Below are 57671 nucleotides of genomic sequence, written 5' to 3'. Positions count from 1 at the left end.
GCGACTGACTCGTTTGAGCTGGTTGCCATCAGTTCAAGTCAGGCCGCGAGTGTTCGTGATACATTCCCCAATGTGCAGCTATTTTCTTCAGCTGATGAGCTGATTCAATCGGCTGATGTTGAATTAGTGGTTATCACTGCACCCAATGATGTTCATTTTTCATTAGCTAAGTTATGTCTGGAGCAGGGTAAGCACGTGGTTTTGGAAAAACCCATGGCAACCACAGGTAGGGAAGCGGATAAATTAGTACGTCTGGCTAAAGATAAAAAACGGATTTTATCGGTATTTCATAACCGACGCTGGGATGGTGATTTCTTAACGGTTAAGACGTTAATTGCAAATAATCAGCTTGGAGATATTCGGTTCTTTGAGTCGCACTTTGACCGTTTTCGTCCTGAAGTGCGGGAGCGCTGGAAAGAGCTACCGGTACCAGGTGGTGGTGTCTGGTTTGATTTAGGGGCTCACCTTATTGATCAAGCTCTGACACTGTTCGGATTGCCACAGTCATTGACTGCTCGCTGCCTGGCTTTAAGGGATAATTCAAAAGCGACGGATTATTTCCATGTCATGCTCCACTACCCGGACAAAGAAGTGGTTCTTCACTCCAGCCCATACGCTGCAGGGCCTAACAGCCGTTTTCATATTCAGGGAAATAAGGGCAGTTATGTTAAGCACGGACTGGATCCTCAGGAGTCCCAGTTAAAAGATGGGATCAGCCCTAAGGATCCCTGCTTCGGCCTCGAAGATGAGGATAGTTTCGGCACTCTCAATCATGGTAGTCACCGGGATAGCATAGAAACTGAGAAGGGTAGCTACCTCTCTTATTATGAAGGTATAGCCGGTGCGATAGAGAGAGGTGAGCCTGTTCCCGTGGATAGCGAAGAGGCTGTGCGTGTCATTAAAATTCTGGAGCTGGCTGAAAAAAGCAGCTACGCAGGTAAAACATTATCGCTAAGTGAAGTGCTCTAAATTATCGGCGCTACATTTTTTAATGTTGCATAAAGGGACTTCAAAGCCGGAATTATTCTGTAGTGGATGCTTGTTTACTCAGATAACGGAAATTTGGCTACAAAAAATACCCTCCCTGGTTTTAATAATTTATCTTTCAGTCACTCTGACGATTTTTGACCTGCACTGTAAAGATAAGCCAGCAGCGGAAAGAGGAAGCTGGCGCGCTAAGTAAAATACGCTGCACTATTGTTTTCGGCCCCCACTAAAGCTACAACTCGAAGCCCTTCGAACGACGCCTTCCACCGAAATCATAAAACCACCTGACCACAGACTCTCTGACTGCTATTCACTACTGATAACAACGCATTGTCAGAAACAGCTACTCCCTATTTCACCTTTCCTGACATTACAAAAATGCCAAACCAAGGGCTCTCCCTCCGTAAGCGGTCTTTCCGGACAACGTAAAAAGTAGCGGGCCATCAGCACATCCGTACAAACAACTATTGATCAATAATGTAAATACGAATAGTTTGCATTTAGAAAACATTCAGGAACTCGCTTCATGACGCACTTTCCAGGCAAACATTGCCTATTGGCTATGGCTGTCGCTGTTACCATGCCCGCACTGGCAGAGGCTGAAACTGACGATAAAAAACAACTCGGCAGCCCGTTGGTATTTGACCAGGTCGTCGTAACGGCGACCAAGACAGAAAACAGCCTGGCCACTGCACCTGCGTCCATGTCGGTGATCACCAGTGAAGACATCCAGTCACAGACGACGATGGCGCTTAACGACATCGTTAAACAGGCGGTGGGTGTAGAAAGCCGGAAAGAAGGTGGACGCGCGGGTCGTCAGTCGATCAGTATTCGTGGCATGGACAGTGACTACACACTGATCATGGTGAATGGCCGGAAGATGAGTTCCTCGAATGCCATTGTCCGTGGCAATGACTTCGACCTGTCCACCATCCCGCAGGACAACATTGAACGGATCGAGATCATCCGCGGCCCCATGTCTGCACTTTATGGGTCTGAAGCACTGGGTGGCGTCATTAACATCATCACCAAGCTGCCGGACAACGAATGGCGCAGCACATTCAGCAGCGATATCGCCCAACCCGAAGGCGGCAATGGTGGCACCGAAACCATTGTCGGCCTGAACACCGGCGGCGCACTGATTGATGACGCGCTGTACCTCAATCTCTCTGTCAACAAAAGTGACAGGGACAAATGGAAGCCCTACAACGGTTCACGCAGCGCTGTCACTGCCTTGGAAGAACGCGACACGCTGAGCCTTGCAGGTAGCCTGAACTGGCTGATCAACGATAATGAAACCCTGGATATTGATGTCACCCACAGCAACGACCAGCGTGATGGCATCATCGAATCCACAAAGGGACTGACGCCAACCAACCAGAAAGTGAAGCGCAACAGCATCGCGTTGACACACGGTGGTGACTGGAGCTGGGGTGAGTCTCAGGCCCGCTACTATCGGGAAGAAGTCGAGATCGGTGAGCAGGATTTCACGCTGAACCGCAGGGACTATGTGACGGAAACCAACAATGTCGTTGATGGTTCTGTGTCCACTGACTTTGGCAGTCACCGCCTCACCATGGGAGGCGAAGTTCGTAAGACAGAACTGGATAACAGCCGTGACCTCCAGACTACAGGTAAGGCCGATGTCACCCAGAAAGCCCTGTTCGCCCAGGATGAATGGCAGCTGGCCGATGACTGGACACTGACCTACGGTACGCGTATCGACCATCATGAAAACTTCGGTACAGAATACAGCCCCCGGGCTTACCTGGTGCACAGTGTCACTGACAATCTGACACTGAAAGGCGGCGTAGGCAAGGCATTCAAGGCCCCCTCCCTGCTGCAGCTGAACAAGGATTACCGCCTGAGCAGTTGCAAAGGTGGCTGCTGGATTATTGGTAACCCGGACCTGCAACCGGAAACCAGCACCAGTTATGAAATGGCCGCCAACTATCAACAGGACAACTGGGAAGTAGAGGCAGCCGTTTTCCAGAATGACGTGGAAAACCTGATTGCACGTGACTTTGACAATCATCTTGGCACCGAAGACGGACGCGACGTCTACACCTACAAGAATGTCGAAAAAGCCAAGATCAAGGGCATTGAACTGGGCGGACGACTGGCGCTGACCCAAACGCTCTCACTGAACGGCGATTACACCTATACCGATGCCCGTGATGAAACCACCGGCGACATCCTGACTGACCGTCCGAGACAGAATGCCTCGGCAAAATTGAACTGGCAGGCTTCTCCGAAGATGGGCACCTTTGTGCGCGCCAGTTACATTGGAGATCAGAAACTCAGCGATGAGGTCGACCTTAACGGCTACTCGCTGGTTGACCTGGGTGTGAACTACCAGATGACGGAATCGCTCCGCCTCCGCGCGGGCGTTACCAACGTCACGGATGAAAGCCTTCCTCATGAGGCTACCGTGATGGGTTACAGCGAAGACCCAAGAACCTGGTACGTCGGCTTTACCACGACCTTCTGATCATCGCGCCCGCCCTGCAATATCGCGGGGCGGGCGTGTCATCCATTTCACGTACATCACGCTACACACTCTTAGTAAGGAGCGTCATGCAACCCATCAAACGCCTTCTGACCGTCATCGGCCTGGGACTGACCCTGGCCGGCTGTTCTGATGATGTCCCCCAACAGGAACAGACTCAGACTGCGGATACCCATCGAACGGTTCAACACGCTATGGGTGAGACACGGGCACCGAAAACCCCGAAACGGATCGTCGTGCTGTCTACGGAAGCCACGGAAACCCTGCTGGCGCTGGGTATCGCTCCCGTTGGCGCCGTGCGTTCCAGCACCGCTGACCCAGCCGATACCTGGTTTGCCCATATCCGTGAGGCCATGGCGGACGTTGCAGTAGTGGGTGAAGAGAAGCAGGTCAACCTGGAAGTGGTCGCCAGCCTCAAGCCAGATCTGATTCTTGGCCTCAAGTCACGGCAGGAACAAATTTATCCGCAGCTCAGCGCCATTGCGCCCACCGTCTTTGCCGACCAATTCCATGGTGCCCTGCGTGAAAACCTGATGCTGATGAGCGACGCGGTCAATCGTAAGCCTGAGGGTGAACAACTGCTCGCAACACTTGACCAGCATATTGCTTCACTGTCCACCTGTCTGGATGAAGCTGGCTGGCTGGATCAGCAAGTCGCTGTGATCCGATTCCAGGTCACTGGCGCACGCTTCTATTACAACGACAGTTTTGCGGCGAGCCTGATCAAAGCGCTGGGATTTGACCGCCCCGCCCTGCACGATACCTCAGGGTTTGCCGAACCCCTGACCCGTGAACGCATTCCAGAAGCGGATGCCGATGTTCAGTTCTATTTCACCTTTGCCTCGGCAGACCCGGTCAAAGGTGAACAGAATGCCCGAAGCTGGCTTGACAACCCGTTGTGGCAATCCCTTCAGGCCAGCCAAAAGGGTCAGATTTTCCAGGTCAATAACGATATCTGGAACAAATCCTACGGCATTCTCTCCGCCCATAAGGTACTGGATGATATTGAGGGGCTGCTGCTGAAAGCAGATCCAAGCGGTGCTCAAGGCTAAACGATGACCACCATCACGATGGAAACTGCCCACGCACCGCTCCGACGCAACCTGTTCATTATGCCGGGGCTGCTGGTCACCGTATGTCTACTGGCCATCGCCAGCATGGTACTGGGCTATACCGATATCTCCGGACAGGCTGTCGTAGAAGCGTTGCTTTCTTACGACGGAAGTCGTGATCATATTGTTATTATCGACATGCGTCTTCCACGGGTCATCATTGCCTTGATGGTGGGCGGAAGCCTGGCCGTTTCCGGCTCCCTGATGCAGGGACTGACACGCAACCCGCTGGCATCGCCAGCGATATTCGGGATCAACAGCGGCGCCTCTCTGGCCATCGTGATCGCCACTGCCGTATTCGGCATCTCCAGCCTGGAAGGTTACACCCTGTTCGCCATGGTGGGCGCCGCCCTGGCTGCACTGGTCGTTTACTGGTTGGGGCTGTCCGGTGGCACCCTGTCGCCGCTGAATCTCACCCTGGCCGGTGTTGCCATCAGCGCCTTTTTATCCTCGTTAACCTCCGGCCTGCTGGTCTTCAACGAATCGGCACTGGAGGAAGTGCTGTTCTGGTTATCCGGTTCCGTGGAAGGCCGCCGGCTGGACCTGGTCATGCCGCTGGTTCCCCTGCAACTGGCCGGCTGGCTGGGTGCTCTGATGCTCTCTTCCGCGATGAATGCCCAGGCACTGGGAGATGACGTTGCCAGAGGCTTGGGGCAACGTACCCTGTGGGTCAAGCTGATGGCGTCCCTGGTGATCGTATTACTGGCCGGGACGTCGGTCGCCATGGCCGGGCCGATCGCCTTTGTCGGACTTGTGGCGCCACACCTGGCCCGTGGACTGGTGGGCACCAACTTCCGGTGGACAATACCCGCCTCTCTGTTACTCGGCGCCAGTCTGCTACTGGTGGCCGATATCCTGGCACGGTTTATTGTCTGGCCCCGTGAAGCCCCGGTTGGCGTCACCATGGCGCTGATCGGCGCGCCCTTTTTCATCCTTTATGCACGACGGAACCTGAATACATGACCGCCGGCTATCTTGTACTGCGCAATGCCTGGGTGTCACACCTGCTGCCACGACGAGCACTCATTCACCTGGGACTGTTACTGCTCGCTACCGCGACGCTGGCCATTCTGGCTATGGCGGCTGGCTCCATGACCATTCATCCGGTACGCGTGATCCAGACACTGCTGGGACAAGGCACCCAGACTGAACAACTGATCATCCAGCAGTTCAGGATGCCCCGTATGCTGATGGCGTTGCTCGTGGGCACAGGGCTCGGCATTGCAGGTGCCATCCTGCAAGGACTGATGCGAAATCCACTGGCATCGCCGGATGTGCTGGGCGTCACCGACGGCGCCAGCGTTGTCGCCGTCTTTGCCCTGACCGTCTTTGCCGGCCTGTTCAATATTATCTGGCTACCGGCCTTTGTCTTCGCCGGTGGCCTGGTAACGGTTCTGGCCATCTATGCCATGGCCTGGAAAGGCGGAGTGGCCCCACGGCGCATGATCTTGATCGGTATCGGCCTTGGCGCCCTGCTCTCTGCAGCCCGCACCGTTGTCATGATCCAGAGCCCCATCCAGAATACGGCTCAGGCTCAGGTCTGGTTGAATGGCAGCCTCAATGCCGCCAACTGGCAGCAGGTGCAGATTCTCTCATCCTGGTACCTGCTGCTACTGCCGCTCCTGGTGCTGGCTATGCGCAGTCTGTCCGCACAAACCCTGGGCGATGACCTGGCAAAAAGCCTTGGCAGCCGACTGAACCGAGAGCGGTTTGGCTTGATCATGCTGAGTACCGCACTGGCCACGGCCGGTGTCGCTTTCTGTGGCAGCATCGGCTTTGTCGGGCTCATGGCACCCCATATCGCCAGACGCCTGCTGGGCAACATGCCTGAACTCCATCTGCCCGGATCTGCACTGGTGGGCGCCTTGCTGGTGCTGGGCAGCGACCTGGCCGGACGTATCGTGCTGGCCCCCATGGAAGTGCCTGTCGGCATCTTCACCGCGCTGATTGGCGCCCCTTACTTCATTTATTTACTGGTCAATAAAAAATGACGTGTGCCATTCTGCAAAGCCAGCAACTGTCACTGGGATACGGCGGTGAGGTGGTTATTGATGATCTCACCCTGAATATTCCTGAAGGCAGGATCACCACATTGATTGGCGCCAATGGGTGTGGCAAATCCACCTTGCTGCGCGCCATGGCACGGCTGCTGAAACCGTTATCCGGAACCATCCTGCTGAATGGCAAGGATGTCATGCGCAGCGCTACGCGGGATATAGCCCGTAAAATGGCCATTTTGCCGCAGTCACCCGTTGCCCCCGAAGGTATGACGGTATTGCAGCTGGTTCGCCAGGGGCGTTATCCGCACCAGAACTGGCTGAAACAGTGGTCAGAAGACGATGAGCGTTGTGTACGGCAAGCGCTTGAAGCAACACAGATGGCAGACTTGAGTGAACGACAGGTGGACTCCCTGTCCGGTGGACAGCGACAACGGGCCTGGATTGCCATGACACTGGCCCAGAATACGGATGTTATTCTTCTGGATGAGCCAACCACTTACCTCGACCTGAGCCACCAGATCGAAATCCTGGATCTGCTGTTTGACCTGAACCGGTATTCCGGGCGCACTATCGTCATGGTCCTGCACGACCTGAACCTCGCCTGCCGGTATGCGGATAACATTGTTGCGGTTCGAAAAGGGAAAGTGTACGACCATGGTGCACCCGAGAAAGTGATTACCCGCGAACTGGTTCGCCATGTCTTCGGGCTGGAGTCACGCATTGTACCCTGCCCGCTGTTTGGCACCCCCACCTGTGTGCCCGAAGGAAAAGGCAGGTATTCGCTGAGCGTATAAGTTCTCGATACTTGCCCAACACATTACACCCATAACAAAGCCCGATTGATTTCCCAACCGGGCTTTTTTCATACCACACGACAGAATAAAATTCCGGCGTTAGCGCACCATATGCAGGAAGTACATATGCTTCTCATACTGGTCGATGATGTCACCAATTACCTGGTCGCGGGTCCAACCCATGATGTCATAATCCTGACCACCTTCACGCAGAAAGACTTCTGCCCGGAAGTATTTTCGCTCGTCGTCTTCTTCATCATCCATCATGAAGCTGGGCTGCATATAGGCTCTGGGATAAACCTGATAGAGAAAGTCATGCTCCTCACCATGAAATACCTTGAAACTTGGCATACCTTTCTTTTCATCAAACACGATGTTGCTTTCTACACCCTGTTTCTGCAGTTCAGCCGATACCGACTCCATCGCCGGCATCACCACTTCCTTCAAGAAACGGTTGACATCAAACCGGCGGGGAAAATGCACCATGTTGTTGAGGCGATGCTGCCACGGAATCGGATTGCGTCCTACTTTAGGGGTCAGGGTTGCCTGCGCCAGACTTTCTTTCTTGGTGGCGTCAATCGCCAACGCTTTGAGCAAACCATAACTCGCCATCAGAAGAATCAAGGCAAAGGGCAACGCACTCGCGATAGTGGCTGTCTGCAAGGCCCCCAGACCACCAACCATCAACAGGACAATGGCCACTATCCCCACCAGGCTGGCCCAGAATACCCGCTGCCAGACCGGTGTACGGCTTTCGCCGCCTGAGGCGAGCATATCAATGACCATGGCGCCGGAATCCGATGACGTGACAAAAAACACAACCACCATCAAAACCCCGACAAAGGAGAGAATATCAGCCATCGGGAAATAGCCCAGGAACTGGAACAGCGCCACAGAGACATCCTGCTGTACCACCTCACCCAGAGCTTCCTTGCCCTGATGCATGATCATATCAATGGCCGTATTACCAAACACGGTCATCCACAGAAGGGTAAAGCCGGTTGGCACAAAGAGCACACCCGTTACAAACTCACGGATAGTTCTTCCCCGTGAAATACGCGCGATGAACATGCCAACAAAGGGTGACCAGGATAACCACCAGGCCCAGTACAACAGCGTCCAGCCGCCCATCCAGTCCGAGGACTCATAGGCATACAGGTTAAAGGTCTTGCTGACAATCTCGGACAGATAACCACCGGTATTTTGCAGAAACATCTGCAGGAGCAGGACGGTCGGCCCCACAATAATCACCAGACCCAGCAACACCAACGCCAGTATCAGGTTAAATTCAGACAGTCGTCGTATGCCTTTTTCCAGCCCCGTGGCCACGGAAAGCGTCGCCAATGCGCTGATCACAACAATCAGGATCACCTGCACTTCACGGTTCACGGGAATATCAAACAGGTAATTCAACCCGGAGTTCACCTGGAGTACGCCGTAGCCCAGGGAGGTGGCGACACCGAAAACCGTTCCCAGGATGGCAAAGATATCAATGGCATGCCCGATGGGACCATATATTCGATCCCCGATCATGGGATACAGCGCAGAGCGCAGTGTCAGAGGCAAGTTATGACGGTAACCAAAAAATGCGAGGATCAATGCCACAATGGCGTAGATCGCCCAGGCATGCAGTCCCCAGTGAAAGAATGTCAGTTTCATGGCCTCACGGGCCGCTTCCACGGTACCCGGCTCACCCAGGGGAGGTGACAGGAAGTGCATGACCGGTTCCGCCACACCAAAGAACATCAGACCGATCCCCATGCCGGCAGAAAACAGCATGGCAAACCAGGAGCCGAAACTGAAATCCGGCTCGGCATGATCCGGTCCGAGCTTGATATCCCCATAACGGGACAACCCGAGAAACGCGACACAGATCAGGATCAGTGCGACAGCAGCAACGTAGAACCAGCTGGCATTGGTGACGATGCTGCCCTGAATATGATTGAACCATCGATCTGCGTGATCAGGAAACGCCGCGGTCATCCCGACCAGCAGGCAGATAAGGAATGCTGCTCCAAAAAAAACGGGGGGGTTGATAGTGTGTCTTGACGGCTGTTGATTCGCCGGATTGGACATAGGGCAGGAGGCTCCTAGCTTGTGTGAAGGTTGACTCAGCTGATTTGAAGCACAGTAAAGACAGTGGGCGACAGGAAGCAGCAAGCAAACGTGATACAGGAAAACCCTGTCTAGTCTAGACAGTCATTCCAGGCAGGGCTGGCACCCTGTCTCGTTAAACGAGGCAGACTGTAGCATTTTAGACGCCTGAGTTCACGGTAAGTTCCCCCAGTCACGGGGGAAGCACGTACGTAACCCCTTGGCTAACGGCCAGTACCCGGTGGAGTGAATGGGTTCAGCTGAAAAAATAAATGCAGTAAATCCACCAGCAAACCAGTATGAAAACATTAAAATGATTCATCAGGGGCTTTAGCATACGATTCCCTTCAGCTGGCATTTCATTTGAAATATCCATTTCTCAGCACAGCACTCAAAATCAAATCGGGCCGTTAATCGAATACCTTCAACCGTCGTTGCAAAATCTGCATTAATACGGCATTGATCCTGTGAAATCACCGCCGCGATGGCAGAGAAAACGGTCAATTGTTCATTGGCATGATCCTGACTCGTCGTATGAATATCAATGACGGCACTCGTCGATTCATTGCCTGCAAACGTCAGCATGTTATCCCCCAGGAACATTATTGGACTCAATCCTGTAATAATCCCTGGCTGGCAATAAGCCAGCCTGATTTTCACTATAGGTTTTGTCATGCCTGATTATATGGACATAAATCAACAAGCCGGAGATAAAGTAATGCCAACCTGGCAACAGACCTTAAAATGTTTGAATGGCCCGTAAATAAATCAATTGTCGTGTAGTTTTCTGCGCATGAATTTGATTGTGACAACCACACATCATCCCATCTGATCGCGCGCTCCGAATCGTAAAAACCCCTGAAATCTACGCACTTTTAATATGTCCTTATGTCATAAAAAGCACTCCCCGCTAGACAGACAGGTACTGTAACTGATACAAAAAGGACGACAGAAACAGTACAAACGTCTGTTTTAGACAATAAAAGAAAAGGTGTGCTGTATGGTAGTGAGTGAGTTGTTCCCCGCAGAAAACCTGAACACACGTGTTGAAGATATCCTTACCCTGTACAACGCCAGCCTCATGGCTCGTATGACCGACTATTTCACCTGCCCGACTGACTGGTCAGGGGCAGCAGAAACGGCCGCTTTCCAGCTGGGCAAAGACTTTGGCCTTAAAGCGCAGAATGCCCGTTTCGGGATTTCAGACCTGGACAAGGCCCTGGACCGTGGCATCAAACAACACATCCAGCATGCCGCCGCCATGCAATACGGCGCTAACGCCATGATGCGTGCCTGACACATTATCGGGCCACAATACACCTAATGATCCACTACACTTTACGCCTCAACAATCCGGATGATGTATTCATGCCAGTCATCCGGATTGGGCACCTCCTCTTCTGAGACGGCCATCCCACGAACAGAAAATCCTGCCTCATGGACACTTTCGGAATCATCGGTCACCAGCGGATGCCACTCTGGCAGATCATAGCCCTCTGCCAACAGCCGGTAGGCACAGCTATCCGGTAGCCAGTCATAATCAGCGATCGTCTCAGGCGTAAAACGAATACAATCAGGAACGTGTCGCTTTCTGCCTGCATAGTCTTTACAACGACAACTGTTGGCATCAAGCAGCTTGCAGGCGACGGCGGTTGTGTAGATGACATCCGTTTCCGGATCAATCAACTTGTTCAGGCAGCATCGACCACAACCGTCACAGAGCGACTCCCACTCGGACGGTGTCATTTCATTCAGGGTCTTGGTCTGCCAGAAAGGCAATGGCGATTGAGCGATCATGGGCAAGTGACAAAACAAAAGAGCGGCATCATACCCCCCGTCGCGGCCGACGCCAACCTGAGAGATCTACTCAGGCTTGATGGAAATCCCTTGGCGGATATGCCAGCGTCGCATGGCCGCATAAACAACAGCACTCGATAACAGGGCGATTCCCCCATAGAACAGTACCGTTTCACCGGCACCGATCACCGCCCAGAAGCAATATGCCACCCCCAAAAAACTTAACAGCGTCGTTCGACGCCCATAAGTCGTCCGCAGGCCTTCTTTTTCCATGACAACCAGTGCCGACAGCAGCGTATAGATATAGGTCACTAATGTCAGCAGTACAGCCATCAGCGCAATAGTTTCGTATTGTCTGTTCAGTGTCGGCGAAAGGGTCAGCAGCAGAAGCAGCGACATCAGGATCGCCGTCACAATCAATCCATGAACAGGCGCATTATGGCGATTCACCCGCGAAAAAAGCCGGGGAAACAGATAATCGTCTGCTGCAGCTTTGGCGATCTGCCCCTGCATCAGGATCCAGCCATTCAGGCAGCCAAAACAGGCAATAATCGCCAGCACACTGACCAGCCCCCCAGCCCAGTCTCCCAGGATATGCGATGCCACCAGTGAGAAGGGAGCCGTTGATTGTGCCAGCTCGGCCGCCGGCACAATCCCCATCAGGACCGTTGTACTCAGAATATAGAGAGCAGCGGCCAGTGACGTCCCGACAACCGTCGCAATTGGCACATCCCGCTCCGGTTTTTCAGCCCGTCCGGCCAGGACACAGGCCGATTCCAGCCCCAGAAAGGACCACAGTGTCAGGGAAGCAGCAGCGGTAATCGTCGCCAGCGTCGAGTGGCCTGATGTATTGCTTGCAGCCATCAGCACGCTTCCATCAAACCAGAACCAGCCCAGTAAGGCTGTTGCCACAACGGGTATCAGCATGCAGGTGGTTGTCACCGTCTGAAACTTCCCAATCAGGCGTATCTGCCGTGTATTGAGTATTGTCAGCAACCAGATGACACAGACAGCCATCACACAGGCGGGCAATGGTTGGGCAAGCACAGGGAAAAAATGAGCAAGATAGCCGACACCGGCGAGTGCGATGGCAGTATTACCGCCCCAGATCGCAAACCAGTAACCATAGACCACCTGGAAACCGGCAAAATTGCCAATACCGGCACGGGTGTAGGCATACATCCCACCCGCCCGCGGCATCAGGAAGCCCAGCCGGGCAAAGACCATGGCCATGATGATGGCGCCACCGGCTGTCAGCAGCCACCCCAGCAGGCTCACCGAACCCAGTGCGGCGAGACTGGAAGGCAGCAGAAAAATACCGGATCCCATCATGTTGCCGGTCACGATTACCGTCAGCGGTAAAAGTGTCAGTTTTTTTTCGCTACCCCCCATGATGACGCTCCATGTACTACCTTGGGTATTTATTGAGAAAGTCTAGTAGCTGAGACCTTCTAAATGGCTCGTCAGTTCCAGCTTAATTGGATGAATTGTCCAAACGCTGTAGAAGTGGCAATGCTCCCCCTGTAAATCCTTATTTTCCGCTATATGAGAAAGCGTATAATCTCACGCTTTCTCATATACCCTATCTATCAAGTTCCCTGAGATGTTCGCAACTGCCATTAGACAAAGCCTGCAAGAAGGCTATCGCGCCAGTGATCTGCGCAAGGACTGTGTTGCCGGCATAACTGTCGGTATTGTCGCCGTACCCCTCTCGATGGCACTCGCCATCGCCAGTGGGGCTGCACCGGAAAACGGCCTCTACACGGCCATCATCGCGGGCTTCCTGATCGCCCTGTTCGGCGGCTCGCGATTCAACATTACGGGGCCAACGGCAGCGTTTGTCGTCATCCTGCTACCCATCACGCAGCAGTACGGCCTGGGCGGGCTGATGGTGGCCACGATTATGGCCGGCCTGATCCTGCTGGCTATGGGCCTGTTAAAACTGGGCAAGCTGATTGAGTTTGTCCCCTACCCCGTCACCGTCGGTTTCACGGCCGGTATCGGTGTGGTCATCGCAACCCTGCAGCTGAAAGACTTTTTTGGCCTGACTATCCACGAAATGCCGGAATTCTACCTCGAGAAAGTACAAGCACTGGTGCTGGCATTACCCACCCTCAATATCTGGGATACCCTGACAGCATCCGTGACACTGGCCACGTTCCTGCTCTGGCGGAAGTTCAGCCGTCGACTTCCCCCGCATTTGCCGGCACTCATTGCCGGTTCCCTGTGTGCCTGGATCATCACCCAACTGGTGAACAGTCCTGATATCGCCACCATCGGTTCCCGGTTCAGCTGGTCTATTGAAGGCATGAGCGGACAGGGTATACCTCCCCTGCTGCCCCATTTTGTCCTGCCCTGGAACCTGCCGGGACCGGATGGCCAGCCCCTGGGCCTGTCCTATGGGTTGATTAAAGACCTCATGACCGCGGCGTTTGCCATTGCCATGCTTGGCGCCATTGAATCACTCCTCTGCGCCGTGGTGGCCGATGGCATGACCCGCACCCGGCATAACCCCAACAGTGAGCTGATCGGCCAGGGTATCGGCAATATTGTTGCGCCGTTCTTTGGCGGGATTCCTGCCACGGCAGCCATTGCCCGAACCGCCACCAGCATCCGCAGCGGATCGGTATCCCCGGTCGCCGCGATGATTCATGCACTCTTTGTGCTCCTGTCCGTCCTGTTGCTGGCGCCGGTACTCTCTATCGTACCCATGGCGTCACTGGCGGCCCTGTTAATGATGGTGGCCTGGAACATGAGCGAAGCGCCGCACTTCATCCGGGTGGTTCGCGTTGCCCCCCGGCAGGATGTCGCGGTTCTGTTGACCTGTTTTGCCCTGACCGTTGCCTTTGACATGGTCATCGCCGTCACCGTAGGTATGCTGCTGGCCGGATTGTTACTGATCAAACGCATCAGCGACCTGACCCGCGCCGACCGGGTTGAACACCATGCCCACGAGGACACCGTTTCACTGCCGGATCCGATCGAAATCTACGATATCAACGGCGCGCTTTTCTTTGGTGCGGCGCAGCGGGCACTCAGCATGATTCAGCGTATGGATGACCACATCAAGGTCGTCATCCTGGATATGAGCGACGTCAACATGGTCGACATGACAGCGATCATCGCCATGGAAAACATTCTGAACGATTTGCAGAAGCGCAATACCGGCCTGGTACTGAACAACCTGGAACCACGCATCATTCTGAAACTGCGCAGGGCGGGTATCCGCAAGCGCAAGGGTGACATTGACTTCGGGCGGGATATGCAGGAAAGCTGCAGCCACGCCATGGCACAGCTGCAGCTTCGGTCATAACCTCAAACACGTTTGTCAGGAATACGGACATCCCTGATGACACCTCCCGATGTTTTTTCCCGGTGCCATTGTTACAATGGCACCGCTTCATCATGAAGCCTTACCCGGATGAAGGTAGCAGGAGAGCGGTGAATGGTTATTCAGAGCCATCACCCACCGAAGAAGTAAATCTTTCAGGTGTCTCCCCCGTCGAACAGCCCTTGCTGTTCGACGGATGACGTGGACTGCTACTGGACGGGCCTCTGGAGAGATCCGGTGCAAAACCGGACGCCGAAGGAGCAAAAACGATTTTTTGGAAATACTCAAAAACCGTTTGAAACTCTCAGGCAAAAGGACAGGGGACAGGCTTATTCCGTTTTCGGGACCGATGCGTTTACCGCCACTATTGGCGGTGTCGTCTAATCTTACGCCCTTCTGGAGTACAACCTGCTTCTCCTTCTGAAAAAACGCTGCAGTATCAGTTTTTGACGGAGGATTTACATGCTCGACGCGTTACATACGGTACTTGAAACCGTGGATGACTGGGTTTGGGGACCGCCCCTGCTCATTCTTCTGGTGGGTACCGGTGTCTACTTCACCCTCAGGTTGGGTCTTTTGCAGATCCGTTACCTGCCCCGTGCACTCGCCTTCCTGTTCACCCGGGACAACACCGGCGCCAAGGGGGATATTTCCAGCTTTGCAGCACTTTGCACCGCGTTGTCGGCCACCATTGGCACCGGCAACATCGTGGGTGTCGCCACCGCCATCAAGACCGGCGGACCGGGGGCGCTGTTCTGGATGTGGCTCGCCGCATTCTTTGGCATGGCAACCAAATACGCCGAATGCCTGCTGGCCGTGAAATACCGCCGGACCGATGCCAAGGGCCAGATGGCCGGTGGTCCCATGTATTACCTAGAAGACGGTCTCGGACAGCGCTGGCTGGCTCGCTTGTTCGCGTTCTTTGGTGTTGCCGTGGCCTTTTTCGGAATCGGCACCTTTCCCCAGGTCAATGCCATCACGGATGCCGCCGCCCTTTCCTTCGGCATTCCGGTCAGCGTTTCAGCGACGGTCCTGACCCTTCTGGTCGCCATGGTCATTCTGGGCGGTATCACCAGCATTGCTGCCGTGGCTACCCGGATAGTCCCGTTTATGGCCCTGCTCTATATCGGCGCCTGCCTGCTGGTGCTGGGCAATAACATCTCGGCCTTGCCGGATGCCGTTGCGCTGGTGATTCGCAGTGCGTTCACACCGACAGCAGCGGCCGGCGGATTCCTGGGGGCAACGATCATGCTGGCCATCCAGTCGGGTATTGCCCGGGGGGTCTTTTCCAATGAGGCTGGGCTGGGTAGCGCCCCCATTGCCGCAGCAGCGGCAAGGACGCATTCGCCCGCGAAACAGGGGATGGTCGCCATGACCGGTACCTTTTTCGATACTCTGATCATCTGCACTATGACCGGACTGACACTGGTCATCACCGGCGCCTGGCAGGGTGAACAGGCGGGCGCTGCCATGACCAGCGAAGCCTTTTCAACCGGACTGTCAGCCTTTGCCGGACAGTATGTGGTCACCATCGGCCTGGTCTTTTTTGCATTCACCACCATTCTGGGCTGGAGCTACTACGGCGAGAAGTGTTTCACTTACCTGTTTGGCGTTCGAGGGGTGAGGATTTACCGTCTGATCTATATCCTGCTGGTTGGCGTCGGCGCCTTCCTGACACTGGATATGATCTGGATTCTGGCGGATATCGTCAATGGTCTCATGGCAGTGCCCAATCTGATTGGATTGATCGGCCTTCGGCATGTCGTCATTGCCGAAACCCGCGTTTTCCTTGATGGACTTCGGGACGAAAAAGCGGCTTCAGCCTGAAAAAGACTCATAGAAAAACACCGGCAGCAGCCGGTGTTTTTTCATTTTTGGGGCAGGATCTACGGGCTCACCACATCAGGTCATCTGGAATCTGGTAGTCCGCATACGGATCATCTTCATCGACATCCTTGCGGGTATTCAGCACCAGTATCGCCGCTTCATCACGCTCTGCGATCTTTTCCGCAATCTGGTAAGGCACCAGGTAATACTCGTCATCCAGACCGATCACTGCCAACTGACCATTAGCGATACGGTCCAGCTGCTGATCAGAGATATACCACTTCTTGATCGTGCCACGGTCATTGAAACGATAAGGTGTTTCACCCGCTTCCCTTGCCACCTGATGATCACTGGCCAGCTGACGGATCTGGGCCTGGATCGCCTTGCGGGTACGCTCATCTTCCCGCTGACGATTCAGTTCACGGTCCCGGGCCGCCTGCTCTTCGCGGGCTTTCTGGGCCGCGGCCTTGCTGGCCGCAGAATCGTCTTCCTTACCGGACTTACGATCCTTTTTCTTCTGGGTGCGGGCTTGCTGGTGCTGCTTTTTGCTGACCGCACCGGCTTTCAACAACTGGTCTCGTAATGACAGGCTCATAACTCTTTAATCATTGAAGTGATACAAATAATGCGATTATACCCTGCCAACCAGCGATCGCACCCCCGGGGTTGTACAGAATGACCGCGCTCTCTAACATGCCAGTTAGCGTTAATAACAAACCAGGGTGTATACGTGAGCCAAACGCAATGGACATGGGATTTACCGTCGCCCTCTATCATGACGGTGTCTGCCGGATTCGAACATACCGACCGCCTGGGTCACGTCAACAACACCGTGTATCTGCAATGGATGGAACAGGCCGCCTGGCTGCATATCACGGATCTCGGCGCCCCCTGGTTCGCCTGGCAACAGGCTGATCGCGCCATGGCAACCGTCGACACCCATATCCACTATCACACTGCGGCATCGTCTGGTTCGTTACTGAAAGTCGGCACTTGGCTGACCAGGGCCAACCGTCTGCATGCCAGCCGACACTTCCAGATTATCCGCACCAGCGACGGTGCCACACTGGTTACCGCAGATATTGATTACACCTGTATTGCAATCTCCACAGGTAAACCGGCCCGCATGCCCGGTTTTATGGCCAACGCCCACCAGGCCGGTGTAACCCAGCAGGCAACGCCCTGACACTATTGCCCGGTAAATTGGGGTTTCCGTTTTTCCAGGAATGCATTGACGGCTTCACTGTGATCCTCGGTGCCATGCAACGTCGCCTGTATGCTGGCGGATGCGGCCAACAGCTCAGACAATGGCATGGTCTGCCCATGCTGCAGAAGTCGCTTGGTGGCTTTTAAGGCCAGCGGGGGATTCGCCGCGATTTCCTGCGCAATGGCATTGGCACGCTTCATCAGTTCATCAGCACTGACTACGTCCGAAACCAGCCCCCAGCGACAGGCCGTTTCGGCGTTAATGGACCGCCCAGTCAATGCCATTTCAGTTGCGCGACTGATACCAATGACACGGGGTAACAACCAGGCACCACCGTCCCCGGGAATAAGACCCAGTTTGATGAAACTTTCAGCAAACAACGCATTGTCTGATGCAATGCGGATATCACACATACAGGCAAGATCACAGCCCGCCCCTACGGCCGCACCATTGACTGCTGCGATAACCGGCACTTCTACCTGGGAGAAAGCCAAGGGAATACGCTGAATACCCTGCCGGTAATTCTCCATCAATGCCTTCTCATCGCCAGCGAACATGCCCTGTTTATCCCGCATATCCTTGATATTGCCACCGGAGCAGAAGGTGCTGCCTGTGGCTGTCAAAATCGCCACACGAATCGAGTCATCCTCATTTAATCGCTGACAGACCGACACCAGGGCCTCAACCATATCAGATTCAGAAATGGCATTACGCGTCTCAGGCCTGTTCAACGTTATCGTGGCAATGTGATCCTGTTGCTCAAACAACAGTATTGGCTGCTCTGGCATAGTCGTATTCCGCTTCAAATCAAAAGACAATGACTGAGTATTTATTATTCATTCCTTGATGTATCGCATGATGGCAGAGATCATGGCCTACTGCATCATACAATCCCTTTGGCTATACGACATCGACAATCCCTTTCTGACGGAATGCGCTCAGGAATACCGTAAAATATTCTAATGTACTGTTCTTTCGAAAACATCCAGGCAAGTGTTCTTTCTTATCATTAGCAGCCACTCAATTGCTTTTTCTACATTCTGGCGATAGGGTGCGCGAGTTTAATCAGAAGGATCAGTGTTGCCCGCCATGCAAGAGGCCAGCCTGGAAGCGTTACAGGTATTCATCACCGTCATTCGAGAAGGCAGTTTTACCTCAGCATCTCGTTATCTTGGCATTCCCGCCTCAACCGTCAGCCGCAAAATCAGTCAACTTGAGAAAGGTCTTGGCTGCCGTTTATTAATACGGTCCACCCGTCGTCTGCAACTGACGGAAACCGGTCAGCGCTATTTCCACCAATGTGCCGCCGGACTTGATGCGATTGAAGCCGCCAACCGGGAATTGCAGCAATCTCTGGAAACACCGGAAGGCCTGTTACGCATTACCGCCCCCATCAACCTGGCCAGCAGTTTCCTGTCACCGCATTTTGCAGACTTCAGTGTCGAGTGGCCGACCATCCGCCTTGATATTGACTTGACCAATGACTTCCCTTCCTTTCTGGATCAGTCGATTGATGTCGCCTTCGTGGGAGGAGAACTGCCCGATTCCGACCTGATCGCCAGACCCATCGGCCGGCTGCGCTATGGCCTGTATGCCAGCCATCACTATCTCAGGGAACGCGGTATGCCGGAGCATCCGGATCAGTTGTCCGGCCATGATCTGATCATGACCTGGCCGCTGAAAGAGTGGCGACTGACTCACCCCGGAGGCGCCTTTATCCGCGTCCAGAAACCGCCACGCATCAACGTCAACGAGATGTTTACAGCAGTAATCGCAGCGGGCCGGGGACTCGGGATTGTGAATCTGCCCCATGCCTATGTTGCCATGCATCAGGACAAGGTTCCCCTGGCCCCACTACTGCCGGAATGGGAAGGTGCATGCCGCACACTCAGTATGATCTATCACAGCCGTGAACATCTGCCGAGGCGCGTTCGCCTGTTTATGGATTTCATGCAGGAACGCCTGCACCCGGTACTGGGTGACAGGCACTCAGGCCATTCGGGTTAACAGGATTTGAACCAGCGGCACGGTCAGTAAGGTCAGGAGGGTTCCTACCATAATCGCCCGTGCAGCCCCTTTGGTGTAAATCCCATACTGTTCAGCAATCACGTACACATTGGCGGCCGTTGGCAAGGCGGCCAGCAGGGTTCCCATGCGTAACCACTGCCCGCTGACACCCAGGTAACGCAGACAAACCAGCGTCAACACCGGTTGCAGTATCAGTTTGGCGCCACTGACGACCAACAGACTGGCCACTTCCCGTGAACCACCTGGCGCCGGTGCAGATTGCTCCGCCGATCGTCCAGCCAGCACCATCCCAATCGCAAAAAGAGCTACGGGGCAGGTAGTATCAGCCAGCATATGCAGAAATCGACTGATCGGTGCCGGTATCGTCACCTGCAGCCAACTGATTAAAAAGCCAACCACCGATGCCAATATGAAGGGATTCATGAGGACGCGAACAACAATACGCCCGACCAATTGATGGATGCGATACCCCTGCTTGGCATAATGCAGCTCAATCTTGGCCAAGGCTAGCGCCAGCATAACGTTGGACAACACCGTGGTGATCACCGCAGCAATAATGGCATCCGGCGAATCAGGAAACAGCCCCAGCAACAGGGGAATACCGATATATCCCGTATTCGCAAAAGACGCGGTATACGACTGTATGCCACTTTCTGCTATCGACCGTTTCAGCAGGCAGTGAGCAATCACAAAAACCCCGACATAGACGCCCATTGCCGCCAGAAGGTAACCGATCATGAAGTCCCAGCGAAGAATCTGATCCACGGACGCTTCACCCAGCCCAGTGATCAGCAAAGCGGGCACCGCGAAATAATAGACATAACGATTCAGTGCTGTATCACCACCGGATGGCAGCAATGAAAAACGGGCAGCAATACCGCCGGACAACATCATGGCAAAGACGGGAAACAGTGCACTCAGGAGAACAGCCAAAACGAATACCATCGCATCATCAGGAATCATCCGATCATAAGACGTCACCAAGCTGTAGAAAAAGCCGTATTACCGCAAAGAATCCCGTCGATTATGCCATGGGCGTCATGAATCCCGGATACGACGGGGTTGGGCTATTCCACTGATTATTCAGCTGCGGGAAGCAGGCGTTGCCAGTACCCCACATCCAGCCTGCGTCCAAACTTGACGCCGACCTCCCTTAAATGGGCCACCTGAACAAAACCCAGCCGTTCATGCAATCGGACACTGCCCGCGTTTGGCAGTGACACGATACCGATCACCGTATGTATCGACATGGCAGACAGTCGTTCAAACAAAGCCTCATAGAGTTGCGCCCCCAAACCACGGCCTGACGCGTCTTTTGCGATATAAACACTGACTTCACAGGCATAGCGATAAGCAGACCGGTCTTTCCAGGAACTGGCATAGGCATAGCCCATAACTTGCCCTTCATCCTCAATCACTAACCAGGGAAACTGAGCCTGTATGGCAAACATGCGATCAAGCATGACATCCTGAGTAAGCACCTGCTCTTCAAAGGTCGCTGTACTTTCTTCAATATAATAATTATAAATCGCGCAAACACGGGCAGCGTCTGCCGGCATACAATCACGAATCATACTCTCTCCCCCCATGACAGGTATGTATTCACGGACTTAAAGGTGGATCATCCATGCAATGGCAATCCCTTTCTGCAACCGTCACGGCAGGTTACGGTGTTGCCTCCGGGAAGCACCCGGATCCGCGATTTCCAGAAGGATCTCTGAGCCTGCAACTCCCCCAGTTCGAGACGCTTGGGCTTAATCTCAGCGGATACTTTCGAGGTACACTGAATCTCAGTATCGCGCCGGCCTCCTACCGGATCATCACGCCTTATCGTTGCTTTCGCGGCGTCAAATGGTGCGATGCCATGCCCCCGGAAGATTTCTCGTTTTTCAGGTGCCAGCTGGGTACACACACGAAAAATCTGGTCGAAGGCTACGTTTACTACCCACATCCAGAAACCAAACCGGATCATTTCCAGTCACCCGATATCCTGGAAGTCATTACCCAGCCACTGGAGCGTATTCACTACGGCGAAGCGATGACACTTTTGCTGCATACCGATGAGTTAAAAGTCATCTAGCCAGTTGATCATGCAATAGGCTGCATATGCTGCTCCAGGTCTCCCTTTTCCAGTCGCTCGAGCAACTCATCACCAAGACGCTGACTTTCATGAATCACTGCCTGCCAGTATTGGATGCGCTGCTGGTCGTCCATGCGCACAAAATCTTTCCGGTCGGGAATCTTGCCGTACGGCAACTGACTGACAAATGCCGGTGATGGCGCCACCATGACAACATTCCGGTAATTGTGCGCAGAGGGTTTGCGCCATTTCAGTGATTTGTCGAACCAGCCGGGTATCGCCCGGTCATAGAAATGCGGATAAAACACCAGCCCGTTGCCCTGGTTGAATGGCAGGTCGAAATGGTAATCCGTGACACCGCCATCACGGTAGACACCGGGACCTGCACCGTGAATGTCACGCACCCCTGACAAGACCAACGGGATGGAGCCAGACGCCACAATGGCATCCTCAATATTTTCTGCACTGATAGGCACCCGACGTGTCGGCAGGTCATTCAACGCCCAGAATGGAGGGCGGGTATCCGGGTGATGGAACAATACGCGCGTAAAAAAGCGACCGAGATGACGTCGGGACAAGGCATTCCCTGCAGCGCTCATCAAAAGCCCTGCAGCCTGCAGGTGTCGTTGTTCGCGGGCTGCCAATCCATGACACTGGGTTGTGATGAGATTCAACTTAATCCTGGGATTGGCCACAATCTCCCTGGCCCCATTATCGGCCAGCATTGCTTTGACAAGCGCACGGCATTTTCCGGTAATTTCTTCAGCCGTGGCATGCTTTGAATATCGCTGGTACAGATAGCCCTGTTCAAAACGTGCATGCGCCGATAACGGATCAGCCTGGGCAAGACAGGAAAATCGCCAGCATCCCGCAGAAGTGCCTAATAAATGCAGTGGTTCTTCCCGGGTCGGTAGGAGATGGGTAATGATGGCTTTGTCGAGCCCCGTCAAAACAAACCATTTGGGACCGCCGGAAGCTCCCGCCATGACCTCAACATCATGGAAAGAAAAACCATCTTTGCGAATCTTGCGAAGTGCGTCATGACCGGCACGGATGATGAGAGAGGAAGCTTTAGCCATGCTTTTCTGAATAATTCTATTGAGCTGGCGATTGTTACCGATCGATACCCGAAAAAAAGCAGCAATTGGTATTGATGAGCTGCCCATCGGTAACAGACACAGAACCGGTGCCTGTTACCTGACCTCAACGATCAGAGGCCTTGTTCTTTTACATAGGCATCCAGCTCGGTGAAACCACCAATATAATCCTGACCATGGAAAATCTGGGGAACAGTCTCTACCGGGCGGCCAACCGTTTTTTCAAGGTCTTCCTTGGAGATACCTTCTTCATAGATATCAACATACTTGTAAGGAAGGCCTTTCTGCTCACAAAGCTCTTTAGCGCGGACACAAAAACCGCAACCAGGGCGACCGAAGATAGTAAACCGTTTCATGAAATGCCTCAAAACTGTTAACACTGCAGGGACTGCCCCGCAGGCAGGGGTACCCCTTTTCTGCGCTCCAGTATGCAACCAACCGCTACGATAAAACAATTGCTTATTACAATCACGCACATAGATTGTCTGAATCATATATAAGCGACCAAAACCCTGCCTCCACTCGCTGTCGGCCAGCCGTATAGCGTCAGAACCTCCCTATACTGAGGGTTATATTTCACGTTTTCAGTTCACCAGTTACGGGCGGGATACTGTAATGAAACAGATACTTCTTATCGGTGCAGGAAAGATAGGCGCCATGATCAGCGAATTACTGGCTGGACAGGGCGGCTATGAAATCACTGTCGCCGACAGCCAGACTAACGGGTTCGACCAGTTGCCGAAATACCCGGCTATCCGCTCACTGCAACTGGATGTGTATGATCATGAGGCACTTTCCAAGGCCCTCAAGGGCAAATACGCCGTCATTTCTGCCGGCCCCTACCATCTGAGCGCAATCATTGCGGAAGCCGCCCTCAAACATCGCTGCCATTATCTTGACCTGACGGAAGATGTCGCCAATACGCGTCTGGTCAAGGCTTTGGCTGAAAATGCAGAAACCGCCTTCATTCCACAGTGTGGCCTCGCACCGGGTTTCATCTCAATTATTACGCATCACCTGGCCAGCCAGTTTGACCGTCTGGACAATGTCCATATGCGGGTTGGTGCACTGCCGACGTATCCATCCAATGGGCTCAAATATAATCTAACCTGGTCCACCGAAGGGCTGCTCAATGAATACAGCCAAGCCTGCGAAGCCATTGTTGAAGGCGAGCTGAAAGAGGTTCAACCCCTGGATCAGCTGGAACACTTCTCACTTGATGGCATTAACTACGAAGCATTCAATACTTCCGGGGGTCTCGGGACCCTCTGTGAAACCCTGCACGGCAAGGTCCGTAACCTTAACTACCGTACCGTGCGCTATCCCGGTCATCGGGATGCCATGAAACTGCTGTTGAACGACCTCCGTCTGAAAGAGCGTCGCGATTTGCTCAAGGAGATCATGGAAGATGCCCTGCCCATTACCCTGCAGGATGTGGTGCTCGTCTTTGTCACGGTCAGTGGCGAGATCAACAATCGCCTCGTTCAGGAAACCTGGACCCGAAAACTCTACGGCCAAAAGATCGGCGACCGTTTCTGGAGCGCCATTCAGACGACAACAGCCTCCAGCATCTGTGCCATGCTGGATTTACTTGCCGAGGGTCGTTTACCCCAGAAAGGGCTGATCAGGCAGGAAGATACCAGTTTCGAGGATTTTATAAACAATCGGTTTGGCCAGGTCTACCTGGGCTGTGAGAAGACGCTGAGTCAATCCCCCCTGCCGGGAGAACGGCTGGAAGCGTTTAGAACACAGAACTGAACGCACTCAGTGGGCTAGCGTTTTCACGCAAAATTAATTGAACGGCTCAAAAAACACATGTCCCGGCAACCCGGGACACACTATCCCCTACTTACCCCTTATAAAGCTTCGGGTTCATCACATCACGTAACCAGTCACCCAGGATATTGATCACCATCACCAGCACAATCAACACCAGACCGGGAATGACAGTAATCCACCAGGAACCGGAGAAAATATATTCAAACCCACTGGATATCAGTGAACCGAGTGATGGCTGGGAAACCGGCATCCCCAACCCGAGGAAAGACAGCGCCGCTTCGCTGATAATCGCATTGGCAATCTGAACGGTTGAGATCACCAGAATAGGCGACAGGGTATTTGGCAGGATATGCCGGAACATGATGCGTCCGGAGCCAAACCCCATCACCCGTGCGGCCTCCACATACTCCTTTTTCTTTTCCGCCAATACGGACGCCCTGACCGTACGGGCGTACTGCGGCCATTCCGCAATACCAATCACCAGGATCAGCATCACCATCGCCAGCTTGCTATAGAGCTCCGTACCAAAAGAGGCCTGGAACACCGCCAGCACAATAATGGCCACCATCATGGTCGAAAAGGAGAGCTGGATATCCGCTACCCGCATCAGGAAGCTATCAACCCGACCACCGACATACCCCGCCGTCAAGCCGATCACCACGCCCAGAAAAGCCTGCAATACCACCGCAAACAGACCAATAGCAATGGAGATACGCATGCCATAGAGAATCGTGCTGTACAGGTCTCGCCCCTGCGCATCGGTCCCCAGCAGGAAACGCTCATCACCCGCCTCATCCCACACCGGCGGGATTTCTGAATCCATGATATCAATGGTGGAGATATCATAGGGATTGGTTGGCGCCAACACGGGCGCCAGCAAAGCCGCCGCCACCAGCAGGGCAAAAATTGCCGCACACACCATCGCTACCCGATCGCGGGTAAAGCTGTACCAGAAGGTGGACTGGCGAAAACGCTGCCAACTGGATAAGGGAGCCGTTTCCTGGTCAGCAGCCGTCTGGTTGGCAATCATCGCATCGCTCATTGGCTGCTCCTTGTCAGTTTGACGGTTGGGTTAATCAAGCCGTAGATCAGGTCCACCAGGGTATTGACGATGACAAAGATCGCACCCACCACAATCAGGTAAGCGACAATCAACGGCGTATCAACACGGTTGATCGCTTCCAGGAACAGAAAACCCATACCCGGCCACTGGAATACGGTTTCTGTCAGGATGGTATAAGCGACCATGGTTCCGATCTGCACACCACCGACCGTGATGACGGGCAACATGGTGTTTTTCAGCGCATGCAGGAAGTAGATACGCGCTTTTTTGAGACCTTTCGCCGTCGCAAATTTCACATACTCGGTATGGAGAGCTTCCACCATTTCAGAGCGGATCAACCGAATAAACAACGGCAGCATGATACTGGCCAGCGAAATGCACGGGAGAATCAGATGTAACAGCCCATCACGGGTGAAGTAACCGGACTCCCAGCCACCAAACACCGGCACCACATCACCACGACCATAAGACGGCAACCAGCCCAGTTCGATGGAAAACAGGTAAATACAAAAAATAGCGGTAAGAAAGACGGGGACAGAAATGCCCAACAAACTGAAACCGAGAATGCCGCGGGTCAACCAGCTATTGGGTTTTATGGCGCAGTAAACACCCGCAGGAATGGACAACAGGATAATGATCAGCGAGGCGCCGAATACCAGCTCAAGGGTAGCGGGCATCTTGCCAAGAATCACGTCCAGGGCCGGCTCCTTAAAGAAGTAGGAGGTGCCGAGGTCCCCTTGGACCGCTTTGGCCAAAAAGCGACCATATTGCACCAGGAAGGGGTCATTCAGCCCCATCTCGTCGCGCAGCGCTTCACGCTCTGCTTCAGAAACCGCCTGACCGACAAGCTCCCGCAACGGATCCCCCAGGTTATCCTGGATAGAAAAACTGATGATGCTGATCACAAACATCACTATGAGCGCCTGGATCAGGCGTCGGGCAAGAAATGCAAGCATGGAACCATCACTTATCTGTCAGGGTTCGGATGGCATAGACGCCAAAGCGTATGCCTTCAGAAGGTCAGCCTGACTGCCTGCCACACCAGCAGGCAGTCAGTCACCCGTTACTCTTCGATGACCAGGTCACCCAGGTAAGGGAAGTTCATCACGTTCACAACATCAGCGGCCTTGACGTGCTTGCCGGCACCCCATGCCAGGTTTTCCCAGTGCAGGGGAACGAATGCCGCTTCCTCATAAAGGGTCCGCTCAACATTCCTCAGCAGCTCAGCCCGCTTAACCGGATCGGTCTCACTCCCGGCATCACTAACCATACGGTCTACCAGCTTGTTGCAATAGTTACCGCTGTTGTACTGCCCCCAGCCGCTATCCAGGTCGGCACAAGCCGTCAGGTACTCGGTGAAGTTGGCTGAGTCTTCGGTATCAGAATGCCAGCCGATCATCATGATGTCGGCCGAACGCTCATCAAACTCCGGCCAGTACTGGGCCTTGGGCATGGTCTTGAGATCCACCTTGATGTTGATCCTGGAGAGCATGCTCGCTACCGCCTGGGCGGTCTTGTCGTCATTGATGTAGCGGTTATTGGGCGCCATCATGGTCACGCTGAAGCCGTCCTCATAACCGGCTTCCTTCATCAACGCCTTTGCTTTCTTGAGGTCATAGCGAGGCTTGAGGTCTTCCTGGTAAGCCACATACCCCTTGGGTCCCTGCTGTCCGGCGGCCGTCGCGAAGCCTTTCATGATCTTCTTCACGATGCCTTCGTTATTGATGGCATGCACAACTGCCTGACGGACACGCCTGTCCTTGAATGCCTCAATCCGCTCCTGGTTAAGCTGCAGGGTGATGATCCGGGTTCCTGGAAGGGTGACGAGTTGGGTCTTGTCACTTTTCTTGAGCCGCTCATGGTCGGTTGGCGCCACGGGGTAGATAAAGTCCACATCACCGGAGAGCAGTGCAGCCACTCGGGTCGGGTCTTCCTTGATTGGCGTCATGATGATCTCATCAACGTTACCCGGTGACTGCTTGTCCCAGTAATCGTCGAAACGATCGAAGTTTACCCGTACCCCCTGCTGGCGATAAGTCACCACGAAGGGACCGGTGCCGGAAACCTTTTTGGACGCAAAGGTATCAGCATGCTTTTTCAGCAGGCCCTTGGGCTGCCCCTTATCATCCGTACCGGTATAGAAGGCGCTGTCCATCGGGAATATATAGGTTGCGGCATTCAGTACCAGCGGATAGGGCTTTTCGGTCACCAGATCAATGGTCAGGTCATCAACCACATTCACCGCAGTAAAAGGACCAAATACCCCTTTAAAGTCAGGGCTGGCCTTCAGACGGTCAAAGGTCCATTTAACATCTTTAGCCGTCAGGGTATTGCCTGAATGGAATTTCACTCCCTCACGTAAATGGAATCGCATGGTGCGATCATCCACACGCTCCCACTTCTCTGCCAGCCGCGCCTCAAACTCCAGGTTCTGATCCCAGCGCACCAGGGGATCAAACACCATATGGGACATCTGCAATGTGCCACCGGAAAGCTGCTCATGGGGATCCAGTGATACCGGGTCAGCGTCGTACGCCAGCTTCAGGGTGGCGGCATTCGCCCCCATCGTCAGTGACAACGCCAGCATGGCGCCAGCCAGTTTTTTCACAGTTGTTTTCATTATTCCCCCGTTTATACGGATTGTTGTGTGTTGTTATTGCCTTGCTCTGTTTTTTTCTTATCCAACCACTGTCTGGCTGCCATTGCCCTGCATAACGGCAATGCTGGATTCAATCTCCAATCCATCCCGGGACAAACCATCAACATGCGGCATCAGCCTGATCAGGTTGCGGGTATAGTCATGGGATGGATTGCCGAACAGTGTCTCGGTGTCGTTCACCTCAAGCAACGTGCCATGGCGCATAACACCAATCCGGTCACACATCTGCCGAATCACAGGAAGGTCGTGGCTGATGAACAACATGGTCAGACCCAGTTCATCCTGCAGGTCACGCAGCAGGTTAAGGATCTGGGCCTGCACTGACACATCCAGCGCTGACGTCGGCTCATCACATATGAGAAAACGCGGCCGGGTCGCCAATGCCCGGGCAATCGAGATCCGCTGGCGCTGGCCGCCGGAAAACTCATGGGGATATTTCACGCCTGCCTTACTACCAAGCCCAACATGATCCAGAAGATCCGCCACGATCTGGCGAGTCTGCTGTTCCGATTCCGCCAGACCATGAAAACGGATAGGTTCAGCAATGATATCTTTGATGACCATCCGGGCATTCAAGCTGGAATAGGGATTCTGGAACACCATCTGGATGTCACGCCTGAACGGCTTGCGCGCTTTCTCACTCAGTGTCGTCAAGTCAGTACCGGCGTAATTCACCGACCCGGAATCTGCTGGATACAGACCCGCAATCACCCTGGCAATCGTTGACTTACCTGAACCGGACTCGCCCACCAGGCCAAAGGTTTCCCCTTCACGGATACTGAAGCTGACATCGTTGGACGCCTGCACATATCGACGATTTTTTTCGAGAAACGCAGACTGGGTTTCAAACCGAAGGCTCACATGCTGCACATCCAGCAACACGTCATCAGATAACTTGGCCTTCTCCTGTCCGGCAGGTAACGCTTCACGCTGCCCTAGCCAATGGTTTTTTACATCAATGGAACGGGTCTGAACCTTCTCGATGTATTCCACCCTGGGGAAACGACGCAGTCGGATATCACTCCGTGGAACGGCGCTGATCAGACTTTTGGTATATGAGTGGGAGGGTGTCTGCAGGATTTGCATAGTCGGCCCAACCTCAACCATCTCCCCCATGTACATGACGGCCACCCGGTCCGTCACATTGGCAATCACGCCCATGTCATGGGTCACCAGCAGGCAGCCTACCTGCAACTCCTTACAGAGGTTACGAATCAGGTTGAGAATCTGGTCCTGGATCGAGACGTCCAGCGCGGTGGTGGGTTCATCCGCAATAATCAGCTCTGGCTCACCGGACAGGGCAATGGCGATAACAACCCGCTGACGCATACCGCCGGAGAACTGGTGGGGATATTGTTTTATACGGACATGGGGCTCCGGAATACCCACCGATTCCAGCAGTTCAATCGCACGACGGTAAGCTTCTTCCTGGCTCACCTCAAGGTTGGCCAGAATGGTTTCCACCAGCTGGGTTTCTATGGTGAGCAGGGGATTGAGCGAGGTCATTGGGTCCTGAAAGATAAACCCAATACGTCGACCACGAATCTTGCGGATCGCTTCCCCATGCAAACCGCTGATATCCTGGCCATCCAGCGCCACACGACCACCGGCGACCCGTCCTGGCGGACTTAACAGGTCAATGATGGCATTGCCGATGGTGGACTTACCCGCACCGGATTCACCGACCAGCCCCAGGATTTCACCTTTTTCCACGGTAAACGACACATCCTGTACAGCAACCGCGGTACCGTGTCGCGACGGAAATTCGATACGCAAATCCTTCACGTCAAGCAAAGACATGCATTCCCCCTGGTGCTCATTGTTGTCATTTTGAATTAGTTATGAGCAGACGACCGGTCCGATAGAACGCACAAAAACAGGCAAAATCGGCCGACAAACAGCCAGGATAAAGACCAGAGACAGGACCAGTCGCATACTTCTCTCTTGGACTGGAACCCGAATATAACAGGATGTTATGCGTAGTCAAACGAATGGTAATAAGTACTATTACTTAGTTCGGGCAAGTATCAAGATTCCCTCCTGAAGGAAAAATTCACAAAAAACACCTTCATTCAGAAATTTATGCGTCAATTTTTACAGGTTCTGCATAATTACACTGACACCCTGATCATCTTAGAGTGGTTATTATGAGAGTGATAAACAGGCAGTTACGGAGCAAAAAATACCATTAGCGGTCACAATCCGGCCAAACCACATTAAGTCGGGGCCACAACCTCTGCCACTGCTTTTTTCTGATACGGTCACGAAACAGTACCGGCCTCGGATTACGTGGACAGATGGATACATTCAATGACCAGTTTTCATCCAGACCATAGGGTGCGGTAAAACGCAGCGGCCCCTCCGATTCAAGACGTACACCGACACATGTCTGCCGCTCCACCCAACAAGAAATACCGTCAGCGGCATTCAGAAAAGGTGCCAGACCATGCCTGAGATGCATACGGGCCTGGTTTCTTACTTCCCATCTCACACCCGGACAGCGTGTATGGAGACGCGCTTCGAAACACGCCTCACTTTCCAGGCTCAAATCATCCGGATCAAAATACACCAGGTCCACATCATTCAGTGGGGTTGCGTCTAAGCGCTGATGCAGATGATCCCAGATGATATTGCGTAAAAACCCTGCACCAATAAACCAATCCGGCAGCATCAGTGATCGGGCCGCTTCCAGACAACGCATTCGCAGGTTGTCCTGACGGATTAACGCCGCTGTCTCCTGCTCCCAATCCATCGTGACGACTCCTTGGTACACACAAAAAACCGCAGGCATCTTCAAACACCTGCGGCTATTGTTCGATAACCTTGCCAATATAGAGGCTTAGGCAGAACGCTCCTGAATAGTCACCGGTGCCAGGGTTCCACCAAAACAGCGGATGGCAATCTTACGGCAATACTGCATGTAAACACCATAAGGCCGGGCCAGGAATACCAGGCCACCGATCTGACCGATACATGCCGTTACAATCTGGGAGACTGATGCGCCAGTGCTGGCCACCAGCAAAATGTAAACCGGAATCTGGAACAATACGAATGCCACAACATCCAGAAACAGACGGCGGAAAAAACCACCTTCTTCCACACGACCTACCCGTAACAGCCAGTCACGAAATACGCCATAAGGACGTGCGATAGCAGCGTTTACTGGAATACTCAGCAAACGGGATTGCAACGACTGCTCAAAACTCAGACCCGACAGGCCAATTTCAATAGCCATACCGGCAACCATGAAGAAGGTAATCATGGCAAAGGTATCTGCCAACGTTTCCCGCCGCTTGGTAGTCATCACATTAACCCTGCGAAAAAAAGCTACAACGCCCGGCCCCTGAGACCGGAATCCCTTTCACGAAATTTGTTATCAACAGTGCCCGAACGGGCGCGCCAGAGATGGCATGTCGTAGAAGGAGCCACCGCAGTGAGAAGCCACGGTGTGTATTTCATACTTCTTGATGACGCGGGCACTGTAACGCTGCATCAGGCACTTCGCAATAGAGGAAATTGGCAGCAGTGTTATTTATTACTTTAAAAAACCATGCCTAGTGTTTTCATTATTTTTTTCCATTTTCATTTATTAATTTATCCAGTTCCCCAATTTTTTTTAGTTGTTTTAGCTTCATCAACAAAACCAAAGTCGTGGCAACTACACGCCCCATGATCGAAATCAAGCGTGTATCCATGCCTGCACTGCTAGAATATCGCGCACCAGAGTACAGACAGGCTTAACAACGGGTTAACCACTACCCGCCTATTCAGCCCAGCTTCCGGAATCAGCCATGACAATCTCACCTTTCCAACAACGGATCACGACCGCCCTGGACGCTGTTCGTCAACAACGCCCCCTGGTACACAACATTACCAACAAGGTGGTCATGAATTTCACCGCCAACGGACTGCTGGCACTGGGCGCTTCTCCGATCATGGCTGATGCCATTGAAGAAACTGTCGACGTGGTTAACCTGGCCAGCGCATTGGTGATCAATATTGGTACGCCCAGCGCCCGTACTGGCATGGTTATGAAATGTGCCGTCAACCATGCCCACAATACAGGCAAACCCTGGGTACTGGATCCCGTAGGCGCGGCAGCCACCCGCTTTCGTCTGGACACGGCGCGCCTGATGCTTGAATATCGCCCCAATGTAGTACGCGCCAATGCGTCTGAAATCCAGGCGCTGTATACCGGCGAACTTGGCGGCAAAGGCGTTGACAGCACGGAAACCCCTGAAGCTGTCGAATCCCTGGCCATGACGGCTGCCCGTGACTGGCAAACCACCATCGCCATCACTGGCGCCACCGACCTGATCACCGACGGTTACAAGCAGGTCCGCCTGCACAATGGTCATCTGATGATGGCCAGCGTCACCGGTACTGGATGCCTGGCCACGGCCCTGACCGGCGCTTTCCTCGCCGTAGAAGGTGATGGACTGACGGCTGTCACGACAGCCCTTTCAGTACTGGGCATTGCGGGAGAGCGGGCTGCAGCGGAAGTCGCCGGCCCCGGCTCTCTGCATGGCAAATTACTGGATGAACTTTACCTTCTGACCCCGGACATACTGAACCAGCATCTCAAATTGGAAGAGCAATAATGCCGTTACCTGAAACACTCCGCCGGATTCCACACCCACCGGTTGCCTGGTTGTTCAAGCCGTTGCATGTCATCCCATGGTCGCTGCGAAACCGGCCACTGGCACAGGCTCTGAATCACACCTTTCGCGAACCATTGTCTGACGGCGATTTTGATTGTCTGGAAGATCACTGGCTGCAGCTGTCAGTGACAGACTTCGGACTGGATTTCTACCTGACCGTCATTGATGAAAAGATCGTACTGGGTTCACCCCGCCCCTGCGATGTCACCATTCGCGGTAACAGCACCGCCTTTCTCGCGCTGGCGTCACGCCGGGAAGACCCTGACACGCTGTTTTTCCAGCGACGACTGGTGATTGAAGGCAATACGGAACTGGGGCTGGCCATCAAAAACATGCTCGACAGCATCGACCTTGACCAGCTTCCCCAGCTGGTCAGGCAACTGCTTCAGACCAGTGACCGCCTGGCATCACTGGCCAGCTAATGACGATACCAGCGCCTTATCAGGACAAGGTGCTGGTCATCCCTGCCTGACCAAACCAGTAACCGTTACATTGATCGACGGACTGCAGCGGTAACCGATCCGACGACATTGTATCCATGGATGCACGGAGTTGCTGCACCAGCTCACCAGTACCGGTTTCACGAGGAGAAATGCGCATGGCCTCTACACCGATCGACGCCATATTTTGCCATTGCGGCAACAGATTGCTGCACAGACCTGACTGTGTCTGTATACCGTTCAGGGTAAAAAGACGCTCCCCTTCCTGGCTGAAGACAGCCAACCCATCCGGGTGGTCAAGACAACGGAACTCGCAGTCGTCCTTGGGCAGATCATACGCTCTGGCAGTAAAACACCGGGCTGACCAGGCCAGTGGCAGATAGCCATAACTAAAGACTTCTGTTGTGAATTTTTCCCTGATACCCAATTCATCAGACTGGGCAAGAATGGCAGCCAACGCCTCACCGGACAGCTCGACCGGCATCACCCAGCGTTGCATACCGGCATCAACCAACTCACGCAGTGTATAGGCGTTATAAATATTGATTGCGGGCCCCGCCACAAAAGACACGCCAGCCTCTGAAAGCAGCTGTATTGCACCGACATCATTGGCCTCAACCAGAAACTCGCCATTGCTGCAGATTTTTCGCAGGGACGCAAGTTCCGACGCCGCTTCCAACAACGTCAGCGTTGACAGCACCACCTCTTTTCCCGCTGCTCTCAGGCTGCGGGCAATCGACAGCCAGTCATCCAAACGCAGTTCGCGACGCTTGGCACAGACCGATTCCCCCAGATAGATGCGATCCACCGGCCAGCCTTCTGCTTCCCGGTAAAAATCCAGTACGGCCTGCTTTTTCCAAAAAGTCAGTACCGGCCCCAATGTAATTTCCATGACAGATCCTTGACCGTGTGATTGAAGGGGCATTACTGCCAGGCCCGCTGATAGGCGCCCAATGTTGTCTGGCTACCTTCTGACAGATGAGCGAGTGAACGCATCCATTCCTCCCTGGGCCGATAACCACCGGGATTATGTCGATAGCTGTCCAGCGCCTCACGCCAGACACGGGTCACTTCCGCGGTATAGGCAGGGCTGCGCTGACGGCCTTCAATCTTCACGGCAGACACCCCCATCTGGGTCAATTCCGGGATCAATGACAGTGTATTCAGGCTCGTGGGCGCCTCCAGTGCATGACAGGTCTTGCCCTGCACTGAAAAGCGTCCTTTGCAGAGAGTGGGATAGCCGGCATTCTCGCCGTCCTGGTAACGGTCAATGAGGACATCATTCAGCCGTGACTCCAGACCTGCAGGCGTTTCTGACCAGCGAACAAAGCGTGCAGGTGAGCAGGCCCCGACAGTATTGGGCGATTCGGCCGTCAGGTAAGATGACAGGTAGCAACGTCCCTCGGACATGATACATAAGCTGCCAAAGGCAAAGACTTCCAGCTCAACAGGGCTCTTCTCCGCCAGTGCCGCCACCTGCTTGACCGAGAGCACCCTTGGCAATACGGCGCGCTTGATACCGAATCGCTGGTGATAAAACGACAGACTGGCAAGGTTGGTGGCCGATGCCTGTACCGACAGGTGCAGCCCAAGATCCGGATGACGATCCTTTGCATAGGAGAGCACGCCCATGTCTGCGGCAATCACAGCACTCACATTCAAATCCGCTGCCATATCGACTGCCCGTTGCCAGCGCGACCAGCCGGCAGGCTGCGGATAGGTATTAATGGCCACCAGGATTTTCACCCCTTTCATCCTGGCGTAGTCAAGCGCCTTGACGGCCTTGCTCTCATTGAAATTCAATCCGGCAAAGTGACGGGCATTGGTGTCGTCACGAAAACCGATGTAAACCGCATCCGCACCGTTATCAACGGCAGCCTTGAGGGCCGGCAGGCTACCGGCAGGGCAAACCAGCTCCATGTTTCACTCCATTATTCTTAAGCCAAACATGGTAGCGGGCTATCCCGGCAGAAACCTTGATCCCTATCAACCACAGGGAATCCAAACACTGACAACCGAAAGAGTGGCATATCAATTGCTTAAGCTTTGATAACGGAATCTGCGCGCTGTAACAAGAGGAAACAAAGAGGAACATAACGGCTACACCAATACGCCGCTTCCACGATTAAAGTCAAAGAAACGTACCGAAAGAGAGAGCAAGGAGCAACCATGGGATTACGAAAGCTATTCAACGCCGATGAACTGTCCAGCCGGCTTGCGGAACACGTCATGGCATCCACAGAAAGCCATGCATGGCGTGAGAGCCTGATACAGGAAGGTATCTTTGAGCACACAGAAATCGGCCAGCTGAGCGAACGGGAACTGGCATTGATTCAACGCACACTGCTCACCACCCGTTTCAGGACCATGAACGAAGATCAACTGCTTCAAGCCATGCAGCAATACAGACTGCCGTGGCGTGTTGACCTCGACACCGAATACTCTGCTGCAGCCGTCGCCTATTGAGCGACGGCCGTCTGCAGTGCAGGATCTAAAGGAAAGGTTTCCATCTCCGAATAACGAGCGCCTTCAGGTGACAGGTCACTGCGGACCAAGGCGATATCCTTGACCGTCAAATGGAAACCCGGCAGGCGCCAGACAGACATGGAGAGACGGTGCGTATCCGCCGGGAATCTTGCCAGCGTAACATGCGGTCTGAAGTGACGGGACTGAGACGGAATGCCTGCGGCGACCGCCAGTTCATCACATAATGCATAAAGCCTTTCCATGACTTTTCCCGAATGCACCATCAGCGCCATAACACGCGGATGGTTCGCGGAAGGAAAATAACTGACCTCCCCAGTCATGCAACGAAAACCATCCACATCCTGCAAAACTTCGTGAAGCCCGCTTGATATTTGCTGCAACTGCTCTTCGGTACAGTGACCAAGAAAACGCAGTGTCAGATGATAATCCTGTGGTGCCACCCAGCGCAGCTTCTCGACCACATCCTCACCAACATGGTGACGGGCCTTTTTATAGAGTGCTGCAGAAACATCCAGAGGCAAACGGTAGGCAATAAACGCCCGCACGTTGCCGGAATTCCCTGCTTTCATATCGTAAACCGCCTGATCGGATCAGCCGCCCCAGTGCTAACGGGCTATCAATAACAGCTGATACACGTTTATAGTTTTTTGCCTGCAGATCAGCCCTGAACCGCTGACGTAAAGTTACTGCTGGTGCACGTATCGGCTCTCTGCCAGTGCACTAAAAAAACGTCGATTGACTTTCAATCCGCCACTTGTCGTTTCTGCAGGCCATGGATATATCCGTTCTGGCATTTTAAAGCGCACAAGGCGCAACGCAAGCCCTGAACGTAAACAATTCAAATTATCATCCAGTATATTGCTGTCAACAAAGGCGACTGGCCGCTGACCAAATTCCCGGTCAGAAACAGGCACCACGACCGCCTGACGAACACCAGGCAGTGCCAGCAGCGCTTTCTCAATCTCTTCCGGCTGAATATTTTCACCGCCAGAAATAAACATGTTGTCTCGTCTTCCAGTCACTACCAACTGTCCGTCATCGGTGAAATAACCCAGATCCCCCGTAGCGAACCAACCCTCATCAAGGGGCAGGTCAAATTGACCTCCACAGTGGTAATACCCTTTGAAGAGTACCTCTCCACGAATCTGAATCTCTCCCTGCTGACTGATTCTGATCTGCCGATGCGGCAAGGGCTGGCCAGAGGTTAACCGCAGGTCATCCAGAAAAACGGGGGAGCCTGTACAGGCTTGTGAACTGGATTCGGTCAGCCCATAACTGGTCAGAATACGAATACCCTGAGTGTTGACGTCCGCTACCAGATCAGACGCTACATAACCACCGCCCATCAAAATGACATTGATCGCTGTGTCTGCCAGCGACACGTGTTCAGCCCGCAATAGTCGATATAACAGAGTATTCACCAGCGACAAGTGTGTCACCGGGAATCGGCTCAATATCTGCGTCATTGCCATTTCCGGCGCCAACACAATGGCTGCACCCGCTAAGAGGCAACGGATGACTATGGCATAGCCCCCAACATGAAAAAGGGGCAAAGACAGCAGCCATGCATCATGGCTGCTCAATGGAATCTGCACCTGCGACCCCAATGCACTGTAGTAATGGTTTCGATAGCAATGGCCGGCCGCCTTTGCCTTGCCTGAACTGCCGGATGTCAGAATAAGATCACACAAATCTTCAGCATCTAACCCTATTTCCTGCAACGTAGTTGGCGAATGATTTGGTGTGATAGCGGGAGGATCCAACAACGTGATTCTGGCAACTCTAGGTAAGGAAAGCCCCTGCGAAGACTCATTTTCTTCAACATAACAGGCATCACAATCCATCGACTCAATCAAATCTTCGAGCTGAGCGGCAGGGAATCGTGGATTCAACGGGCAAAAGACAATACCTGATCTCAGGCATGCCAGCAGCAGCCATAGCATGGTCAGGCTATTACCACTCACGACAGCAAGATGGCTATCTGCCTGCAGACCTGCCGTTATCAGTTGGCGCTGAATAGCAGAAACCTGACTATCCAACTCAGAAAAGGTGATACAGCTATTTTCAAGCCAGACTGCCACAGCATCCGGTGTCAGAATCGCCTGATGCCTCAAGGGGCAACGGTATAGCGCCATACTTCCTCCAACACAGGGTCTTGCCGACTAACAGCCTTTAGCAACAAACCTTCAAATCGTTCGACCGATGATGCACAAAAGGCATTGACCGTATCTAACCCTGGCAATTCATTGGGCGTTTCACGGTGCGCCAGACTAGCCAATTGCCTGATTCCGAGTGGGCTTTCATACGATGAACTGACAATCGCACGCAGATTCGCCGACTTTGCCTGCCGGATGAATTGGTGCGTTTTGACCATTCCACCCGCCAACATGGGCTTGATAACTAAAGCCACCAAGCCGGGAAAGACCGAAAAGCTCCCGCCTGGGACCTGCAGAGATTCATCCAGCGCCAGCGGAAAATGGGTCAACTCACCTAGCTCAGGCAATCGCTGATACTCCGCCAGAGGCTCTTCCAGAAAAGCAATGCGTTCAGCATTGACTGAACGACAGAATCGCACTGCATCAGCAAATCCCCACTGTCGGTTAGCATCCAGACGTATTCGCAGCAATGGTAAACCTTGTTCGCATAAGGCATTCACCACGGCAATGTCATCATCCAATCGCGCCCTGCCAACTTTCAGTTTTATTTCTGAACAGTTTGGCAAACGGGCAAACTGTGCCAGAACCTCATCAGCAGTCCCCATCAACAAAGGACAAACCGCTGTCGCTTTCGGTACGGCATGGAACTGCCCGGCAAGACTTAGGGCTGCACCTTCCACAGCACAGGCCACAGAGGAAAACAGCATTTGATCCGTACAGCTACGAGCTCCCGATTGAATAATAGAATCCAGACAATCTGGCTGACTGAGCAACACCTTAATCACACCCTGTAGCTGCCCTAAGGCATCATCCAGCGATTCATGACTGAACCCCGGGAGTGGCGAACACTCGCCAAAGCCAAACTGACCGTTTCTGGCGTTAAGCTGGAGAATCAACCCTTGTCGTGTTTCAAGCCGATGGCCTTTCAAGGCCAAAGGCTGCCGAAGTGGCAGCCGAAAACGGTAGATCGTTGCCGATTCGAGCAACATCAGGGATTACGGCCAAATTTACTGAAATCCGGCGCCCGTTTCTCCACAAAGGCATTCCGCCCTTCCTGCCCTTCTTCTGACATATAGAAGAGCATCGTCGCATTACCGGCCAGCTCCTGCAGGCCCGCCTGGCCGTCACAGTCCGCATTCAAGGCCGCCTTCAGACAACGTAATGCCATGGGGGAATTCTGCAGCATTTCACGGCACCACTGGACCGTTTCCATCTCCAGCTGTTCCAACGGCACTACGGTATTCACCAACCCCATGTCGAGAGCTGCCTGTGCATCATACTGCCGGCACAGGAACCAGATTTCACGGGCCTTTTTCTGGCCCACCAGACGCGCCATGTAGCTGGCGCCATACCCACCATCAAAGGAGCCTACTTTGGGTCCTGTCTGACCAAAGACGGCATTATCTGCAGCAATGGTCAGGTCACAGAGCATATGCAACACATGCCCACCGCCAATGGCATAACCTGCCACCATCGCCACTACCGGTTTTGGGCAGGTTCTGATCTGACGCTGCAGGTCGAGCACATTGAGATGATGTGTGCCCTGATCATCACGGTAACCGGAGTCACCGCGCACCTTCTGGTCGCCACCGGAACAGAACGCCTTACCGCCAGCGCCGGTCAGGATAATGGTACCGATCTCACTGTCATAACGAGCATCCGTCATGGCGCGTGACATTTCCATCACGGTCAGGGGGCGAAAAGCGTTGTGCACCCGGGGCCGGTTAATCATGATCCGGGCGATGCCTTCCGCCTTGTGATAGAGAATATCCTCATAACCGTCAGAGCAGTCCTGCCAGTCAAGGGCGGGTTTGATCAATACGTCATTCATTAGCTAATTCCGTTCTGTCATGGAGGAGTAAAAGGACAGGATAGTGTCAGCGTAAGCTGTCGGGCAGGCGTGATGGACATTGTGTCCAGCCTGTTCCTGCAGATGTACGGTCATCGTCGGGCATTCGCTGAACTGTTGCCCGATCGCCTGGAATTTGAGGTCACGGTCGCCACAAATGTACAACACCGGAAATGGCAGCCGGCATAACGCATCGTGAAAGCAAGCCTGCCGGGACAAGCTGGTCGCTTCCAGCATATCGGCCAATGTACGTCCTTTATTGTTCCGCCGCTGATCAACCATAATCTGTTGATCGTCTTGTGAGAGACAAGCAAACACAGGCTGCCGATACCAGTCATACAAGACAACATCCAGGGGCTCACAGCGAAATCGTTCTGCCCAATGATGATCATGTTCCTTGCGTGCCTGGCGCTCAGGCTCATGCTTTAAACCGGGATGGGCAGATTCCACGATCAACCCGGATAGCTGCACAGTGTCAGGATGTTCACAGGAGACAGACTGATCAGACTGATAACAGCAGGCATAATGCATCGCTACTCTGCCGCCCAGTGAATAACCGGCCAACCAGAATGAGTGAATGCCGATGTTTTTCAACGTTGTGTCGATCTGGGCACAACAATCATCAAACCCAGAGCCTGCGTCAACAGCCGCACTGCCACCATGCCCGGGCAAATCAACAGCAACACAGAAAAACTGTTGTTTCAGCAAAGAAACAACTGGTGACCAGTCTTCTGTGTTCCCCAAAAAACCATGCAACATGACCAGCGCAGGATTTCGCGGATCACCTTCCGTGCAAAACGCCAGCGTCATCAGAGTTCACTCGCCATGGCAAGTGCACGCCGCAGCATATCAGTGGCTTCAGTAGCAGGTGTTTTTACCTCAATGATTGCCGGCTTTTCAGATGTTGCGGCCTGTTCATAGCACTCAGCAAATGCCTGACATTCGACCGGTGTCTCATAATGGATATCAAACATGGCTGCCGCCTGTTCCGCATTCAAGCCATGGCTGACCTGAAAATAGCGTTTGAACAGATCACCGTCACGGGCAACCGGCAGCATATTGAAAATGCTGCCACCGTCGTTGTTCAGCAATACCAGAGTCACTGAACGATCACGCAATAACGCCAGTGAATTAAGATCATGGAGAAAAGAAAGGTCGCCCAGCAACAATGTCACGTGCCGGCCTGTGGCAGCCACGCCCGCCGCCGTAGCAATCAAACCATCAATGCCGCTGGCGCCACGATTGGTCATGATATCGCCATAGAGGCGGGCATCTGACAGACTGTCGATCAACCGGATCGGCATGCTGTTGCCAATGAACAGGCAGCCTTGTTTACGCTGCTGTTCAACAACATGACGGGAAACCCACATTTCATTGAGCTCTACTTGAAACAGACGAGCCAACGCCTCACGACAGCGAATGCCATAGTCCATCAGCTGAGCATACCAGCCACCCGGCTCACGCCGCCCTGGCAAAGACGCCTCAAGAAAACGACAAAGTTTGGTGATGTTCGCCTGTATACGCAGACTTTGATTACAGGCCGGATCCAGTCGACTGATACCACTATCGACAAAACAATAGTGTTTCCGGCGTCCATTCGCCAACCACTGTGACAATCGTTTACCGACCAGTCGACCACCAAACTGTAACACCGTATCGGCCTGATCAAGCAGTTCACAGACAGAGTCATTGTTCAACAACAGATCAACATGGGGTAAGGATAACGAATGCCCATGCAGATGGGACTGGACGTCCACCAGCAAAGGCCACCCCAGTTTTTCAGCCAGTCTCGCCACGGCCTGTGCGTCATCCGGTGCCAGCTGCCCTGCGACCAATACGCCCTTTGGTGCAAACAAACGATCGACCAGTACCTGGGCTTCATCCGGCAACTGCTGACCTGACAGACAATAGTGCGTCCAGGAACGTTGTGTCTTCATCCAATCTGTCACCGGTGCCATATAGGCTGACCAGTCAGGGTATTGAGGCCCCGGATACAACGGGTCTCGCAAATGCAGGTTGAGATGCACGACTCCCGATGTCCGTGCACGCGTGATCCCCTGATCCAGCGTTGATAACAGCCATTGCGGTGCGATGGCCATATCCGGACAAGGCAGCTGCACCTCCTGCACCGGGTAATGACTGAAAATCGCCGTCTGGTTAATTGTCTGGTTGGCGCCAGTATCCAGTAATTCAGCGGGTCGATCCGCAGAGAGGATAAGCAATGGAATCCCCATCATGGCCGCCTCAATGACCGCCGGGTATAAATTGGCCACAGCGGTTCCTGAGGTCGTAATAATGGCAACCGGTTTACGCGTAGACTTGGCGATGCCCAGCGCAAAAAATCCGAGGCCCCGCTCATCAAAATGCACATGCTTGTTCAGCCGGGTGTGTGCGGCTGCCGCATGGGTTAAGGGGGAATTACGTGATCCCGGTGCGATACAGCAATGTTCTACCCCATTGCGCACCAGCTCTTCCATGATCAACGCACACCAGAGGCTGTTGATATCAGACAACTTACAATTAAAAGCCATTATCCATCCAGTAACGCCAAGGCGGTATTAATTTTGTTATCCAGTTCCTGCCATTCAGTATCCGGCTCTGAGCCGGCAACAATACCAGCCCCGGAATACAGCGAGAGTTTACGTCCACGGAGCAGGCCTGAACGTATAGCCACCGCAAACTCAGTGTCATTCAGCCCCAGGCTGCCGAAAACGCCGCTGTACCAGCCACGGCTATGCGGTTCCAGTGTATGAATCAGGCGTCGTGCTTCATGCCAGGGGCTACCACCGACAGCCGGTGTCGGATGCAGCGTGGTCAACAGGTCATAATCCGTGACCCCCGGACGAATAACGCCTCTGAAACGATGAATCAGATGCTGGATATGCCTGAGCTTGATAACCGACACTTCACGGTCACTTTCCAGACTGTCACAGAGTCCGGCCAACACATCGCGAATATGAGCCAACACCAGCGCATTCTCATGCCGATTCTTGTCATCGTTGATCAGTCGATGTTCAAACGCCTGATCTTCTGAGGCGTCCATCCCCCGCGTCATGGTACCCGCCAGGGCTTCTGTCCAGAGCAGACGCGACTGCCGTCGGAAAAGACGCTCCGGCGACGTACCGAAGAAACAGTCACCACTCTCCACCTGCAGTGCAAATTGGTAGCTACGGGGGTTTTCACTGTGCCAGCGTTGCAGGAAATCCCACAAATGCAGAGGGTGTTCCAACTTCAGACGCACCTCCCGGGAGAGCACCGCTTTATGCAACGTCTGTCCGGCAACCGCTGCCAGTACCTGTTCTACCCCATGGCGCCACTGTTGTTGATCCGGCACACTGTAGCGATCAGCAATGCCAGGCGCCCGGTAACCGCCAGCGTCCTGAACTACGATCCGCGTCGCCTGCCTTTCCAGCCAGCCAGCCGCTTCAAGGCATTTGTTCCGGCTCTCTTCACCACCGGGTAAATACAGATTGCAGGCAATGACGGTTTCGGCGCGCTGCTGTATCAGCTCAAAACGCGGCAAAATAAAGCGACCATACCCAAAGGCACGCCACTGTGCTGACATCTGGTCGGTAAAAGCCATACCTCCGTAGAAGTGGGCACCGGGAATCGCCTGCAACACTTCGCGAGATCGTGCAAAGGTTTCGCCTAACGACTCAGGTCCTGCCAGCGTCAGATCCAGCTCCGGGCAGACACTGGCCACACTGCGGTTTCCGCTGCGCTCAGTCCAGTACAGACGACAGGACGTATCCACCCCGTGTAACCATGCCAGCGGTGCAACCGCAGGTAACGGTTGCTCCATACGATACCAGCCCTGTCTTGTCTGGCACTGTCTGAGTTTGTCAGCCAGTATCCGCATTGACTCGTCGTATGGCAGCATGATCCCTCACGGGGCTAATGGAAAAGGGCGCAATTGTAGGCATCATTACAGGGGGTTACCGATCGGTAATTACCGAAAAACACTATAGCTGCTTCCTGCGGAGAACTTGTCACTGTCAACGACGACAAGAGACAGGGTGTGGTAGAATCGGTCTTTTACTCTTGGACAGGTAAGCTCCATTACATGGCAACCAACGGTGAATCAGCCGCACAATGGCTGAGCGAACACGGTGAAACCACGCCGGTGGAACGGCTTCAGCAAATCCGTGACAACATTGCAGCCAAACTTGAAGACGATATACGGGATGACGAACAGCACGTCGGCCTGCTGGAAGCGCTGGATGTCATGGATAGCTACATCATCAGTAAAGAGGCCCTATCCACGGGCGACAGCCCGATCGACATCGCGCCCGATCTGTCGCCCCTGTGCGACAATAGTGACGCTGCCTCACCCACCCTGCCAGAAGAAGAGAGAAAAAAGCGGTTCAGTGAACTGTTAAAAACAGGCAAACTTCCTCCTGTCATTAGCTGATTCCGTTCAGTCGTTAAGTACGCTCCCAGAAGACTCTATACCGCAACGTAAACCCTTCAGGTTGATGTCATACGTTCATGGTATCAACCCTGCTCTTTATAGAAACATTCAGTCTAGGTATTTCCACCCCCAAAACCGCTACATATACCTACAATTAGTCGGCATAGTGTGATCCGATGGAGGTAACCATGATACGGTTGTATTACCTCACCCAGTCTCTGGCACAAGCCAAGCGCGTAACAGATGATATGTACGCGGAGGGCATCAGTGACTGGCATGTGCATATTATCTGCAAAGATCAAAACAGCCTGACGCATCACCACCTGAATGAAGCTAACCTGCTGGAAGAGCGTGATATTATCCATTCTGGCGAGCAAGGGGCGCTTATTGGCGGCACAGGCGGCCTGCTGGTTTCAACGGTTGCTGGCACGCTGGAGTTACTGCCCTTTACCTTTGCCCTGCCTCAGGTGGCATTACTGACAATTTTCTGTGGCTTGTTTGGCGCATGGTCCGGTGGACTGGCTGGCATGGCAAGGCAAAATTACCGCCTGACACCCTTTAAACACCCCCTCGACCAGGGTGGCTGCCTGATTATGGTTGACCTGTACTCATTCCAGGTACACAAAGTCAAACAACATGTGTTTCGCCATTACCCGGATTTACTGCTCGCAGGCAGCAGCTCATCCATCACGAATCCCTTCAGTAATCGCGTGCCTTTGCACCCGGCATGATCATTGAGAGCTACAACCATGTTCCTGTCCTTAAAAAACAACGGCAAACTGGTCTCCATACTCAAGCCTGAGGAACTCTTCAACCCCTGTGAACCCAACGTGACAGGTTGCATTCAGTGGGGTGAGGATCCCGCCGAGCCCGAGCAGTTCCGGAAAAACAACCTCCGCTTCCTGTCCGGTGAAAGTCTGCCCCGCTGCTGGCTCAACGACCATTACCGTGATGCCGAAGTCCATAAACGCGCACCGCAATCCATCCCGGATTACAGGTAATGCAGAAAACGCAGCACGAAAATACCCACGCTGACCGTCACCATTGACATCAGCGTGGTCAACACCACGATACTCGCTGCCAGCTGGGCATTGCCCCCCATACTGCGGGCCATAACATAACTCGCGACCGCCGTAGGACTGGCAGACAGGAGGAACACGACCCCCAACAGCGTGCCGCGATAACCTAGCCATACTGCGCCCACCACCATCAATCCGGGCAAAACCAGCACTTTCGCCACCGTTGCCCACAATGACAGGCAACTGGCTTCCCGTAATGCTCTGAGACTCAGGGTACCCCCGATACATAACAGCGCCAGCGGCAGGGTAATAGAACTGAAATATTCCCCGACCCGAACCAGGACAGAAGGCAATGGCAACGCCAGGCGGTTGACCAGCAGCCCAGCAACAATGGCCACTATCAACGGGTTGCCAAACAGGTTCCTGGCCAGCCTGGTCCATTGCAGGGATGGTTCCTCGTCATGTCCGCGCTGAGCCCCCACCAGCACCAATACTGACAATACATTGTATAGCGGCACCAGAAATGCCATCAGCAAAGACGCGAGAGATACCCCTTCCTGGCCATACATATTGGCGACAAGCGCCAGCCCGGTAATTGCCAAATTGCCCCGGAAGGCCCCCTGAACAAATACCCCTCGATCCAACGCCGCTGGGGCAATCCGACCAGCCAACAGCCACAAAATACCGACAGAAGCCATCGTCATGACGACGGTGAACAGGATCAGCTGTCGATCCAGCGCCAGCCCCAGGTCCATGCGCACCGTCCCGAGGAACAAAACGGCGGGGAGGCCAAAGTTCACCACTAACCGGGAAGCGGTATCCATAAATGGGCCATCAATAACCTGGAACCGCCTCAGAACCAGTCCCAAAAACATCATGACGAAAATCGGCAGGGTCACCCCTACCGTAAAATCCAGCGCCTCCAGAACCATTCATTGCCCCTAACAACGCCATGTCCAGCCCGGACACACAGGTTTACCCTCAGCCAAAGTAACACCAACAGTACACGTCGCTATGACATCGAATAGCCTACGACAATACAATCAAAAAATATTTGATCCAGACCGCTTCAGAGACTCAAGCTATGTATTGGCAGACCGATATGTCTTCAATCGGAATTTTCGAGCAGCTGGCTTATTCGGTGTGTCATGGCAGTTAGTAATATGCAGATGCCTGACAATGAATAAAAAATCTTGCGCCAACGCCGCGTATTCCGATCCTTTTCATCAATACTGAATACCAATGGATCTGAAATGTATAAGGAACAGGACGTGACCCGCAAGCACTGGCGCCGGCTGAACAGACTGGAAAAACGAATCGGTGATATCGCGCTATGGATTTTTATTGCCACAGCCCTCTATCTTCCCTTTCATATGCTGCAGCAATAATCAGTCTGAGCATCCCCGGCGCGTCCAGGGATGCTCCTCTCTTTAAAACGCTTTCAATGCATCCTCAATAATGGACAGACTCTGGCTGACCTGAGCGTCATTGATGACCAGTGGCGGCGAAAGACGGATAGTATCCCGGTGGGTAGGTTTGGCCAGCAGACCTTTTTCTGCCAGCTTGAGACAGACATCCCAGGCTTCAGCGCCATTCAACGGCTCAATATCGATGGCATTGAGCAACCCTTTGCCCCTGACGCTCCTCAGCATAGGATGCCGGATCTGCGCCAGCCCATCCCTGAAGGCCTGCCCCAGGCGATCGGCATTTTCAGCCAGTTTTTCATCCCGCACCACCTCCATGGCGGCGGTGGCTACACGGCAACCAAGGGGGTTACCACCATAGGTCGAGCCATGCTGCCCCGGCTGGATACAGAGCATCACCTCATCACTGGCCAGAACCGCAGACACCGGCAATACTCCGCCGGAAAGCGCCTTACCCAGAATGAGTACATCGGGACGTACCTGTTCATGATCCACGGCCAGTAACCGACCGGTGCGGGCAATACCGGTCTGTATTTCATCGCCAATAAACAGGACACCGTATTGATCACATAAGGCTCTGACCTGCTGTAGATAACCGTCATCCGGGATAATCACACCGGCTTCACCCTGGATCGGCTCAACCAGAAAACCGGTGACATGGGGCTGACTCAGGGCCTGCTCAAGACTGGCCACATCGTTATAAGGAATGGAAATAAATCCTGGTGTATAGGGGCCGTACTCATTACGGGCATCAGGATCATTGGAGAATGAGATAATGGTCGTCGTCCGACCATGGAAATTTCCATCACAGACCACGATGGTGGCTTTTTCCGGAGGGATTCCCTTGTTCTGGTAGCCCCATTTCCGACAGAGCTTGATGGCGGTTTCAACCGCTTCAGCCCCGGTATTCATTGGCAGCATGCGGTCATAACCAAAAGTCTGACAGAGAAAGGCTTCGAATGGCCCCAGTTCACTGCTGAAAAAAGCCCTGGATGTCAGGGTCAGCTCAGATGCCTGGTCAACCAGCGCCTGGATAATCCTCGGATGACAATGCCCCTGATTGACTGCGGAATAAGCGGAAAGGAAATCAAAATACACCTTGCCGTCAACGTCCCACACCTCTATCCCTTTGCCTTTGGCCAGTACCACGGGCAACGGGTGGTAATTGTGGGCACCATGTTCAGCTTCCAGCTGCATGATGGCATCTGCGGATAATCCCTTCACCATAATCCCCCTCTCCGTCCTGTTACAGCGTCACTTGGAACGCCACGCCAACCACTAGCCCTCTCTAGGATAGTAATGGCATTTATTATGAAGCGCCAAATTCAGGAAGGCAGACCGGCTTAGCCAGATTCGATGTCAGCGCTACCCAAATCCACCAACGGATGCGTTGACAGGCACCCGTCCAGAAGGCTGACCGCCACAATAGCGATCGATGAGAAGGCAAAGCCCGGTATGATTTCATAAAGATCGAACCATCCCCCCGTCAACTGCTTCCAGACGACAACGGTAACACCACCCACCAAAATGCCGGCCAAGGCACCATTACGGGTCATTCGCTTCCAGAACAGACTGATCAACAGGGCAGGACCAAAAGCGGCACCAAACCCGGCCCAGGCATAGGAGACCAGCCCCAGGACATTGCTATCAGGATTCATTGCCAGTAGACAGGCAATGATGGAAATCACAACCACCGAAACCCGTCCTACCTGCAAGACTTCCTGCTGGTTTGCCTCACTGCGAAACATGTCACGATAGAGATCCTCGGCAAACGCTGTCGAACAGACCAGCAGTTGCGAGTCTGCCGTACTCATGATCGCCGCCAGGATTGCCGCCAGCAGGATACCGGCCACCAGCGGATTAAACAGGCTACTGACCAGCAACATAAAGATCTGCTCCGGGTCTTCCAGAATAATCCCGGGGTGTGCATCGACGTAGACCATGCCAGCCAAACCAACCAAAAAGGCACCGAGTATACAAAAGCCTGTCCATGTCACCGCTATTCGCCGCGCTGCCGGCATATCCTCAACCGACTTAATCGCCTTGAAACGTGCCAGAATATGCGGTTGCCCAAAATAACCCAGCCCCCACCCCAGCAATGACAGAATGGTGATCGTGCTGAGTGGATTACCATACACATCCGTCATGATATTCAGCAACTCGGGGTTTTTCATATGCATGGTCGTGACGACATGGCCAATGCCCCCACTGATATCCAAGGCGACCAGCGGCACAATGATCAGTGCGGCGGACATTAACAACCCTTGAACCAGGTCAGTCCAACAGACTGCCAGAAAGCCACCAAACAGGGTATAGGAGATGACGCTGACGGCACCAAGGATCACCGCCCACCGGTAATCCAACCCGAAGGCTGTCTCAAACAGTTTACCTCCGGCGACCAGACCTGAGCTGGTATAGAAAAGGAAAAAGAGCAAGATAAACATCGCAGAGAGGCGTTGGAGCACTTTGCTGCGATCATTGAATCGATTGGAGAAGTATTCCGACAAGGTCAGGGAGTCGCCCAGCGCCTTGCTGTAGACCCTGAGGCGTTTCGCCACAAGCATCCAGTTCAACCAGGTCCCCAGTAACAAGCCCGCCCCCAGCCAGAACGCCTCAAGCCCGGCCATAAAGGCATAACCCGGTAATCCCAGCAGTAACCAGCCGCTCATATCGGACGCACCGGCGCTCAGGGCTGCTGTCCACGGCCCGAGTGAACGCCCCCCAAGGAAGTAGTCTGAGGACGTGGCAGTGCGCCGATAAGCTTCGTAGCCTATTCCCAGCATAACGGTGAAATAGGCAACAAATGTGATAAGAACGGTGGTATTTCCCTGCATACATTAAGCTCCTTTCTGGAGTTTTAGACAATCAATCTGCAGCAAAAGTTTCAGTTGCTGAAATAATGACTATCCAATGTAGTAGCTGTTCTTTGCGGAGGTATGCAGACTGCGGAAATTACTAACAAATCTCGACTATATCGACAAAAGTTCCAGATTTATTGCCAAGACCTGATAATTTGCCTGTATTACGGGCAATACACTTGACGAATGACTAAAGCGATATCATTCATTATTAATCAATACTGATATTCGTTTTTGCGATGAAATCGCCATCCATCATTAGCCACACGTTGATGTGGCATAGTTTTCTGTTAATTACCTATCTGCAGGCCGACACGATGACAGAGACTGCTGACATTCGACTCAACATGATCAGTAAAGCGTTTGTTATATCGCCGGACTCACTCCCTACCGAGGCCTGCCATGCCGCGACACTCACAGAGGTCAAACCGGGCTCATTAATGGCAGCCTGGTTCGGCGGCAGTCAGGAAGGACAGCCAGACGTTCGCATCTGGGGAGCGCACTTTGAAAACGGTCAGTGGCATGCACCGACCCTATTAACTCCGACAACGCCAGACAATAGGGAGGAAGCGCACTGGAACCCTGTACTTTTTAACGATGGCAGCCATTTGCACCTTCACTACAAAGTAGGCAGCTCACCGCGTACCTGGCGGGGATACCATTCCGTGTCCACTGATGGCAAAACCTGGTCAACACCCCAGTCCAATCCTCAAGGCTATCTCGGCCCTATCAGGAACAAGCCAATACAACTCCCCAACAGGCACATCCTTTATCCATCCAGCACTGAACACCAGGGCTGGAAAGTCCATTTTGAGATAGACGATGGTAGCCACCGCCATCAAATACCCGTTGAAGACCCACAGATGCTGGGCGCCATCCAACCCACACTTCTCACCCATCCTGAAGGACACATACAGGCATTATGCAGAACTCATTCCGGCGTTATTGCCGAAACCAGATCTCACGATTCTGGTCTCAGCTGGTCAGCCCTGACAGCCACCCAGCTACCCAACCCCAACTCAGCGCTTGATGCTGTCACATTGCGTAATGGTCACCATCTACTGGTATACAATCCGGTGGTTGCCGGACGCACCCCACTGACTCTTGCTCTCAGTCGTGACGGCAGACACTGGCAACAACTAATGACGCTGGAAGAAGGTGATGGGGAATTTTCCTACCCCGCAGTGATAGAAGACAGTAACGGCACAATACACATTGCCTATACTTGGCAACGTAAGGCCATCCGCCATATTCAGATCAATGTTGTTTCGGCGTCATCGAAGTAACCCATCTAGCTCGACCTCTCTACAGGTCTCACCAGCCTGCTAATACCAATACATCCTCTATGCTATATTTCGAGTATGAATAATGGATGATTCTAAATAACACCATGCACACAGCGCCCAGCTATTCACAACAGCAATTGTTTCCCGCTATCAGCGGCGATTATTTGTTTATTTATTTTATTCCGTTCATAGCCATTGTTTCCGGTTTATGCGCGTATCTGATACCTGACTGGTTTGAATGGATATTGATTGCTGACCTGTGGATCCTCGGTTACCACCATGTCATTTCAACGTTTACGCGAATAGGTTTCGATAAAAAAAGCGCCAGGGAGAACTGGTTTTTCTTAGCCCCTTTACCTTTGATGATCATTGCGGTTGTTTGTTTGATCTATTCATTCACCAATGCTGCACTGATCGGCAGTGTTTACCTCTATTGGCAGTGGTACCACTATTCCCGCCAGAGCGAAGGCGTGGCGAAATCCTACGGCATGAAAGGCCAGTGCAAAGTATTTGCAACGCATTCCGGTCAACGTATTGCATTTTACCTGGTGCCTTTTACCACATTTGTTTACATGATCAGCGCAGGACACAGTCACTTCCTGGGCATTCCCATATGGACAGTTGCCTTGCCAGAAAGCGTCCGCCTGGTATTACTGGCCATCTGTTTTAGCGCAATTATTTACTGGATGATTAACGGCACCCGCGCATTACTCAGGAAAGAGATCACGCCCTTTTACTTCGGTTATGTGCTGACCCACTTTTTTATTTACACGCTTTCTTACGTCGTGATTAATGACATTAACTGCAGCTGGCTCACCATTAATATCTGGCATAACGCACAGTACATTGGATTTGTCTGGTTATTTAACCGCAAACGTTATGCCACCGGCATTGAAAAGGATCACCGTGTGATTTCCTTCCTGAGCCAACCCGGTCGGCTCCTGATCTACCTGGGTGCCTGTTTCACACTATCCACGGTTATCTATTTCAATCTGGAAGCCATTGTTGCTTCAACCACACTGAGCACCGGGCTGCCTCTGGCACTTTTAATATACGCCACTATCAATTTCCATCATTACATCGTGGATTCGCAAATCTGGAAACTGAGAAAACCGGCCATTCAGAAAAACTTACTGGAAACGCAGGGGTAACGACGTCTGGACAGACGGCTTACCCCTTTTTGCATCCTTTCAAACTCAGATTTTTTAACCACCGGCCCCCAATGACAATAGGGTGGCATTTCCGCCAACGGCGGTTGTATTGGTTGACCGGGTACGCTCCGTCACAAATCGAAGCAGATAATGGGGTCCACCCGCTTTAGGCCCCGTCCCTGACAACCCCTGCCCGCCAAATGGCTGCACCCCGACAACGGCGCCTATCTGGTTACGGTTAATATAAACATTCCCCGCTCTGACTCGACGGTCAATATAAGCCGCTGTCGCTTCATTGCGTGTATGAATACCCAGTGTCAGCCCAAAGCCCGTTTCATTAATCTCATCAATCACCCGATCCAGTTCACTCGCCGCATAACGAATGACATGAAGCACCGGGCCAAAGTGTTCTTTATCAAGCTCTTTGATCGACTGTATTTCAAAAGCTACCGGAGCCAGAAAACAGCCATTGTGACAATCAGCAGCCAGTGGTGTTTCAGCCAACAAGACTGCCGATGCCTTCATGCTGTTGACATGCGCTTGTAACTGATCACGCGCTTCAGCATCGATAACAGGACCAATATCCGTTTCATGCAGCACCGGATTACCAACAGCCAACTCAGACATCGCACCTTTCAACAGGTCGATCATTCGATCTGCCACATCCTGCTGCAGATATAACACCCGAAGGGCTGAACAGCGCTGTCCGGCACTGGTAAAGGCAGAATGGACGACATCAATAACCACCTGCTCCGGTAGCGCGGTAGAGTCGACGATCATGGCATTCTGGCCACCCGTCTCAGCGACCAGGGTCGCAATCCCCCCCTCTCTGGCGGCCAGTGAACGGTTAATCTGTTTCGCCGTATCCGTCGAACCGGTGAAAGCCACGCCAGCGACCCGTTCATCCGCTACCAGAGCAGCACCCACGGTGTAACCATCACCGGGCAGGAATTGTATGACATCCTCAGGGACTCCTGCCTCCAGCATTAACTGTACCGCTCGCCAGGCAACCAGGCCGGTCTGTTCTGCGGGTTTGGCGATCACCGTATTACCAGCCACCAGGGCTGCGGTAATCTGCCCTAAAAATATCGCCAGCGGAAAATTCCAGGGGCTGATACAGGCAAACACACCTCTACCCGTCAGATAAAGTTCATCCAGTTCACCGGTCGGACCGGTCATGGCGCTGACAGTAAAACGCTCTCTTGCCTGCAGCGCATAGTAGCGGCAGAAATCAACCGCCTCACGAATTTCGTCAATACTGTCCTGTATGGTCTTCCCGGCTTCACGATGGCACAGAGCCACCAATTCCTGCTGATGAGATTCCAGTAAATCGGCCAGTCGTTCCAGACAGACTGCCCGTTCATCGACGGGTCTATTGCTCCAGGCAGGGAAAGCACTGGCTGCAACCTCAATCGCTTGCTGAACGTTTTGCGTATCCGCCCAATAAATCTCTCCCACTTTTTCCTGCAACTGATAAGGGCACTGCACCGCATGGCAATGACCACTCATGACCCGTTGGCCATTGATAATGGGGGTCGCCGAATACACTGTCTGTAAATAGTCGCTGACGCCTGCCTGAAAGGGTTGCCACTGGGATTCAATATGAATATTGATACCTGCTGAATTAAGGCGGGAATCACCAAAAATGTACGGTGGAAGAGGAATACGCTCATTAGCCAATGACGCGTGACCGCGTAAAACAGTGACGGGATGCTTGACCAAATCCGCAACAGGCGTTTTAGCATCCACCAACCGATGCACAAACGATGTATTAGCGCCATTTTCCAGCAATCGCCTGACCAGATAAGGCAAAAGGTTTTGATGACTACCAACCGGCGCATAAATCCTGACTGTCACTGGCTCCTGCTCCATCAGGGTATTGTAGAGCGCATCGCCCATACCATGCAGGCGTTGGAACTCAAACTGCCGGTGAGAGGCCATGGTTAAAATACTTGCGACAGTATGGGCATTATGGGTAGCAAACTGCGGGTAAAGCAGTCCTGAAACGTTATCGTTTAAAAGAAAACGGGCACAGGCAAGGTAAGAGACATCCGTCGCTTCCTTGCGTGTAAACACCGGGTAATTTGATAGCCCCAACTGTTGCGCCAGCTTGATTTCACTGTCCCAATAAGCCCCTTTTACAAGCCGGACAGGAATGCAGTCACCGACTTCACGAGCCAATGCAGCCATCCAGCAGAGTACCGGCAGTGCACGCTTGGAGTAAGCTTGAACAACCAGGCCAAACTGATTCCATCCTGCCAGGGACGGATGGCGATACAGCTTTTCAAACAGATTCAGTGACAATTCAAGACGATCCGCTTCTTCAGCGTCAATGGTAATCCCGACATTGCTCGCCCGCGCTTTCTGAAGCAATGCCAGCAACGCATCAAAGAGCTCGGTCATTACCCGCTTTTCCTGGGATACTTCATAGCGGGGATGCAACGCTGAGAGCTTGATGGAGATCGTCGGTGAGGGCACATTGCCATCATTATTCTGGCTGTTGCTGATGGTTTCTATTGCCTGGGCATAGGCATCATAATAAAGGCTGGCATCTCTGGCGGTTAGTGCGGCTTCGCCCAGCATATCAAAGGAATAGGTATAGCCTTTTTCCTGATACTCCCGGGCATGCTTCAAGGCTTCCTGAATGGTACGCCCCAATACAAAATGTTTGCCCATGATTTTCATGGCCTGATGCATAGCCTTCCGGATGACAGGCTCACCCAGGCGATTCACCAGACGATTGATCACACCAGCGGGTGATCCATCCACAGAGGCATCCATCGTCACAACCTTGCCGGTCAACATCAGCCCCCAGGTTGAGGCATTGACCAGCAGAGACTCACTCTTTCGCAGATACTGCTCCCAATCCGCCACACTCAGTTTATCGCGGATCAGGGCATCGGCAGTCTGCGCATCCGGTACGCGCATCAGGGCTTCTGCCAGGCACATCAGCAGGATACCCTCGCGGGTATCAAGGCTGTACTGAAGCAACAGCGCATCGATCATCAGTATGGCGTCATCACGACTCCGCACCTGCTCGATTAACCGGGCAGCACGAGCAGATACCGCTGACATTTCCTCTGAAGACGGCTCCGCCAATGCCATCAGATGTGAAAGCCACTCGGATTCATCCAGCCCGTAACAACCGGATATAGTCGCTTTCAGCGCATCTGAGCCCTGCTGGAGAAATTCTGGCGTAAGGACGTCTTCTGTTTGATACATACTGTTGCTTACCCCGGGTCAATGAGTCCACTCTGGCTCCTGCGAGAACCAGCCCTTATCTAAGATGGTTATATATTCAACCGCCTAATTATTCTAGAAAACTCTTACAGATGGCGCTGTACAAGTTTGGCTTATCGATACCTGCTCTACGTACAGGTTCTGTTCAATAACCTTATTGTCCATTATGCTAACCAAAAATTACCTATCCAATGTATACAATTGGACAGTCATATCCATACGTTGGTTCTGAAAAAAAGAATAAAAAATAGCAATGAAAGCGTCGATCAACATTCTGCTCCTGTGCCAAATTCTCAGCTTTTCGCCATCACTGATCGCATGGGAACTGGTCAAGGAGCAAGAAGGCATCTCGGTTTACACCAAAGATGTTGAAGACTCACCCCTTAAGGCATTCAGGGCAGTCACCACGGTCGACAGTACACTGACCGCACTCGTTGCTTTGCTGGAAGATACTCAGGCAGGGCCAGACTGGTTATATAGCTGTCTTTCACTGAAACGGGTTCACAGCGATTCGCCAACACAAGCGTACAACTACACCATCAATGACCTTCCCTGGCCTGTCCAAGACCGGGATGCCATCATTTACAGTGAACTGAAACAGGATCCGCAAACGCAGACTGTGCGGATTACCATGAAGGGACTCCCCCATTACCTCCCTGAAAAAAATGATTATGTCCGTGTTCCTTACTTAACCGGCGAATGGGCCATTGTCCCCATTAAAAACCAGACAATGGAAATTAGTTATACCGCACACATTGAACCCGGCGGCAATATCCCTGACTGGCTGGTCAACACCCTGTTGGTAGACACCCCCCTTAAAACCTTTATACAAATGAAAAAACTATTACCACAGAAAAAATATCAACTAGCTAAACGCACTTATATCCAATCCCCTAGTCACATTCAAACGACTGCCGGGGAAACGCTTTTCCCCGGCAATAACCAATAATCAATATGTTTGTGATTGATTAACGATTCACCATTTCGATCTCAACCCGTCTGTTTTTCATACGCCCCTCGAGTGTTGCGTTATCCGCAATAGGGTCTTTCGGACCCATACCGAGCGTAGTCAAACGTTGACTCTTCACACCTTGACGAACCAGATAGTTCATCACGGAATCGGCTCGCTGTTTGGAAAGCCAGACATTGTACGTCGCATTACCTGTCGTATCGGTATAACCGACCAGTTGATAATGTGTATCCGGGTATTTCTTCAGGTAAGCCGCTTCCTTATCAAGAATCGTTTTAGCCTGATCGGTCAAGTCACTGGAATTGAACTTGAATGTCACATCATGGAGCACGCGCTCTGGCGGCACCGGGCAGCCATATTCATCAACATGAACACCGGGAGGTGTATTCAGGCAACGATCACGCTTGTCCATCACACCATCTTTATCAGCGTCCTTATCAACAACAATCGGACAGCCATACTGATCGACCGGGACACCTGCCGGTGTGTTCTTACAGCGATCACGGGTGTCAGCAACACCGTCTCGATCATAATCAGTCACTTTAGGCTCTTCATTACCACTTAACGCGCAGATAAGGCTACCGATCAGGGCGCCACCTACAGCACCCCACGTAGCGGCTTCCTTATCAGACATCGCGCCGCCGGCACCGCCCACTGTCGCGCCCGCTATGGCACATTGCCACCATGATTGCTTTGTTGATGTTGTCGAGCAGCCGGCAATACTGGCGGCAAGGAGTACTAGCGCCATACGGCCGCTTATAGACTTCAAACTCATAGCTTACTCCGCCTGTTTAGGATTTCAGCATGAGCAAGTGTAGGCAGTGATAGTAAAAGTGTCGTATGAATCGGGGGGGAAATACATGGCCGAAGGTAAGGCGACTAAACCGACAGCATGATTTGCAGTTTTTACTTGAATGAATCGATCGAATTTAATGTTATTGGCAATAAAAAAAGCCCTGAAGATATCTTCAGGGCTTTTATCTGGAGCTCTTGGGCGGATTTGAACCGCCGACCTCACCCTTACCAAGGGTGTGCTCTACCAACTGAGCTACAAGAGCATCGCTTTTTGATCGATCAATACCAGATATACTGATCAAAATTTAAAGCCTGGCGATGACCTACTCTCACATGGGGAGACCCCACACTACCATCGGCGATGTATCGTTTCACTGCTGAGTTCGGGATGGGATCAGGTGGGGCCAATACTCTATGGTCGCCAGACAAAACGGGTTGAGATCATGATACGTTTACTGGTTTGTTAACGTTTCATGCTCTCCGGAATCTGACCGCCAGGGATGGCGGGAATGTCAAAAATGCATGGAGCATTTTTTGACGGATTATTTACTGTGCTACAC

The 57671-nt window shown here is 53.0% G+C and carries 54 protein-coding genes, 1 tRNA gene, 1 rRNA gene and 1 riboswitch (1 of these 57 running past the window's edge); of the genes, 23 read left to right on the top strand and 33 right to left on the bottom strand.

Annotation, left to right across the window (positions count from 1 at the left end):
- From KHS78_RS14150 to KHS78_RS14125, 6 genes are all read left to right on the top strand, one after another.
- Positions 1 to 969 carry the 3' portion of an oxidoreductase gene (locus KHS78_RS14150; RefSeq protein ID WP_211829124.1) on the top strand. The gene continues 66 nt to the left of window position 1, outside the view, so 969 of the gene's 1035 nt are visible here — the last part of the coding sequence; its start codon lies off the left edge, out of view; its stop codon occupies positions 967 to 969.
- 544 nt (positions 970 to 1513) lie between these two features.
- A complete protein-coding gene (locus KHS78_RS14145; RefSeq protein WP_211829123.1) occupies positions 1514 to 3478 on the top strand; it encodes a TonB-dependent receptor domain-containing protein in 1965 nt (654 codons plus the stop codon).
- 86 nt (positions 3479 to 3564) lie between these two features.
- Entirely contained in the window at positions 3565 to 4548 is a 984-nt protein-coding gene (locus KHS78_RS14140; RefSeq protein WP_211829122.1) for an ABC transporter substrate-binding protein, read from the top strand.
- Positions 4549 to 4551: 3 nt separating this feature from the next.
- Complete coding sequence (locus tag KHS78_RS14135; RefSeq protein WP_246506493.1) at positions 4552 to 5571, top strand: FecCD family ABC transporter permease; 1020 nt, start codon at positions 4552 to 4554, stop codon at positions 5569 to 5571.
- Positions 5568 to 6599, top strand: a complete 1032-nt coding sequence (locus KHS78_RS14130; RefSeq protein WP_211829121.1) for a FecCD family ABC transporter permease — start codon at positions 5568 to 5570, stop codon at positions 6597 to 6599. Before KHS78_RS14135 ends, KHS78_RS14130 begins: the two co-directional genes overlap by 4 nt.
- Positions 6596 to 7402, top strand: coding sequence for an ABC transporter ATP-binding protein (locus KHS78_RS14125; RefSeq protein ID WP_211829120.1), 807 nt, complete (start codon positions 6596 to 6598; stop codon positions 7400 to 7402). Before KHS78_RS14130 ends, KHS78_RS14125 begins: the two co-directional genes overlap by 4 nt.
- Positions 7403 to 7501: 99 nt before the next feature.
- Here KHS78_RS14125 and KHS78_RS14120 read toward each other — a convergent pair whose 3' ends face one another.
- Both KHS78_RS14120 and KHS78_RS14115 read right to left on the bottom strand, forming a co-directional pair.
- The gene (locus tag KHS78_RS14120) at positions 7502 to 9478 is read right to left on the bottom strand and encodes a BCCT family transporter (protein WP_211829119.1); all 1977 of its coding nucleotides are present in this window, start codon (positions 9476 to 9478) and stop codon (positions 7502 to 7504) included.
- A 348-nt stretch (positions 9479 to 9826) separates the two neighbouring features.
- Positions 9827 to 10081, bottom strand: a complete 255-nt coding sequence (locus KHS78_RS14115) for a DUF406 family protein (RefSeq protein WP_211829118.1) — start codon at positions 10079 to 10081, stop codon at positions 9827 to 9829.
- A 415-nt stretch (positions 10082 to 10496) separates the two neighbouring features.
- Between KHS78_RS14115 and KHS78_RS14110 the strand changes: the two genes are divergently transcribed.
- Positions 10497 to 10793, top strand: coding sequence for a hypothetical protein (locus KHS78_RS14110; protein ID WP_211829117.1), 297 nt, complete (start codon positions 10497 to 10499; stop codon positions 10791 to 10793).
- 41 nt (positions 10794 to 10834) lie between these two features.
- Here KHS78_RS14110 and KHS78_RS14105 read toward each other — a convergent pair whose 3' ends face one another.
- Together KHS78_RS14105 and KHS78_RS14100 are read right to left on the bottom strand one after the other, a co-directional pair.
- The gene (locus KHS78_RS14105) at positions 10835 to 11293 is read right to left on the bottom strand and encodes a YcgN family cysteine cluster protein (RefSeq protein ID WP_211829116.1); all 459 of its coding nucleotides are present in this window, start codon (positions 11291 to 11293) and stop codon (positions 10835 to 10837) included.
- Positions 11294 to 11359: 66 nt separating this feature from the next.
- Positions 11360 to 12685, bottom strand: coding sequence for an amino acid permease (locus tag KHS78_RS14100; protein WP_211829115.1), 1326 nt, complete (start codon positions 12683 to 12685; stop codon positions 11360 to 11362).
- A gap of 211 nt (positions 12686 to 12896) precedes the next feature.
- Here KHS78_RS14100 and dauA point away from each other — a divergent pair, with 211 nt between their 5' ends.
- Both dauA and KHS78_RS14090 read left to right on the top strand, forming a co-directional pair.
- Complete coding sequence (gene dauA / locus KHS78_RS14095) at positions 12897 to 14606, top strand: C4-dicarboxylic acid transporter DauA (protein WP_211829114.1); 1710 nt, start codon at positions 12897 to 12899, stop codon at positions 14604 to 14606.
- A 232-nt stretch (positions 14607 to 14838) separates the two neighbouring features.
- A riboswitch (glycine riboswitch) is annotated at positions 14839 to 14954 on the top strand.
- Between the two features lie 132 nt (positions 14955 to 15086).
- Positions 15087 to 16451 carry an alanine/glycine:cation symporter family protein gene (locus KHS78_RS14090; protein WP_211829113.1) on the top strand — a complete coding sequence of 455 codons (1365 nt, stop codon included), beginning with the start codon at positions 15087 to 15089 and terminating at the stop codon, positions 16449 to 16451.
- A 67-nt stretch (positions 16452 to 16518) separates the two neighbouring features.
- Here KHS78_RS14090 and KHS78_RS14085 read toward each other — a convergent pair whose 3' ends face one another.
- Positions 16519 to 17046, bottom strand: a complete 528-nt coding sequence (locus KHS78_RS14085; RefSeq protein ID WP_211829112.1) for a DUF2058 domain-containing protein — start codon at positions 17044 to 17046, stop codon at positions 16519 to 16521.
- A gap of 135 nt (positions 17047 to 17181) precedes the next feature.
- Here KHS78_RS14085 and KHS78_RS14080 point away from each other — a divergent pair, with 135 nt between their 5' ends.
- A complete protein-coding gene (locus tag KHS78_RS14080; RefSeq protein ID WP_211829111.1) occupies positions 17182 to 17637 on the top strand; it encodes an acyl-CoA thioesterase in 456 nt (151 codons plus the stop codon).
- A 2-nt stretch (positions 17638 to 17639) separates the two neighbouring features.
- On the opposite strand, the gene KHS78_RS14075 is transcribed toward KHS78_RS14080, so the two are convergent.
- Positions 17640 to 18446, bottom strand: coding sequence for a crotonase/enoyl-CoA hydratase family protein (locus KHS78_RS14075; RefSeq protein WP_211829110.1), 807 nt, complete (start codon positions 18444 to 18446; stop codon positions 17640 to 17642).
- Positions 18447 to 18747: 301 nt separating this feature from the next.
- Between KHS78_RS14075 and KHS78_RS14070 the strand changes: the two genes are divergently transcribed.
- Positions 18748 to 19665: a LysR family transcriptional regulator gene (locus KHS78_RS14070; RefSeq protein WP_211829109.1), complete on the top strand. Its 918-nt coding sequence runs from the start codon at positions 18748 to 18750 to the stop codon at positions 19663 to 19665.
- On the opposite strand, the gene KHS78_RS14065 is transcribed toward KHS78_RS14070, so the two are convergent.
- Together KHS78_RS14065 and KHS78_RS14060 are read right to left on the bottom strand one after the other, a co-directional pair.
- Positions 19648 to 20619, bottom strand: coding sequence for an AEC family transporter (locus KHS78_RS14065; RefSeq protein WP_211829108.1), 972 nt, complete (start codon positions 20617 to 20619; stop codon positions 19648 to 19650). The genes KHS78_RS14070 and KHS78_RS14065 overlap by 18 nt on opposite strands.
- Before the next feature lie 146 nt (positions 20620 to 20765).
- Positions 20766 to 21260 (bottom strand): GNAT family N-acetyltransferase, encoded by a 495-nt coding sequence (locus KHS78_RS14060; RefSeq protein WP_211829107.1) that lies wholly within the window; start codon positions 21258 to 21260, stop codon positions 20766 to 20768.
- A gap of 53 nt (positions 21261 to 21313) precedes the next feature.
- Here KHS78_RS14060 and KHS78_RS14055 point away from each other — a divergent pair, with 53 nt between their 5' ends.
- A complete protein-coding gene (locus tag KHS78_RS14055; RefSeq protein ID WP_211829106.1) occupies positions 21314 to 21766 on the top strand; it encodes a hypothetical protein in 453 nt (150 codons plus the stop codon).
- An 8-nt stretch (positions 21767 to 21774) separates the two neighbouring features.
- Here the strand turns inward: KHS78_RS14055 and KHS78_RS14050 are convergent, their stop codons facing one another.
- Both KHS78_RS14050 and KHS78_RS14045 read right to left on the bottom strand, forming a co-directional pair.
- On the bottom strand, positions 21775 to 22845 hold the full coding sequence (locus KHS78_RS14050; RefSeq protein ID WP_211829105.1) for a patatin-like phospholipase domain-containing protein: 1071 nt from the start codon (positions 22843 to 22845) through the stop codon (positions 21775 to 21777).
- A gap of 131 nt (positions 22846 to 22976) precedes the next feature.
- Positions 22977 to 23219, bottom strand: coding sequence for a GrxA family glutaredoxin (locus KHS78_RS14045; RefSeq protein WP_211829104.1), 243 nt, complete (start codon positions 23217 to 23219; stop codon positions 22977 to 22979).
- Positions 23220 to 23478: 259 nt separating this feature from the next.
- Here KHS78_RS14045 and KHS78_RS14040 point away from each other — a divergent pair, with 259 nt between their 5' ends.
- Positions 23479 to 24621, top strand: a complete 1143-nt coding sequence (locus tag KHS78_RS14040; RefSeq protein WP_211829103.1) for a saccharopine dehydrogenase family protein — start codon at positions 23479 to 23481, stop codon at positions 24619 to 24621.
- Between the two features lie 91 nt (positions 24622 to 24712).
- Here KHS78_RS14040 and KHS78_RS14035 read toward each other — a convergent pair whose 3' ends face one another.
- The 7 genes from KHS78_RS14035 to KHS78_RS22495 all read right to left on the bottom strand — a co-directional run bounded on the left by KHS78_RS14035 (position 24713) and on the right by KHS78_RS22495 (position 32059).
- Positions 24713 to 25684, bottom strand: a complete 972-nt coding sequence (locus tag KHS78_RS14035; protein WP_246506491.1) for an ABC transporter permease — start codon at positions 25682 to 25684, stop codon at positions 24713 to 24715.
- Positions 25681 to 26661: an ABC transporter permease gene (locus KHS78_RS14030; protein WP_211829102.1), complete on the bottom strand. Its 981-nt coding sequence runs from the start codon at positions 26659 to 26661 to the stop codon at positions 25681 to 25683. The genes KHS78_RS14035 and KHS78_RS14030 overlap by 4 nt, the downstream gene beginning before the upstream one ends.
- A gap of 107 nt (positions 26662 to 26768) precedes the next feature.
- Positions 26769 to 28325: an ABC transporter substrate-binding protein gene (locus KHS78_RS14025; RefSeq protein ID WP_211829101.1), complete on the bottom strand. Its 1557-nt coding sequence runs from the start codon at positions 28323 to 28325 to the stop codon at positions 26769 to 26771.
- A gap of 57 nt (positions 28326 to 28382) precedes the next feature.
- The gene (locus KHS78_RS14020) at positions 28383 to 30164 is read right to left on the bottom strand and encodes a dipeptide ABC transporter ATP-binding protein (protein WP_211829100.1); all 1782 of its coding nucleotides are present in this window, start codon (positions 30162 to 30164) and stop codon (positions 28383 to 28385) included.
- A 388-nt stretch (positions 30165 to 30552) separates the two neighbouring features.
- Positions 30553 to 31116 (bottom strand): nucleotidyltransferase family protein, encoded by a 564-nt coding sequence (locus tag KHS78_RS14015; RefSeq protein WP_211829099.1) that lies wholly within the window; start codon positions 31114 to 31116, stop codon positions 30553 to 30555.
- Between the two features lie 87 nt (positions 31117 to 31203).
- Entirely contained in the window at positions 31204 to 31668 is a 465-nt protein-coding gene (gene alaE / locus KHS78_RS14010; RefSeq protein WP_211829098.1) for an L-alanine exporter AlaE, read from the bottom strand.
- Between the two features lie 262 nt (positions 31669 to 31930).
- Positions 31931 to 32059 carry a hypothetical protein gene (locus KHS78_RS22495; RefSeq protein ID WP_281417078.1) on the bottom strand — a complete coding sequence of 43 codons (129 nt, stop codon included), beginning with the start codon at positions 32057 to 32059 and terminating at the stop codon, positions 31931 to 31933.
- 96 nt (positions 32060 to 32155) lie between these two features.
- On the opposite strand from KHS78_RS22495, the gene thiM reads away from it, so the two are divergent.
- A complete protein-coding gene (gene thiM / locus KHS78_RS14005; RefSeq protein WP_211829097.1) occupies positions 32156 to 32965 on the top strand; it encodes a hydroxyethylthiazole kinase in 810 nt (269 codons plus the stop codon).
- Positions 32965 to 33447, top strand: a complete 483-nt coding sequence (gene ubiT / locus KHS78_RS14000) for a ubiquinone anaerobic biosynthesis accessory factor UbiT (protein WP_211829096.1) — start codon at positions 32965 to 32967, stop codon at positions 33445 to 33447. The genes thiM and ubiT overlap by 1 nt, the downstream gene beginning before the upstream one ends.
- A gap of 19 nt (positions 33448 to 33466) precedes the next feature.
- Here the strand turns inward: ubiT and KHS78_RS13995 are convergent, their stop codons facing one another.
- A complete protein-coding gene (locus KHS78_RS13995) occupies positions 33467 to 34357 on the bottom strand; it encodes a U32 family peptidase (protein WP_211829095.1) in 891 nt (296 codons plus the stop codon).
- 32 nt (positions 34358 to 34389) lie between these two features.
- Positions 34390 to 35385, bottom strand: a complete 996-nt coding sequence (gene ubiU, locus KHS78_RS13990) for a ubiquinone anaerobic biosynthesis protein UbiU (RefSeq protein WP_211829094.1) — start codon at positions 35383 to 35385, stop codon at positions 34390 to 34392.
- A 249-nt stretch (positions 35386 to 35634) separates the two neighbouring features.
- On the opposite strand from ubiU, the gene KHS78_RS13985 reads away from it, so the two are divergent.
- Positions 35635 to 35931 (top strand): hypothetical protein, encoded by a 297-nt coding sequence (locus tag KHS78_RS13985; protein ID WP_211829093.1) that lies wholly within the window; start codon positions 35635 to 35637, stop codon positions 35929 to 35931.
- Here the strand turns inward: KHS78_RS13985 and thpR are convergent.
- The 7 genes from thpR to KHS78_RS13950 form a co-directional block, all read right to left on the bottom strand.
- Complete coding sequence (gene thpR / locus KHS78_RS13980) at positions 35925 to 36521, bottom strand: RNA 2',3'-cyclic phosphodiesterase (protein WP_211829092.1); 597 nt, start codon at positions 36519 to 36521, stop codon at positions 35925 to 35927. The two genes, KHS78_RS13985 and thpR, sit on opposite strands and share 7 nt — an antisense overlap.
- Before the next feature lie 114 nt (positions 36522 to 36635).
- Positions 36636 to 38087, bottom strand: a complete 1452-nt coding sequence (gene menE / locus KHS78_RS13975) for an o-succinylbenzoate--CoA ligase (protein WP_211829091.1) — start codon at positions 38085 to 38087, stop codon at positions 36636 to 36638.
- A complete protein-coding gene (gene menC / locus KHS78_RS13970) occupies positions 38063 to 39097 on the bottom strand; it encodes an o-succinylbenzoate synthase (protein ID WP_211829090.1) in 1035 nt (344 codons plus the stop codon). Before menC ends, menE begins: the two co-directional genes overlap by 25 nt.
- Positions 39097 to 39939: a 1,4-dihydroxy-2-naphthoyl-CoA synthase gene (gene menB, locus KHS78_RS13965; protein ID WP_211829089.1), complete on the bottom strand. Its 843-nt coding sequence runs from the start codon at positions 39937 to 39939 to the stop codon at positions 39097 to 39099. The genes menC and menB overlap by 1 nt, the downstream gene beginning before the upstream one ends.
- A gap of 3 nt (positions 39940 to 39942) precedes the next feature.
- Positions 39943 to 40767: a 2-succinyl-6-hydroxy-2,4-cyclohexadiene-1-carboxylate synthase gene (gene menH / locus KHS78_RS13960; protein WP_211829088.1), complete on the bottom strand. Its 825-nt coding sequence runs from the start codon at positions 40765 to 40767 to the stop codon at positions 39943 to 39945.
- Positions 40767 to 42488, bottom strand: coding sequence for a 2-succinyl-5-enolpyruvyl-6-hydroxy-3-cyclohexene-1-carboxylic-acid synthase (gene menD / locus KHS78_RS13955; protein ID WP_211829087.1), 1722 nt, complete (start codon positions 42486 to 42488; stop codon positions 40767 to 40769). Before menD ends, menH begins: the two co-directional genes overlap by 1 nt.
- Entirely contained in the window at positions 42488 to 43837 is a 1350-nt protein-coding gene (locus tag KHS78_RS13950; protein ID WP_211829086.1) for an isochorismate synthase, read from the bottom strand. The genes menD and KHS78_RS13950 overlap by 1 nt, the downstream gene beginning before the upstream one ends.
- 183 nt (positions 43838 to 44020) lie before the next feature.
- On the opposite strand from KHS78_RS13950, the gene KHS78_RS13945 reads away from it, so the two are divergent.
- The 3 genes from KHS78_RS13945 (at position 44021) to KHS78_RS13935 (ending at position 45369) form a co-directional block, all read left to right on the top strand.
- The gene (locus KHS78_RS13945; protein WP_211829085.1) at positions 44021 to 44368 is read left to right on the top strand and encodes a hypothetical protein; all 348 of its coding nucleotides are present in this window, start codon (positions 44021 to 44023) and stop codon (positions 44366 to 44368) included.
- A 188-nt stretch (positions 44369 to 44556) separates the two neighbouring features.
- Complete coding sequence (locus KHS78_RS13940) at positions 44557 to 45099, top strand: hypothetical protein (protein ID WP_211829084.1); 543 nt, start codon at positions 44557 to 44559, stop codon at positions 45097 to 45099.
- An 18-nt stretch (positions 45100 to 45117) separates the two neighbouring features.
- Positions 45118 to 45369 (top strand): acetyltransferase, encoded by a 252-nt coding sequence (locus KHS78_RS13935; RefSeq protein WP_211829083.1) that lies wholly within the window; start codon positions 45118 to 45120, stop codon positions 45367 to 45369.
- Here the strand turns inward: KHS78_RS13935 and KHS78_RS13930 are convergent.
- Positions 45360 to 46319 (bottom strand): AEC family transporter, encoded by a 960-nt coding sequence (locus KHS78_RS13930; protein WP_211829082.1) that lies wholly within the window; start codon positions 46317 to 46319, stop codon positions 45360 to 45362. The two genes, KHS78_RS13935 and KHS78_RS13930, sit on opposite strands and share 10 nt — an antisense overlap.
- Before the next feature lie 321 nt (positions 46320 to 46640).
- Between KHS78_RS13930 and KHS78_RS22490 the strand changes: the two genes are divergently transcribed.
- Entirely contained in the window at positions 46641 to 46775 is a 135-nt protein-coding gene (locus KHS78_RS22490) for a hypothetical protein (protein WP_281417076.1), read from the top strand.
- 42 nt (positions 46776 to 46817) lie between these two features.
- Here KHS78_RS22490 and rocD read toward each other — a convergent pair whose 3' ends face one another.
- Both rocD and putP read right to left on the bottom strand, forming a co-directional pair.
- The gene (rocD, locus tag KHS78_RS13925; RefSeq protein ID WP_211829081.1) at positions 46818 to 48038 is read right to left on the bottom strand and encodes an ornithine--oxo-acid transaminase; all 1221 of its coding nucleotides are present in this window, start codon (positions 48036 to 48038) and stop codon (positions 46818 to 46820) included.
- Positions 48039 to 48154: 116 nt separating this feature from the next.
- Positions 48155 to 49645, bottom strand: a complete 1491-nt coding sequence (putP, locus tag KHS78_RS13920; protein WP_211829080.1) for a sodium/proline symporter PutP — start codon at positions 49643 to 49645, stop codon at positions 48155 to 48157.
- 341 nt (positions 49646 to 49986) lie between these two features.
- Here putP and KHS78_RS13915 point away from each other — a divergent pair, with 341 nt between their 5' ends.
- A complete protein-coding gene (locus tag KHS78_RS13915) occupies positions 49987 to 50955 on the top strand; it encodes a sialidase family protein (RefSeq protein ID WP_211829079.1) in 969 nt (322 codons plus the stop codon).
- A gap of 86 nt (positions 50956 to 51041) precedes the next feature.
- Positions 51042 to 52106 (top strand): hypothetical protein, encoded by a 1065-nt coding sequence (locus tag KHS78_RS13910; RefSeq protein WP_211829078.1) that lies wholly within the window; start codon positions 51042 to 51044, stop codon positions 52104 to 52106.
- A gap of 54 nt (positions 52107 to 52160) precedes the next feature.
- Here KHS78_RS13910 and putA read toward each other — a convergent pair whose 3' ends face one another.
- Complete coding sequence (gene putA / locus KHS78_RS13905; RefSeq protein ID WP_211829077.1) at positions 52161 to 55328, bottom strand: bifunctional proline dehydrogenase/L-glutamate gamma-semialdehyde dehydrogenase PutA; 3168 nt, start codon at positions 55326 to 55328, stop codon at positions 52161 to 52163.
- 271 nt (positions 55329 to 55599) lie between these two features.
- Between putA and KHS78_RS13900 the strand changes: the two genes are divergently transcribed.
- On the top strand, positions 55600 to 56295 hold the full coding sequence (locus KHS78_RS13900) for an START domain-containing protein (protein ID WP_211829076.1): 696 nt from the start codon (positions 55600 to 55602) through the stop codon (positions 56293 to 56295).
- Between the two features lie 19 nt (positions 56296 to 56314).
- On the opposite strand, the gene KHS78_RS13895 is transcribed toward KHS78_RS13900, so the two are convergent.
- The 3 genes from KHS78_RS13895 to rrf form a co-directional block, all read right to left on the bottom strand.
- Positions 56315 to 57091 (bottom strand): OmpA family protein, encoded by a 777-nt coding sequence (locus KHS78_RS13895; RefSeq protein WP_211829075.1) that lies wholly within the window; start codon positions 57089 to 57091, stop codon positions 56315 to 56317.
- 207 nt (positions 57092 to 57298) lie between these two features.
- Positions 57299 to 57374 (bottom strand) — tRNA-Thr (locus tag KHS78_RS13890).
- 47 nt (positions 57375 to 57421) lie between these two features.
- Positions 57422 to 57537: ribosomal RNA gene (gene rrf / locus KHS78_RS13885) — 5S ribosomal RNA — on the bottom strand.
- Positions 57538 to 57671: the final 134 nt, after the last annotated feature.

The sequence above is a fragment of the Kistimonas asteriae genome (assembly GCF_018263925.1).
Classification (GTDB): Bacteria; Pseudomonadota; Gammaproteobacteria; order Pseudomonadales; family Endozoicomonadaceae; genus Kistimonas; species Kistimonas asteriae.
This window is presented reverse-complemented; position numbering and strand designations above follow the sequence as displayed.

Coding starts and splice junctions, on each gene's coding strand:
- KHS78_RS13935 (WP_211829083.1), top strand. CDS start 45,118: ATGTTCCTGTCCTTAAAAAACAACGGCAAACTGGTCTCCATACTCAAG.
- thpR (WP_211829092.1), bottom strand. CDS start 36,521: ATGAAAGCAGGGAATTCCGGCAACGTGCGGGCGTTTATTGCCTACCGT.
- ubiT (WP_211829096.1), top strand. CDS start 32,965: ATGCCGTTACCTGAAACACTCCGCCGGATTCCACACCCACCGGTTGCC.
- KHS78_RS13995 (WP_211829095.1), bottom strand. CDS start 34,357: ATGGAAATTACATTGGGGCCGGTACTGACTTTTTGGAAAAAGCAGGCC.
- KHS78_RS13930 (WP_211829082.1), bottom strand. CDS start 46,319: ATGGTTCTGGAGGCGCTGGATTTTACGGTAGGGGTGACCCTGCCGATT.
- menB (WP_211829089.1), bottom strand. CDS start 39,939: ATGAATGACGTATTGATCAAACCCGCCCTTGACTGGCAGGACTGCTCT.
- KHS78_RS14040 (WP_211829103.1), top strand. CDS start 23,479: ATGAAACAGATACTTCTTATCGGTGCAGGAAAGATAGGCGCCATGATC.
- ubiU (WP_211829094.1), bottom strand. CDS start 35,385: ATGGAGCTGGTTTGCCCTGCCGGTAGCCTGCCGGCCCTCAAGGCTGCC.
- KHS78_RS14050 (WP_211829105.1), bottom strand. CDS start 22,845: ATGGCTAAAGCTTCCTCTCTCATCATCCGTGCCGGTCATGACGCACTT.
- dauA (WP_211829114.1), top strand. CDS start 12,897: ATGTTCGCAACTGCCATTAGACAAAGCCTGCAAGAAGGCTATCGCGCC.
- KHS78_RS22495 (WP_281417078.1), bottom strand. CDS start 32,059: ATGGATACACGCTTGATTTCGATCATGGGGCGTGTAGTTGCCACGACT.
- KHS78_RS14100 (WP_211829115.1), bottom strand. CDS start 12,685: ATGGGGGGTAGCGAAAAAAAACTGACACTTTTACCGCTGACGGTAATC.
- KHS78_RS22490 (WP_281417076.1), top strand. CDS start 46,641: ATGTATAAGGAACAGGACGTGACCCGCAAGCACTGGCGCCGGCTGAAC.
- KHS78_RS14060 (WP_211829107.1), bottom strand. CDS start 21,260: ATGATTCGTGATTGTATGCCGGCAGACGCTGCCCGTGTTTGCGCGATT.
- KHS78_RS14045 (WP_211829104.1), bottom strand. CDS start 23,219: ATGAAACGGTTTACTATCTTCGGTCGCCCTGGTTGCGGTTTTTGTGTC.
- KHS78_RS14090 (WP_211829113.1), top strand. CDS start 15,087: ATGCTCGACGCGTTACATACGGTACTTGAAACCGTGGATGACTGGGTT.
- KHS78_RS14130 (WP_211829121.1), top strand. CDS start 5,568: ATGACCGCCGGCTATCTTGTACTGCGCAATGCCTGGGTGTCACACCTG.
- KHS78_RS13940 (WP_211829084.1), top strand. CDS start 44,557: ATGATACGGTTGTATTACCTCACCCAGTCTCTGGCACAAGCCAAGCGC.
- KHS78_RS13895 (WP_211829075.1), bottom strand. CDS start 57,091: ATGAGTTTGAAGTCTATAAGCGGCCGTATGGCGCTAGTACTCCTTGCC.
- KHS78_RS13985 (WP_211829093.1), top strand. CDS start 35,635: ATGGGATTACGAAAGCTATTCAACGCCGATGAACTGTCCAGCCGGCTT.
- putA (WP_211829077.1), bottom strand. CDS start 55,328: ATGTATCAAACAGAAGACGTCCTTACGCCAGAATTTCTCCAGCAGGGC.
- KHS78_RS14025 (WP_211829101.1), bottom strand. CDS start 28,325: ATGAAAACAACTGTGAAAAAACTGGCTGGCGCCATGCTGGCGTTGTCA.
- KHS78_RS14145 (WP_211829123.1), top strand. CDS start 1,514: ATGACGCACTTTCCAGGCAAACATTGCCTATTGGCTATGGCTGTCGCT.
- KHS78_RS13900 (WP_211829076.1), top strand. CDS start 55,600: ATGAAAGCGTCGATCAACATTCTGCTCCTGTGCCAAATTCTCAGCTTT.
- KHS78_RS14125 (WP_211829120.1), top strand. CDS start 6,596: ATGACGTGTGCCATTCTGCAAAGCCAGCAACTGTCACTGGGATACGGC.
- KHS78_RS14035 (WP_246506491.1), bottom strand. CDS start 25,684: ATGAGCGATGCGATGATTGCCAACCAGACGGCTGCTGACCAGGAAACG.
- KHS78_RS13915 (WP_211829079.1), top strand. CDS start 49,987: ATGACAGAGACTGCTGACATTCGACTCAACATGATCAGTAAAGCGTTT.
- KHS78_RS13950 (WP_211829086.1), bottom strand. CDS start 43,837: ATGCTGCCATACGACGAGTCAATGCGGATACTGGCTGACAAACTCAGA.
- KHS78_RS14140 (WP_211829122.1), top strand. CDS start 3,565: ATGCAACCCATCAAACGCCTTCTGACCGTCATCGGCCTGGGACTGACC.
- KHS78_RS13910 (WP_211829078.1), top strand. CDS start 51,042: ATGATTCTAAATAACACCATGCACACAGCGCCCAGCTATTCACAACAG.
- KHS78_RS14015 (WP_211829099.1), bottom strand. CDS start 31,116: ATGGATTGGGAGCAGGAGACAGCGGCGTTAATCCGTCAGGACAACCTG.
- menD (WP_211829087.1), bottom strand. CDS start 42,488: ATGGCTTTTAATTGTAAGTTGTCTGATATCAACAGCCTCTGGTGTGCG.
- KHS78_RS14105 (WP_211829116.1), bottom strand. CDS start 11,293: ATGATCGCTCAATCGCCATTGCCTTTCTGGCAGACCAAGACCCTGAAT.
- menC (WP_211829090.1), bottom strand. CDS start 39,097: ATGTTGCTCGAATCGGCAACGATCTACCGTTTTCGGCTGCCACTTCGG.
- KHS78_RS14070 (WP_211829109.1), top strand. CDS start 18,748: ATGCAAGAGGCCAGCCTGGAAGCGTTACAGGTATTCATCACCGTCATT.
- menH (WP_211829088.1), bottom strand. CDS start 40,767: ATGACGCTGGCGTTTTGCACGGAAGGTGATCCGCGAAATCCTGCGCTG.
- KHS78_RS13945 (WP_211829085.1), top strand. CDS start 44,021: ATGGCAACCAACGGTGAATCAGCCGCACAATGGCTGAGCGAACACGGT.
- KHS78_RS14075 (WP_211829110.1), bottom strand. CDS start 18,446: ATGCCAGAGCAGCCAATACTGTTGTTTGAGCAACAGGATCACATTGCC.
- KHS78_RS14115 (WP_211829118.1), bottom strand. CDS start 10,081: ATGCTGACGTTTGCAGGCAATGAATCGACGAGTGCCGTCATTGATATT.
- KHS78_RS14110 (WP_211829117.1), top strand. CDS start 10,497: ATGGTAGTGAGTGAGTTGTTCCCCGCAGAAAACCTGAACACACGTGTT.
- KHS78_RS14120 (WP_211829119.1), bottom strand. CDS start 9,478: ATGTCCAATCCGGCGAATCAACAGCCGTCAAGACACACTATCAACCCC.
- putP (WP_211829080.1), bottom strand. CDS start 49,645: ATGCAGGGAAATACCACCGTTCTTATCACATTTGTTGCCTATTTCACC.
- KHS78_RS14055 (WP_211829106.1), top strand. CDS start 21,314: ATGCAATGGCAATCCCTTTCTGCAACCGTCACGGCAGGTTACGGTGTT.
- KHS78_RS14020 (WP_211829100.1), bottom strand. CDS start 30,164: ATGTCTTTGCTTGACGTGAAGGATTTGCGTATCGAATTTCCGTCGCGA.
- KHS78_RS14030 (WP_211829102.1), bottom strand. CDS start 26,661: ATGCTTGCATTTCTTGCCCGACGCCTGATCCAGGCGCTCATAGTGATG.
- thiM (WP_211829097.1), top strand. CDS start 32,156: ATGACAATCTCACCTTTCCAACAACGGATCACGACCGCCCTGGACGCT.
- KHS78_RS14135 (WP_246506493.1), top strand. CDS start 4,552: ATGACCACCATCACGATGGAAACTGCCCACGCACCGCTCCGACGCAAC.
- KHS78_RS14085 (WP_211829112.1), bottom strand. CDS start 17,046: ATGAGCCTGTCATTACGAGACCAGTTGTTGAAAGCCGGTGCGGTCAGC.
- rocD (WP_211829081.1), bottom strand. CDS start 48,038: ATGGTGAAGGGATTATCCGCAGATGCCATCATGCAGCTGGAAGCTGAA.
- alaE (WP_211829098.1), bottom strand. CDS start 31,668: ATGACTACCAAGCGGCGGGAAACGTTGGCAGATACCTTTGCCATGATT.
- menE (WP_211829091.1), bottom strand. CDS start 38,087: ATGGCGCTATACCGTTGCCCCTTGAGGCATCAGGCGATTCTGACACCG.